The sequence below is a fragment of the Paenibacillus elgii NBRC 100335 genome (assembly GCF_004000865.1).
Lineage (GTDB): Bacteria > Bacillota > Bacilli > Paenibacillales > NBRC-103111 > Paenibacillus_G > Paenibacillus_G elgii.
In genome coordinates this window covers 1-55,653 of sequence record NZ_BIMB01000048.1, presented here as the reverse complement: position 1 = coordinate 55,653, position 55,653 = coordinate 1, and the positions used below count along the sequence as shown (strand labels likewise).

The 55,653-nt window shown below is 50.5% G+C and carries 59 protein-coding genes and 2 riboswitches; of the genes, 24 read left to right on the top strand and 35 right to left on the bottom strand.

What is annotated here, in order from left to right:
* From PEL01S_RS26860 to PEL01S_RS26800, 11 genes are all read right to left on the bottom strand, one after another.
* Window positions 1-79, bottom strand: a 79-nt coding sequence (locus tag PEL01S_RS26860; protein ID WP_157244170.1) for a helix-turn-helix domain-containing protein, incomplete at its 3' end; no start/stop codon positions are given.
* A gap of 249 nt (window positions 80-328) precedes the next feature.
* Window positions 329-1,273 carry an ABC transporter ATP-binding protein gene (locus PEL01S_RS26845; RefSeq protein WP_163768350.1) on the bottom strand — a complete coding sequence of 315 codons (945 nt, stop codon included), beginning with the start codon at window positions 1,271-1,273 and terminating at the stop codon, window positions 329-331.
* A 240-nt stretch (window positions 1,274-1,513) separates the two neighbouring features.
* Window positions 1,514-2,398 carry an urea transporter gene (locus tag PEL01S_RS26840; RefSeq protein WP_127462437.1) on the bottom strand — a complete coding sequence of 295 codons (885 nt, stop codon included), beginning with the start codon at window positions 2,396-2,398 and terminating at the stop codon, window positions 1,514-1,516.
* Between the two features lie 75 nt (window positions 2,399-2,473).
* A complete protein-coding gene (locus PEL01S_RS26835) occupies window positions 2,474-3,493 on the bottom strand; it encodes a HoxN/HupN/NixA family nickel/cobalt transporter (RefSeq protein ID WP_127462436.1) in 1,020 nt (339 codons plus the stop codon).
* A gap of 23 nt (window positions 3,494-3,516) precedes the next feature.
* On the bottom strand, window positions 3,517-4,338 hold the full coding sequence (locus tag PEL01S_RS26830; RefSeq protein ID WP_127462435.1) for an urease accessory protein UreD: 822 nt from the start codon (window positions 4,336-4,338) through the stop codon (window positions 3,517-3,519).
* A 2-nt stretch (window positions 4,339-4,340) separates the two neighbouring features.
* The gene (gene ureG, locus PEL01S_RS26825; RefSeq protein WP_127462434.1) at window positions 4,341-4,952 is read right to left on the bottom strand and encodes an urease accessory protein UreG; all 612 of its coding nucleotides are present in this window, start codon (window positions 4,950-4,952) and stop codon (window positions 4,341-4,343) included.
* A 47-nt stretch (window positions 4,953-4,999) separates the two neighbouring features.
* Entirely contained in the window at window positions 5,000-5,686 is a 687-nt protein-coding gene (locus PEL01S_RS26820) for an urease accessory protein UreF (RefSeq protein WP_164824322.1), read from the bottom strand.
* Window positions 5,679-6,134, bottom strand: coding sequence for an urease accessory protein UreE (gene ureE / locus PEL01S_RS26815; RefSeq protein WP_127462433.1), 456 nt, complete (start codon window positions 6,132-6,134; stop codon window positions 5,679-5,681). The genes PEL01S_RS26820 and ureE overlap by 8 nt, the downstream gene beginning before the upstream one ends.
* Window positions 6,135-6,144: 10 nt before the next feature.
* Window positions 6,145-7,857, bottom strand: coding sequence for an urease subunit alpha (gene ureC / locus PEL01S_RS26810; protein WP_127462432.1), 1,713 nt, complete (start codon window positions 7,855-7,857; stop codon window positions 6,145-6,147).
* Between the two features lie 55 nt (window positions 7,858-7,912).
* Window positions 7,913-8,224 (bottom strand): urease subunit beta, encoded by a 312-nt coding sequence (locus PEL01S_RS26805; protein WP_063184851.1) that lies wholly within the window; start codon window positions 8,222-8,224, stop codon window positions 7,913-7,915.
* Window positions 8,225-8,274: 50 nt separating this feature from the next.
* On the bottom strand, window positions 8,275-8,577 hold the full coding sequence (locus PEL01S_RS26800) for an urease subunit gamma (protein ID WP_010500693.1): 303 nt from the start codon (window positions 8,575-8,577) through the stop codon (window positions 8,275-8,277).
* A gap of 313 nt (window positions 8,578-8,890) precedes the next feature.
* On the opposite strand from PEL01S_RS26800, the gene PEL01S_RS26795 reads away from it, so the two are divergent.
* The gene (locus tag PEL01S_RS26795) at window positions 8,891-9,574 is read left to right on the top strand and encodes a hypothetical protein (RefSeq protein WP_127462431.1); all 684 of its coding nucleotides are present in this window, start codon (window positions 8,891-8,893) and stop codon (window positions 9,572-9,574) included.
* A gap of 217 nt (window positions 9,575-9,791) precedes the next feature.
* Here PEL01S_RS26795 and PEL01S_RS26790 read toward each other — a convergent pair whose 3' ends face one another.
* Window positions 9,792-11,537 (bottom strand): copper amine oxidase N-terminal domain-containing protein, encoded by a 1,746-nt coding sequence (locus tag PEL01S_RS26790; protein WP_163768353.1) that lies wholly within the window; start codon window positions 11,535-11,537, stop codon window positions 9,792-9,794.
* Between the two features lie 197 nt (window positions 11,538-11,734).
* Between PEL01S_RS26790 and PEL01S_RS26785 the strand changes: the two genes are divergently transcribed.
* The 6 genes from PEL01S_RS26785 (at window position 11,735) to PEL01S_RS26760 (ending at window position 18,135) form a co-directional block, all read left to right on the top strand.
* Window positions 11,735-12,493, top strand: coding sequence for an ABC transporter ATP-binding protein (locus PEL01S_RS26785; RefSeq protein ID WP_127462429.1), 759 nt, complete (start codon window positions 11,735-11,737; stop codon window positions 12,491-12,493).
* On the top strand, window positions 12,490-14,424 hold the full coding sequence (locus PEL01S_RS26780; protein ID WP_127462428.1) for an ABC transporter permease: 1,935 nt from the start codon (window positions 12,490-12,492) through the stop codon (window positions 14,422-14,424). The genes PEL01S_RS26785 and PEL01S_RS26780 overlap by 4 nt, the downstream gene beginning before the upstream one ends.
* Before the next feature lie 19 nt (window positions 14,425-14,443).
* Window positions 14,444-14,803, top strand: coding sequence for a YxeA family protein (locus tag PEL01S_RS26775; RefSeq protein ID WP_063184856.1), 360 nt, complete (start codon window positions 14,444-14,446; stop codon window positions 14,801-14,803).
* Window positions 14,804-14,831: 28 nt separating this feature from the next.
* Entirely contained in the window at window positions 14,832-15,875 is a 1,044-nt protein-coding gene (locus PEL01S_RS26770) for a DUF418 domain-containing protein (protein WP_127462427.1), read from the top strand.
* Between the two features lie 145 nt (window positions 15,876-16,020).
* Complete coding sequence (locus PEL01S_RS26765) at window positions 16,021-16,728, top strand: response regulator transcription factor (RefSeq protein ID WP_127462426.1); 708 nt, start codon at window positions 16,021-16,023, stop codon at window positions 16,726-16,728.
* 3 nt (window positions 16,729-16,731) lie between these two features.
* On the top strand, window positions 16,732-18,135 hold the full coding sequence (locus PEL01S_RS26760) for a sensor histidine kinase (RefSeq protein ID WP_063184859.1): 1,404 nt from the start codon (window positions 16,732-16,734) through the stop codon (window positions 18,133-18,135).
* 54 nt (window positions 18,136-18,189) lie between these two features.
* Here PEL01S_RS26760 and PEL01S_RS26755 read toward each other — a convergent pair whose 3' ends face one another.
* From PEL01S_RS26755 to PEL01S_RS26745, 3 genes are all read right to left on the bottom strand, one after another.
* Window positions 18,190-20,094 (bottom strand): M6 family metalloprotease domain-containing protein, encoded by a 1,905-nt coding sequence (locus tag PEL01S_RS26755; protein ID WP_127462425.1) that lies wholly within the window; start codon window positions 20,092-20,094, stop codon window positions 18,190-18,192.
* Between the two features lie 316 nt (window positions 20,095-20,410).
* Window positions 20,411-20,767: a hypothetical protein gene (locus tag PEL01S_RS26750; RefSeq protein ID WP_371860728.1), complete on the bottom strand. Its 357-nt coding sequence runs from the start codon at window positions 20,765-20,767 to the stop codon at window positions 20,411-20,413.
* 238 nt (window positions 20,768-21,005) lie between these two features.
* A complete protein-coding gene (locus PEL01S_RS26745; protein ID WP_127462423.1) occupies window positions 21,006-21,938 on the bottom strand; it encodes a DMT family transporter in 933 nt (310 codons plus the stop codon).
* A gap of 120 nt (window positions 21,939-22,058) precedes the next feature.
* On the opposite strand from PEL01S_RS26745, the gene PEL01S_RS26740 reads away from it, so the two are divergent.
* Window positions 22,059-23,474 carry an aminotransferase-like domain-containing protein gene (locus PEL01S_RS26740; protein WP_127462422.1) on the top strand — a complete coding sequence of 472 codons (1,416 nt, stop codon included), beginning with the start codon at window positions 22,059-22,061 and terminating at the stop codon, window positions 23,472-23,474.
* 87 nt (window positions 23,475-23,561) lie between these two features.
* On the opposite strand, the gene thiM is transcribed toward PEL01S_RS26740, so the two are convergent.
* Both thiM and thiD read right to left on the bottom strand, forming a co-directional pair.
* Window positions 23,562-24,392, bottom strand: a complete 831-nt coding sequence (thiM, locus tag PEL01S_RS26735; RefSeq protein ID WP_127462421.1) for a hydroxyethylthiazole kinase — start codon at window positions 24,390-24,392, stop codon at window positions 23,562-23,564.
* Window positions 24,382-25,206: a bifunctional hydroxymethylpyrimidine kinase/phosphomethylpyrimidine kinase gene (thiD, locus tag PEL01S_RS26730; protein ID WP_127462420.1), complete on the bottom strand. Its 825-nt coding sequence runs from the start codon at window positions 25,204-25,206 to the stop codon at window positions 24,382-24,384. Before thiD ends, thiM begins: the two co-directional genes overlap by 11 nt.
* 75 nt (window positions 25,207-25,281) lie before the next feature.
* A riboswitch (TPP riboswitch) is annotated at window positions 25,282-25,381 on the bottom strand.
* Window positions 25,382-25,456: 75 nt separating this feature from the next.
* A riboswitch (TPP riboswitch) is annotated at window positions 25,457-25,557 on the bottom strand.
* A 247-nt stretch (window positions 25,558-25,804) separates the two neighbouring features.
* Between thiD and PEL01S_RS26725 the strand changes: the two genes are divergently transcribed.
* Window positions 25,805-26,677 (top strand): AraC family transcriptional regulator, encoded by an 873-nt coding sequence (locus tag PEL01S_RS26725; protein WP_127462419.1) that lies wholly within the window; start codon window positions 25,805-25,807, stop codon window positions 26,675-26,677.
* Between the two features lie 442 nt (window positions 26,678-27,119).
* Here PEL01S_RS26725 and PEL01S_RS26720 read toward each other — a convergent pair whose 3' ends face one another.
* A complete protein-coding gene (locus PEL01S_RS26720; RefSeq protein ID WP_127462418.1) occupies window positions 27,120-29,003 on the bottom strand; it encodes an ABC transporter ATP-binding protein in 1,884 nt (627 codons plus the stop codon).
* Window positions 29,000-30,796 carry an ABC transporter ATP-binding protein gene (locus PEL01S_RS26715; protein WP_127462417.1) on the bottom strand — a complete coding sequence of 599 codons (1,797 nt, stop codon included), beginning with the start codon at window positions 30,794-30,796 and terminating at the stop codon, window positions 29,000-29,002. Before PEL01S_RS26715 ends, PEL01S_RS26720 begins: the two co-directional genes overlap by 4 nt.
* A 240-nt stretch (window positions 30,797-31,036) precedes the next feature.
* On the opposite strand from PEL01S_RS26715, the gene PEL01S_RS26710 reads away from it, so the two are divergent.
* On the top strand, window positions 31,037-31,900 hold the full coding sequence (locus PEL01S_RS26710) for an SDR family oxidoreductase (RefSeq protein ID WP_127462416.1): 864 nt from the start codon (window positions 31,037-31,039) through the stop codon (window positions 31,898-31,900).
* Window positions 31,901-31,945: 45 nt separating this feature from the next.
* On the opposite strand, the gene PEL01S_RS26705 is transcribed toward PEL01S_RS26710, so the two are convergent.
* Together PEL01S_RS26705 and PEL01S_RS26700 are read right to left on the bottom strand one after the other, a co-directional pair.
* Window positions 31,946-32,626 carry a lysoplasmalogenase gene (locus PEL01S_RS26705; protein ID WP_063184870.1) on the bottom strand — a complete coding sequence of 227 codons (681 nt, stop codon included), beginning with the start codon at window positions 32,624-32,626 and terminating at the stop codon, window positions 31,946-31,948.
* Window positions 32,627-32,750: 124 nt separating this feature from the next.
* Window positions 32,751-33,173 (bottom strand): VOC family protein, encoded by a 423-nt coding sequence (locus PEL01S_RS26700; protein ID WP_127462415.1) that lies wholly within the window; start codon window positions 33,171-33,173, stop codon window positions 32,751-32,753.
* A gap of 127 nt (window positions 33,174-33,300) precedes the next feature.
* Between PEL01S_RS26700 and PEL01S_RS26695 the strand changes: the two genes are divergently transcribed.
* The 4 genes from PEL01S_RS26695 (at window position 33,301) to PEL01S_RS26680 (ending at window position 37,132) form a co-directional block, all read left to right on the top strand.
* Complete coding sequence (locus PEL01S_RS26695; RefSeq protein WP_127462414.1) at window positions 33,301-34,248, top strand: helix-turn-helix transcriptional regulator; 948 nt, start codon at window positions 33,301-33,303, stop codon at window positions 34,246-34,248.
* A gap of 297 nt (window positions 34,249-34,545) precedes the next feature.
* Window positions 34,546-35,154 (top strand): PadR family transcriptional regulator, encoded by a 609-nt coding sequence (locus PEL01S_RS26690; protein WP_239551486.1) that lies wholly within the window; start codon window positions 34,546-34,548, stop codon window positions 35,152-35,154.
* Complete coding sequence (locus PEL01S_RS26685) at window positions 35,144-36,109, top strand: amidohydrolase family protein (RefSeq protein ID WP_127462412.1); 966 nt, start codon at window positions 35,144-35,146, stop codon at window positions 36,107-36,109. Before PEL01S_RS26690 ends, PEL01S_RS26685 begins: the two co-directional genes overlap by 11 nt.
* Before the next feature lie 156 nt (window positions 36,110-36,265).
* A complete protein-coding gene (locus PEL01S_RS26680) occupies window positions 36,266-37,132 on the top strand; it encodes an aminoglycoside 6-adenylyltransferase (RefSeq protein WP_127462411.1) in 867 nt (288 codons plus the stop codon).
* Window positions 37,133-37,352: 220 nt separating this feature from the next.
* On the opposite strand, the gene PEL01S_RS26675 is transcribed toward PEL01S_RS26680, so the two are convergent.
* From PEL01S_RS26675 to PEL01S_RS26665, 3 genes are all read right to left on the bottom strand, one after another.
* Window positions 37,353-37,631: a barstar family protein gene (locus tag PEL01S_RS26675; RefSeq protein WP_127462410.1), complete on the bottom strand. Its 279-nt coding sequence runs from the start codon at window positions 37,629-37,631 to the stop codon at window positions 37,353-37,355.
* 20 nt (window positions 37,632-37,651) lie between these two features.
* Entirely contained in the window at window positions 37,652-38,080 is a 429-nt protein-coding gene (locus PEL01S_RS26670) for a ribonuclease domain-containing protein (protein ID WP_063184877.1), read from the bottom strand.
* A gap of 411 nt (window positions 38,081-38,491) precedes the next feature.
* Window positions 38,492-39,034 (bottom strand): D-alanyl-D-alanine carboxypeptidase family protein, encoded by a 543-nt coding sequence (locus PEL01S_RS26665; protein ID WP_174807013.1) that lies wholly within the window; start codon window positions 39,032-39,034, stop codon window positions 38,492-38,494.
* A 193-nt stretch (window positions 39,035-39,227) separates the two neighbouring features.
* Between PEL01S_RS26665 and PEL01S_RS26660 the strand changes: the two genes are divergently transcribed.
* Window positions 39,228-40,043: a helix-turn-helix transcriptional regulator gene (locus PEL01S_RS26660; RefSeq protein WP_163768359.1), complete on the top strand. Its 816-nt coding sequence runs from the start codon at window positions 39,228-39,230 to the stop codon at window positions 40,041-40,043.
* 93 nt (window positions 40,044-40,136) lie between these two features.
* Window positions 40,137-40,514 (top strand): VOC family protein, encoded by a 378-nt coding sequence (locus PEL01S_RS26655; RefSeq protein ID WP_127462408.1) that lies wholly within the window; start codon window positions 40,137-40,139, stop codon window positions 40,512-40,514.
* Between the two features lie 109 nt (window positions 40,515-40,623).
* Here PEL01S_RS26655 and PEL01S_RS26650 read toward each other — a convergent pair whose 3' ends face one another.
* A complete protein-coding gene (locus PEL01S_RS26650; RefSeq protein ID WP_108532351.1) occupies window positions 40,624-41,019 on the bottom strand; it encodes a VOC family protein in 396 nt (131 codons plus the stop codon).
* A gap of 800 nt (window positions 41,020-41,819) precedes the next feature.
* On the opposite strand from PEL01S_RS26650, the gene PEL01S_RS26645 reads away from it, so the two are divergent.
* The 8 genes from PEL01S_RS26645 (at window position 41,820) to PEL01S_RS26615 (ending at window position 45,764) form a co-directional block, all read left to right on the top strand.
* On the top strand, window positions 41,820-43,154 hold the full coding sequence (locus PEL01S_RS26645) for a helix-turn-helix domain-containing protein (RefSeq protein WP_127462407.1): 1,335 nt from the start codon (window positions 41,820-41,822) through the stop codon (window positions 43,152-43,154).
* Window positions 43,151-43,279 (top strand): hypothetical protein, encoded by a 129-nt coding sequence (locus PEL01S_RS35380; protein ID WP_255320169.1) that lies wholly within the window; start codon window positions 43,151-43,153, stop codon window positions 43,277-43,279. Before PEL01S_RS26645 ends, PEL01S_RS35380 begins: the two co-directional genes overlap by 4 nt.
* 164 nt (window positions 43,280-43,443) lie before the next feature.
* Entirely contained in the window at window positions 43,444-43,902 is a 459-nt protein-coding gene (locus PEL01S_RS26640) for a GNAT family N-acetyltransferase (RefSeq protein WP_127462406.1), read from the top strand.
* Between the two features lie 8 nt (window positions 43,903-43,910).
* A complete protein-coding gene (locus tag PEL01S_RS26635) occupies window positions 43,911-44,093 on the top strand; it encodes a hypothetical protein (protein WP_127462405.1) in 183 nt (60 codons plus the stop codon).
* A gap of 323 nt (window positions 44,094-44,416) precedes the next feature.
* Window positions 44,417-44,584 carry an aspartyl-phosphate phosphatase Spo0E family protein gene (locus PEL01S_RS26630; RefSeq protein WP_127462404.1) on the top strand — a complete coding sequence of 56 codons (168 nt, stop codon included), beginning with the start codon at window positions 44,417-44,419 and terminating at the stop codon, window positions 44,582-44,584.
* Window positions 44,585-44,588: 4 nt separating this feature from the next.
* Window positions 44,589-44,831 (top strand): hypothetical protein, encoded by a 243-nt coding sequence (locus tag PEL01S_RS26625; protein ID WP_127462403.1) that lies wholly within the window; start codon window positions 44,589-44,591, stop codon window positions 44,829-44,831.
* 63 nt (window positions 44,832-44,894) lie between these two features.
* Window positions 44,895-45,416, top strand: coding sequence for a HEAT repeat domain-containing protein (locus PEL01S_RS26620; RefSeq protein ID WP_127462402.1), 522 nt, complete (start codon window positions 44,895-44,897; stop codon window positions 45,414-45,416).
* Window positions 45,417-45,608: 192 nt separating this feature from the next.
* Window positions 45,609-45,764 (top strand): helix-turn-helix domain-containing protein, encoded by a 156-nt coding sequence (locus PEL01S_RS26615; protein ID WP_307722013.1) that lies wholly within the window; start codon window positions 45,609-45,611, stop codon window positions 45,762-45,764.
* 840 nt (window positions 45,765-46,604) lie between these two features.
* On the opposite strand, the gene PEL01S_RS26605 is transcribed toward PEL01S_RS26615, so the two are convergent.
* From PEL01S_RS26605 to PEL01S_RS26560, 10 genes are all read right to left on the bottom strand, one after another.
* Complete coding sequence (locus tag PEL01S_RS26605; RefSeq protein ID WP_063185244.1) at window positions 46,605-46,970, bottom strand: SH3 domain-containing protein; 366 nt, start codon at window positions 46,968-46,970, stop codon at window positions 46,605-46,607.
* 272 nt (window positions 46,971-47,242) lie between these two features.
* Window positions 47,243-47,581 carry a hypothetical protein gene (locus tag PEL01S_RS26600; RefSeq protein WP_127462401.1) on the bottom strand — a complete coding sequence of 113 codons (339 nt, stop codon included), beginning with the start codon at window positions 47,579-47,581 and terminating at the stop codon, window positions 47,243-47,245.
* 154 nt (window positions 47,582-47,735) lie between these two features.
* A complete protein-coding gene (locus PEL01S_RS26595; RefSeq protein WP_127462400.1) occupies window positions 47,736-49,451 on the bottom strand; it encodes an adenine deaminase in 1,716 nt (571 codons plus the stop codon).
* A gap of 24 nt (window positions 49,452-49,475) precedes the next feature.
* A complete protein-coding gene (locus PEL01S_RS26590; RefSeq protein ID WP_063185250.1) occupies window positions 49,476-50,537 on the bottom strand; it encodes an ABC transporter ATP-binding protein in 1,062 nt (353 codons plus the stop codon).
* 15 nt (window positions 50,538-50,552) lie between these two features.
* Complete coding sequence (locus PEL01S_RS26585) at window positions 50,553-51,341, bottom strand: ABC transporter permease (RefSeq protein WP_108532370.1); 789 nt, start codon at window positions 51,339-51,341, stop codon at window positions 50,553-50,555.
* Window positions 51,342-51,346: 5 nt separating this feature from the next.
* Window positions 51,347-52,168 (bottom strand): ABC transporter permease, encoded by an 822-nt coding sequence (locus PEL01S_RS26580; RefSeq protein ID WP_127462399.1) that lies wholly within the window; start codon window positions 52,166-52,168, stop codon window positions 51,347-51,349.
* A 30-nt stretch (window positions 52,169-52,198) separates the two neighbouring features.
* Window positions 52,199-53,131 (bottom strand): nucleoside hydrolase, encoded by a 933-nt coding sequence (locus PEL01S_RS26575; RefSeq protein ID WP_127462398.1) that lies wholly within the window; start codon window positions 53,129-53,131, stop codon window positions 52,199-52,201.
* A gap of 117 nt (window positions 53,132-53,248) precedes the next feature.
* Window positions 53,249-54,331, bottom strand: a complete 1,083-nt coding sequence (locus PEL01S_RS26570; RefSeq protein ID WP_063185256.1) for an ABC transporter substrate-binding protein — start codon at window positions 54,329-54,331, stop codon at window positions 53,249-53,251.
* Between the two features lie 244 nt (window positions 54,332-54,575).
* Window positions 54,576-54,923 carry a hypothetical protein gene (locus tag PEL01S_RS26565; protein WP_010500265.1) on the bottom strand — a complete coding sequence of 116 codons (348 nt, stop codon included), beginning with the start codon at window positions 54,921-54,923 and terminating at the stop codon, window positions 54,576-54,578.
* A 234-nt stretch (window positions 54,924-55,157) separates the two neighbouring features.
* Complete coding sequence (locus PEL01S_RS26560) at window positions 55,158-55,460, bottom strand: hypothetical protein (RefSeq protein ID WP_127462397.1); 303 nt, start codon at window positions 55,458-55,460, stop codon at window positions 55,158-55,160.
* Window positions 55,461-55,653 lie beyond the last annotated feature (193 nt).

Below are 55,653 nucleotides of genomic sequence, written 5' to 3'. Positions count from 1 at the left end.
TTCCAAACATCTGGTGGATCAGCGTCGTTTGCTCTTCCGTAGGGTAGATGCGAAAGCGAAAAGCTTTATGATGCAACATGTGAGCATCTACCTCCTTTGGTGATTTCACGACAATTATAGAACATATGTTCCCATATATACACAAGAGATGCTGATTCATCTCCCCCTTGTCGAAGAGGGAGTCTTCTCAGCCTTAACGATAAAGCAATAAACATAAAGGGAAAGACAAGCACAAAGAAAAACGTCGTCTTATCGCGTACCAATTCCCGATAATTCATAAGAAACAGTTGGATAAACGCATTCCAGTTCGTCTTGATACTCGCTTTGTTCATGCTCCCTCTCCTGTCAGAGATTTGCCCGTCAGCTCCAAAAAGACGTCCTCCAGATTTCCCCGTTTGATCAGCAAATGCGTCCAGCTCCCGATATTAAACTGGCCGCTGCACAAGCGCGCTACGGTAGCGTCCGAATTCGTCGAGACCAAGGCTACCCTTGTCCTGCCGGAAGCGCGGTCCTGAGCGGCTGAGCTAATTTCGGGAAACGATTCGATCCATTTCATATCGCACTCTTCTTCGGTGTAGAACTGAACGATTTTTTCAGAACAGTAGGTATGGATTAATTCGTCCGGCGTGCCTAAGGCGATCATCCTCCCTTGATTCATAATCGCCACCCGATTGCACAGCGCTTCGGCTTCTTCCATCGAGTGGGTCGTCAAAACGACCGTCCGCTTTCTCTTTCGAAACGCCAAAATCGCCTCCCATAGATCGCGTCTTGCTCTGGGATCGAGCGAGCTGGTGGGCTCGTCCAAAAACAAAATTTTCGGGTCGGAAGCTAAAGCAACGGCGATCAGCACTCTTTGCTTCTGACCGCCCGATAAATTTTTGACCAAGGTGTCCGCCTTATCTTCCAGACCGGTTAGCGGAATCAGTTCGCGATAATCCAGGCCATGTCCGTAAAAGCTTGAAAAAAGCTTTAAGGTCTCCTTCACCGTTAAATGAAGCAAAAGACTGGCCTCCTGGGGCTGTACGCCTATTATTTTTTTGATCGCCTTGCGGTCCGCCTGTGCATCCCATTCAAAAATGCGAATGGTTCCGCTGGTCGGGTTTCTCATACCGACGATGCTTTCGAGCGTCGTCGTCTTTCCCGCCCCGTTCGGACCGAGAATGCCGAAAATTTCTCCCTCCTCAATCCGCAAAGTAAGATTTTCAACGGAAGTCACTGACCCGTACCGTTTGGTAACTTCTTTGAGGTTTACCGCCGCTCTTGTTTGTTCCAACCTTAATACGCCCCCTATCCCATCGAGACTGTGAATCGCCCGAACCAATAAATGTAATTAAATCCAAATAAACAATTTTTATCCTAATTAAAAATAGCATAGGAGATTGAAAATAAGAACAGGCTCATTTTCCTAATATAATTTGGTTTTGTTTACAATTATTTACTTTATTCGCACTTGAAAAAGCCCGGCAGCAGCACCCTTTACATCAAGTGTCTGTTGCCGGGCTTTTCCGCCCCGTTATAATTTCGGCAGCACCTGCCGGGCACCGAGAAAAATCCAAGTCACAATAACAAAAGGCAGCGTCAGGGTCGGCATCCCATACGCCTGAAACCACGTATTCAATCCGGCCGTCACGGGTACGGTACTGATGGCAGCCAGCAGGCCAACCAGCAGCGCCGGACGCTCCCTGGTGTGGAATACAGAGGATACCGCCATCATCGTCAAAACCGCGTTATACCCGAATATTCCGAGATTCAGATTCGTAATTTCCGCTCCCATCAAGTAGGCCGTCGGCCAGGCGATGGCAGTCCCCATGACCGCCAATAGCCCCAAGCGCCAACTCGCCCAGAATATGCCGAGAAGAATGAGGATTCCGGACAAGAAGCCGGTCTGGAAATAGACCTGATCAATCCCGTTGAGCAAGCCCGAAGCCAGATCGATCTCCCCGGCGGTGTTCATATGCCAGTGGGCAAGATCCTGGGGAATCAGCCCCGGGTCAAGCCGGAGCGCATTCAAATGATACGATGCCAGCAGGAAGAGCCAAGTCACCACCGTATACGGGAAGGTAAGGACCGGTATGTTGGTGCGCTTGAACAAATGCATGAACGCAGCCGTACATAGCGTGCCGAGCGCGGCTGCCCCCAGAATCGTGGCGAGATTGGCCGTCAGGAAGACGGATAAACCAAGCCCGGTCAGAACTGCGTTAAATCCGAACAATCCCTGATGAACGGCCGACTTGTCGGCCCCGCCCAAATAGCCGACCAAGGTGCCGATCATGGCGGACAGAAGGGCGATCACGCCCAGCTTGACATGTACCGTCGCCAAGGCGATGACAATGATGAAGCCCGTCCAGGCATTCTCGATCAGGATCACTTGGGAGACACCTTTTAAGGATGCGAGGATAAAAGGAACCGGGTTCCATTTCAGATTTAGCGCGTAAGCCTGAAGCTGTCTGTTCAGAATACAAATTCCTCCTTTCTAGCCCCACTTCTCCTCAATTCTGAATACTCGCCATATGCCATACGAGACCGACCATGTCAGAATGAAGAGGACGACCAGGATATAACCGACTGAGCCCAGATCCAGATTTTGCATATAGCTCCAGAAAGCGCCCTCCAGACTGAATTGTTCTGCCGAGGTTTGCATAATTTCAACGAATGCAACGAACAGGGCGGCAATAACGGACATGGCTGTCACCGTCAGGTTATAATACATTTTGCGTATCGGCTTGTTAAAAGCCCATTGGTAGCTGGACGTCATAAACACGCCATCCGCCGTATCCATCAAGCTCATGCCGGAGGCAAATAAAATCGGCAGCGACAGGACGCCGATCCACGAAATAGAACTGCTGGCCGCATTCTGGGACATGGCGAGCAGTCCGATCTCCGATGCCGTATCGAAGCCCAGACCAAACAGGAAGCCAATAAAATAAATATGCCAGCTGCGGCCAACCAGTTTGAACAGAGGACCGGTCAAGCGAGCTATGAAGCCTCTTGAATCCAGAAGCTGCTCCATTTTCTCTTCTTGGCCGGGCATCTGTTTCAGCTGCCTGAACACCCGGTACATCTGCACCAGAATGAACAAGTTGATGAGCCCGATCAGCAGCAGAAATAGGCCGGAGACGGTTGAGCCGATCACACCACCCCATTGCTCCATTATCGGCAGATTGCTTTTTACCCAGTTCATGGAGACGACAACCCCGACAGTTAACAACAGGACAACGGTAGAGTGGCCAAGCGAAAAATAAAAGCCTACCCCTTCCGGGTCCCTCTTTTGCTCGATAAGCTTGCGAACCGTGTTATCGATCGCCACGATATGATCCGCATCAAAGGCATGACGAAGCCCAAGGGTATAAGCTAGTACGCCAAGTCCCAGCATGGCCGGATGATGCGGAAGGGTGACGAGCAGGAATGCAATTCCGAGGATATGAAGGCCCAGAACGCTCCCAAAATATTTCATCCAGGGTTTGCCCGCTAGTGTACGTCGTAGCAGCATCATTTCACGGCTCCTCAGGCGTCAATTTAATATTTTCTGAGAAACACAGGCTTAAGCCCCAGCCATTGCTCGCGAACCAGCCTTTGGCAGGCCGCAAATAGCCGCTCAATATCCTGTGTGGACGAAGCGAGTACACGCACCGAAAATCCAGAGACGGGTAGCATGGACAACCCCACTCTGCACGGCGCTGTCCCGGCGTCCATGGCCTCATAGAGCTGATCCAGAAAATCCGAAGTCATCTGTTCCCCGACGACGATCAGTGACCCGAAATGAGTGTACCCCTCCAGCAAACCAATGCCTGTCAGGTCTTGCTCCGAAGGAGCAAGTCTTACCTGATCGTACACGGCCAGATCACCGTCTACATAAATTTCCGTCTTCAATCTCAGCCTGTCGTAGCTGAATAATTCGCCATCCGGCGACCATCCCGGTGTTACGATATCACTGAAGATGAGCGTTGAACCCCGCTCCATCCGAATCGTTGTCTTTTGCTTGTACTGGGCATGCCGGTAAGCAATCAGCGGGTCGGGCATATATTCAAGGAAGCTGCCCTTCTTCATCCTGATCTCCATATCCTGAACCGGCGCCGTATTTCGGGTCTTGTATACTTTGGTCGACGATTGGGTCGTGAGCAATAGTCTGGCGTCTTCGGCGAGCTCGATATCCAGCTTGTACCGGTCACCGTCCACATATCCGCCACCCGGATTCAAAATATAGTAATGCGGCTGTCCGGATTCGTCGGGATACAGTGGGCGGGTCAGCTTGAATGCATTCTCATAGTACAAATCCGTCGCTATGGTCTTTCCTTGCTTAGGAGCAACCGCCAGCCGCAGATATCCCGTCCATTCCATGGTTATTCCAGGCCTGCCAGCATGGCATTGTCCTTGATCCATTGGATGACTTCGTCAAGACCCTGATTGTCCTTCAGATTGGTAAATACAAACGGCTTGTTTCCCCGGAACGTATGGGTATCCTTAGCCATCACTTCCAAGCTTGCGCCGACATAAGGCGCCAAATCGATCTTATTGATAATGAACAGATCGGATTTGATCATGCCCTGTCCGCCTTTACGCGGAATTTTCTCGCCCTGCGCCACGTCGATAATATAGACGGAGAAGTCTACCAGCTCGGGGCTGAACGTCGCCGCCAGGTTATCGCCGCCGCTTTCCACGAATATAAGCTGAACATCCGGATGCCGCTTCACCAGCTCATCAATGGCCGCGAAGTTCATCGACGCATCCTCCCGGATTGCGGTATGCGGGCAGCCTCCTGTCTCGACGCCAATGATCCGATCATTCGGCAGCACACCGTTTTCCATCAGGAATTTCGCATCTTCCTTGGTGTAGATATCGTTGGTGACGACAGCCATGCTAATTTCTTCGCTCATATACCGGGTTAATTTCTCGACAAGCATGGTTTTTCCGGCGCCGACAGGACCACCGATTCCGATTCTGATTGCTTTCATATCCGTTCCCAGCTTTCTGTAATGGTATGATGTTAATGCCGATGTCTCTAGGACATAAACAATCGCACGTGCAGACGCTCATGGATCATTTGGGAGCATTCAAGGCCCGGAGATGCGATACCAAGATCATCCGGCTCTAATTGTACGATTCGGTCCACCGCCTGAATCAGTTCTTCCTGAAGCTCATGAATGAGCTGCTGCCCGTCGGTCTGCCCAAGCGGAATGCCTCGGACGCCATTTTGAATTAAACTTGTCGTGCATGAGAATAAGTAAGACAGCAGCGCCTGGGATGGCGAAATTTCAAAATGCCTTGCCAGCAGAGCGAACACAATAGCCGGATGACCGAAGGAAAGCCCGGCCCGGACCCGCTGCTGGTAGTCAGCCAGAGAAGGCGACTGGTACAGATCGTTGCCCAGCTTCAGCATCCGCTCCCCCATTCGCTGGCTCGCCTCTCGAACCTCCCTCGGAAGAAGCTGGGCGAACAGGATGCGGTCAATCTCCCAGACTCTCTCCGGCTCGCCCGCCTGAAGCGCTTCGGATACAAGGCGGAAAGCCAGCCCATCTGAGTAGATGAGCTGCTCCCGAATGTAGACCTTAAGCCACTTTTTGAAGCTGTGTTTGTCCATAACCTTGCCTTCCTGCATATACGTTTCCAGTCCGAAGGAATGACTGAACGCTCCGGTCGGCAAATTCGAATCACACCATTGAAGCAAAGTAAGCCATTGCTTATCCATGGCTGTGGCCGATATGGCGGAATGCCCGCTTGACCTGCTTCTTCTCACGGGAAAATGGAATGCCCTGCTCCTGCAGAAGCTCTTCCACCAAATAATCATATTGGATCAGCATCGCTTCTCCTTCGAATTGAGCCGGCAGATGGCGGTTGCCAAGCTTATGGGCAATATCGCCCATTTCCTGCAGTGTCCGCGGACGGATGATAAGAAGATCATCCGGAACTACATCGATCATGATGAGGTTATGATCATCCATGTACAGAATGTCTCCGGCTACGAGGTCTTTCGCTTCCTTCAAGCGAATGCCCAGCTCCTTGCCATGGTCGGTTGTCACGCGTTGGATTCTTTTTACCAGATCGCTGCTTTCCAGATATACTTTTTCAATATGACGCTTCTTCAGCTCTTCGCCGCTTAGCTGATCAATATGGGTTACCACTTGTTCAATAATCATCGGTTTCACCTCAGAATAGGAAATAGCGCTGGGCCATCGGCACAACATCAACGGGCTCGCAGGTCAACAGCTCGCCGTCTACCCGCACTTCATACGTTTGCGGATCAACCGTGATCTCCGGCGTTTCAGCGTTATGCTTCATATCTTTTTTGCTTACATGGCGAATGCCGTGAACCGGCAGCACCATTTTTTGCAAGCCCAGCTTTTCATGAACGCCAAGATCATAGGCTGCCTGGGACACAAAGGTGATGGAACTGCTTTGCAACGCTTTGCCGTAGGACGCAAACATAGGGCGGTATAAGATCGGCTGCGGCGTCGGAATGGAGGCGTTAGCGTCTCCCATCAGGCTGTGGACGATCATGCCGTTCTTCATGATCATCTCCGGCTTCACCCCGAAAAAGGCCGGTTCCCAGAATACGAGGTCTGCCATTTTACCTGCTTCAATGGAACCTACATAGCTGCCGATACCCTGAGCGATCGCAGGGTTGATGGTATATTTGGCTACATACCGCTTAACCCGATCGTTGTCGCCAACACCGGTATCTCCCGGCAGCTTGCCTCTTTGCTTCTTCATTTTGTCGGCGGTCTGCCAGGTCCGCATAATGACTTCCGCTACCCGGCCCATCGCCTGAGAATCGGAGCTCATAATGCTGATAATGCCAAGATCATGCAATATATCTTCGGCAGCGATCGTCTCTTTGCGTATCCGCGAATCGGCGAAGGCAATGTCTTCAGGCACCTTGGGGCTTAGATGATGGCAGACCATCAGCATATCCAGATGCTCGTCGATCGTATTGACCGTGAACGGACGGGTCGGATTGGTTGAGGCAGGGAGGACGTTGGCATAGCCCGCCATCTTGATAATATCCGGGGCATGTCCGCCTCCGGCGCCTTCCGTATGGAAGGTATGGATGACACGACCGTTAATCGCAGCAATCGTATCCTCGACAAAGCCGAACTCGTTCAGCGTATCGGTATGGATCGCCACCTGAACATCATATTCGTCTGCGACACGCAGCGCATGATCGATGGTCGAGGCCGTAGCGCCCCAGTCTTCATGGATTTTCAGGCCAATAGCTCCGGCACGTACCTGCTCGGCCAGCGGCTCTTCGGCTGATCCGTTCCCTTTGCCCAAGAAGCCGACATTGATCGGGAGACCTTCCGCAGCTTCGAGCATACGATAGATGTTCCACTCTCCGGGTGTACACGTCGTCGCCTTCGTGCCTTCGGCAGGGCCTGTCCCTCCGCCGATCATCGTAGTCAGACCGGAGGTTAGGGCAGCTTCGACTTGCGCCGGGTTAATAAAGTGGATATGGGTATCGATGCCGCCTGCCGTTACGATTTTGCCCTCGCCGGCAATGATTTCGGTCCCTGCGCCGATGATAAGGTCCACGCCATCCATCACCAAGGGGTTGCCGCTTTTGCCGATTCCGGCAATTTTCCCGTCGCGGATGCCAATATCCGCTTTATAGATCCCGGTATAGTCCACGATAATCGCATTGGTGATGACGACATCCATAACACCTTCTGCGCGTACCGCCAGCGGATGCTGTCCCATACCGTCGCGTACCGACTTCCCGCCGCCGAATTTGGCTTCTTCCCCGTACTGTGTATAGTCTTTTTCGATCTCAATGAACAGCTCCGTATCCGCCAAACGGACGGCATCTCCAGTTGTCGGTCCGTACATATCTGCATATTGTCTTCTTGACATACTGAAACTCATCATGATTCCTCCCTTATCCTTCTGCTGTAAACTGTGCGATGCTGACCGCGTACGTCTATCTGTTCACTGAGCTTTCAGTTTTGTTATTGAACCCATACACACGGCGTTCTCCGGCAAAGGGGATCAGCTCGATCTTTTTTGAATCGCCGGGCTCGAAGCGCACGGCTGCGCCGGCCGGGATGTTGAGCCGCATGCCAAAGGCAGCTTCCCGATCGAACGCGAGAGCTGTGTTTACTTCGTAGAAATGGTAATGAGAGCCTACCTGAATAGGACGATCCCCTGTGTTAAGCACCTCGAGGGTGATACTCTTTTTTCCCGCGTTGCAAACGATGTCGTCATTCCGCAAAATATATTCCCCTGGGATCATATCCATTTCTCCTTCTCTTCTGAATGATGGATGGTTAGATTCAGATAAAACTATTTGATCGGTTCATGAACCGTTACAAGCTTCGTCCCGTCCGGGAAAGTAGCTTCCACTTGTACGTCATGGATCATTTCGGGAACACCCTCCATCACATCCTCACGCGATAGCACCTTCGTACCCTCTCTCATAAGCTCCGCCACGGTTTTCCCGTCCCGCGCCCCTTCCAGAATTTCGTAAGTGATCAACGCAATCGCTTCGGGATAGTTCAGCTTGAGCCCTCTCTCCTTCCGGCGCCTTGCCAAGTCGGCGGCTACCACAATCATTAATTTCTCTTGCTCTCGAAGCGAGAGTTTCATAATCCAATCCTCCTTGTAGGAATTGAGATGTCGAGCTTGGTTGGTGTGTTTTTCCTGCGGAACAAGATTATTCTAGCGCCGCGACATTAAAATTAGATTAATGGAATATTATTCTAAAGTAAAATATTTATACTTAAATTAATATTTTCGTTTTTTCGACACAAAAAAGGTATCCCTCACCCATTTTCATGGCTTTGGGGGCACCTGTTCAGAGATCATAAAGTTGTAGACTGGCAGCTTCGTTAAGCTGGGCATTCAGAACTGCATTTTGTACAATAACTGTTAGAATGTTTGTAATAAGGGGGGAATTTCATTGATTGACGTAGATAATGCGGTGTTAAATAATATTGCTTGGTGTGGGATTGTTTGTGAGTCACATGGATTAATTCCAATTTCGAGTGAACGTGTATGGGGATTGCTTTCGAAAGCACCCGAACTATATCCCGATATCATTACTTCAAGCAGGCATACAACAAGTGATGAAGTTCATAGTTTTATTGGTGATCGACAAATATTCAGTATAAAAGATAGTTTTGCTAATCTTAATATGGTGCCATATGGTTTTACAGTATTACTTGATGCAGAATGGATTTGTCATGACCCGGTTGCTGATGTTGATCACGTTCAATCGGAATGGACCGTTGTATCAAGTGAAGAAGATTTAGCAAAGTGGACCTGCGCAAGCGGATTGCAGAAAGTGTTAAAACCAAAGCTATTAGAGCGAAAAGATGTGAAAATCTTTTTGCACGAAAATAATGGTGAACTATCGGGATTCATTGCTAACTTGAGTGCCAATACAGTAGGGATATCGAATGTATTTTCAAACACCAATAAAAAGATTTGGTCAGATATTGCTCCAATTGTTTCAAGCTATTTCCCTGGGATACAGATGGTTGGATATGAAAACGGTGATGATCTTACAGCAGCTCTCTTATCTGGGTGGGCATCCATAGGTCCACTTCGTGTTTGGATTAAATCACACGACTGTTCCAATTGAGTTCATATGGGGGAACTGCCGCGGGATCAATGGGGTGGCCTCGTTAAAAGACCGGAACTCCTTATACCATAAGGGATTCCGGTCTAATACTTTATTTTCGCTGAACAACATCCTCTTTTGCGTTAACGGCATCCGCTCCTGGCGACCTTCTTCTTACTCATATTGAAAAGTTTACTTGAAATTATCTATTAGGCTTGCCGACGTATCCTTGCGTCGTTTACTGCTTGAGCTCGTGCCCTTTCAACGGATTGTAATTCGGATCCAACAAACGCGCCATGGATTCCAGAGAATACATGCTGGCGTAGTGAACTCCGAGCCCCAATGTTTCCCACACATAGAACCGGCCGTCCTTCTTGCTCAGCCCATACAGCACGAACCGATGCTGGCTCCGAAAATACGAAGTGTCCGATGGTTTTGTCTTGTACAGCACATGCCCCACCACATAATACAGTCGGACAGTGTCCGTACTGGCTAAAATGTTGATTGGCGCTATGTTTGTTCCGATAAAAGTCAAGTCCTCAGGGAACAGTTGGTATTCCAGCTCAGTTTCTTTAAACTGTTCGGCCATCGGGATCCTGTTGGAGTTCAGGGAGGCAGGGTCGTTGGTTGCTTCATAGGCTTTCATATCCTCGGCATTCATGGCGGATAACCTTGCCTCAAGCAGTTTGCGAACCTCACTCTTGTCCTTGTCGGTAAAAGGTTCAAGCTCATAGCCGTCTTTGGAAATTGCACCGTCCCAGTAGGGGTCAAGCCGGGAGAAGTCATTCCCTTCCATCTTCCAGTCGCCTTCGGTCGTCCGGACCAGCACATAATACAACTCGTGCTTTCGCAGTTTTGAACCGATCCGGTACTGCTCTGAAACGGTAACGATCGCCATTCGATCGGTCATGTGAAGAAAGGCCATCTTCTCCGGTGTGACGTCTATTGGATGCGCCTGGAGGTAGTCGGCGTTCGCCTTAGCAGCCTTCTGGTCGCTTGTATCGCTGATCGTATTCAGGTAGAGGCCTGCATCTCCCTCACGGATCGCCTTCAGGTGGGCTGCGACCGTCGAAGCAATCTTGGACTCCTCACTCAGATCCATGCCTGCGGGAGGAGAGAGACTGAGCCATCTTCCTTCTTCAAAATACTTTAGCTCGATTTGGCCGGCGCCGTTCGCTTCGACGACAAAACCAGGATCGGGCTCGTTCATCTCATTGGGATAAGGGAGCGAAAATTGCTGAAGCAGGTGGTTCTCATACACGACCCGAATGTGTACTTCCTTCGCCCATTTTGATACTTTTCGATACAAAGACATCGCTGTTTCGGGCAAGCGTTTTTCGGCGAGGGATATGTACTGAGCAAACGGATGGCTCGCCCCTGCGGAGGAGCCGGACTTCAAGCGGCCGTCATTTAGCTCGATCGTAAACGTGATCGAACGTCTTTGTTTGTCAAAGTCCATCGTTAGATTACGGTAGGGAAGCACACCTTGCTCTTCGTACGAATCGGGCTTGAGCGTGTCGGCCAGCGCCTCTCCGAGTGTTTCGTCTGTAATATTTTGAATAAATACCGTTTTCGATGCGGCGTCCCACTTTACATGCTTGCCCGAAACTTCACCGACAAACCGCAAAGGCACATAGGTATCGCCATCGATCAAGCGCGGCGGTAAAGACAAGGGAATCATTTGTTTATTGTCCAAAGACGCATAGGGCCAATCTATTCCCATATCCAGTGTTTTGCCTTGTTTTTTTGCGGAAATGACCTGCTTTTCCGGAAGCCATTCCACACGGTACCCAAGGTTCTCGAACAAAGTGCGCATAGGGACGAACACCGAACCGTCGATGAGTACCGGGTCCGTAGGAAATGTCATTCGTTCTCCGTCCAGGATGACCGCTATCCGCTGTTCTTCCGCATGAGCCGTTCGCAGCGAACCCTCAAGCATAACCGACATCATGAAAATGATAAGTATAAAAACATATCGCCGCATTTTTCTTGACCCGCCTATTCTTTTTTTGTCGAAGTTTGACATGACCAACTATTTTCGACAAATTACCAAAAATTCCTTCAAAACTTATCCCCCCCTCCCCCCTACTTTTTTTAAGGTTCCTGTAAGGTTCCTATTAAAACGCTGTAAGGTACGGCGAATTATAATCGTTCTTGTAGAGATACAAGGAGGATTGCTTTATGAAAACCATCTTACAGGCAAGCAACGTTCAAAAAATATACGGCACGAAGGAAAATCAATACAAAGCGCTGGAAGATATCGATCTGGAAGTGAAGGAAAGCGAGTTTATCGGCATCATGGGGCCTTCGGGGGCAGGGAAATCCACTTTGCTCAATATTTTGTCCACCATCGATACCCCGTCGTCCGGGGAAATCGTCATCGCCGGTCAACATATCGTCAAGATGAACGAGGAACAATTGTCGGACTTCCGCCGCAATCAGCTCGGCTTTATTTTTCAGGACTATAACCTTCTCGATACGCTGACGGTCAAGGAAAACATCCTGCTGCCGCTCGCCTTATCGAGAGTTCCGGCCAAAGAAATCGAAGCGCGCGTCCATGAAATTGCCGATACGTTCGGCATCCGGGACATTCTCGACAAATACCCTTATCACATCTCCGGGGGCCAGAAACAGCGGACAGCCGCGTCGCGCGCCATTGTCGCCAATCCGAGCTTGATCCTGGCGGACGAGCCAACGGGCGCACTGGATTCGAAATCGGCCACCAGCCTGCTCGAAAGTCTGACCCTGCTCAACGAGCGGCATCGATCGACGATCATGATGGTGACGCATGACGCGTTCGCCGCAAGCTTCTGCAAGCGAATCTTGTTTATTAAAGACGGCAAAATGTACGCCGAAATTCATAAGCTCCAGCAATCACGGCAAGAGTTTTTCCAAAAAATATTGGATGTCCTCGCCTCGCTTGGAGGTGGCGGTAAATGACGCTAGCTCAGCTTGCCGGAAAAAACATCCGGAAAAACTTTACCAACTACTTTCTGTACTTTGCTTCGATGATTTTCAGCATCGTCATCTACTTTACGTTCGTGTCGCTAAAATACGATTCGACGATCCTGGCTACATCGGACACGTCACCTAAAATCAGCTCCGCCTTTACCGGGGCTTCGGCGGTCTTGATGATTTTCGTCGCCATATTCATCTGGTATTCCAATGCCTTCTTCACCCGCAAGCGTAAAAAAGAAGTCGGCCTATACTCGCTGCTCGGCGTGCGGAAGAAGCAAATCGGCCGGATGCTGTTCTACGAAAACCTGATGATGGGCCTCTTCGCCCTCGTGATCGGTATCCTGCTCGGATCGTTATTGTCCCGAGGGTTTGTGACGATTCTGATGAAGGTCATGGGCTATGACGCGATGGCGAATTTTCATATTTCGCCGCAAGCCGTGATCAATACGATCGTCGTATTCACCGTAATTACCGTCATTACGTCGCTCCACGGGTACCGATTGATTTACCGGTTTAAATTAATCGAGCTGTTCCAAGCGGACAAAGAAGGGGAGCAAGAGCCGAAAGCCTCCTTGGTGATGGCGCTGTTAGCCGTACTGTGCATTGGCATCGGCTACTGGCTGGCGCTTCAAAACATATTGGAATCCGCCGTTTGGCGAAAATTGGGCTTCATGGTAACGCCGCTCGTGATCGTGGTCGCCGTAATCATCGGTACGTATTTATTGTACAGCACCTTCATCGTGTACCTGTTGAAGATGGCCCGGAAAAACAAAAAAAGATTTTGGAACGGCGTGCAGATTATCAGCACCTCCCAGCTCCTGTACCGCATGAAAGGAAACGCCCGCACGTTAACAATTATCGCCGTCCTGAGCGCAACGACACTGACGGCCGTCGGAACGGCGTACAGCTTCTATTACAACAACCGAAGCAGCGTCGCGCTTGCCGATCCGAACAGCATGATGTTTATAGCGAATGACCAACGCATAGTAAATGAAGTTCAAGACCGGATTTCGCGCGATCCGAAGCATGAGGTTGTTTATCATGAGCGTATTCCGGCCCTGCAAATGAAGGTAGATATTACGAGCCTTAACAGTAAAATTTCCAGCGATATTGTGAGCTATACCGTCATTTCCAATACAGCTTTTAACAAATTGGCAGAGCTCCAGCAGCGAAAAGATTCGCTGGCGCTGCAAGGACAAGAAGCGGCCGTACTGGATGCGGGATATTACGAAGGGCTGTCGCCCGAATATGTAGGCTCGACGGTGTCCTTGAAGGCAAAAGAGCTTGCGGAGAACGTTACTTTCACAAGCTTAAAGCGGTACAACGTCCTCAATCTTCGGACAGCGAATACAACGGTCATCGTCAGCGATGAGGTATTTGCCAGATTACAAAAAGAAGCTCCTCTCGCGAATATGGAAGCTTACAAGATGACGCACGAGGACGATGCGAAGTCCTTAACAAGCGAAATTCAAGCCATACTGCCGCGGGAAGCGCGCTTTTCCAGCTTCTACACGGATTATGCCGCCGGTATGGAATCGAGCGGGCTCATCATTTTTATGGGCGGGTTCTTGGGCTTGGTTTTTCTCGCCGCCACGGGAAGCATCATTTACTTTAAACAGCTCACGGAAGCGAACGCGGACAAGGACCGTTACATCATTCTGCACAAAATCGGCGTGAACAAAAAAGAAATTCGCAAATCGATCGCCAAACAAATCTTATTCGTCTTCGCCCTGCCGTTAATCGCGGGAATCGCGCATTGCGCCGTTGCTTTAACTGCTTTATCCAGGCTCATCCAAACGAATCTTGTGATTCCCGTCTTGATCTGCATAGGCGCTTACGCCTGCATGTACATCGTTTATTACTTCTTAACCGTCAACACCTACTACAAAATTGTAACCAAATCGAATGCATAACAGGAACAGGAGAGGACCTATGAAAAAACTCATCATTTCTTGCATCGTCATCGCGGCTCTTTTACTCGGAGGCTTGTTCTTCCTACAGAACGTCAACCTAAACCGCTTAGGAGCGGATGTCTATTATACGCAGGTTCAAGGACAAGGAAAGAAGCTTGAAGATAAAATCGACAACGGAGAAATTATGGTCAGATACGAATACGAGCTGCTGGCTTTTGACAAGAACGGGCAGCAAAAGACATTTAAGTTCTCCGCCCCGAAGCAGCTTCGGGAGAAAGCGTACCTCAGTCTGTTTGTGAAAGACGGAAAAGGCGTGACCTCCTACGAGGAAGTAAAGAAAGAAGAGCTTCCGGGGAAAGCAAGTCAGCAGTTGCAGTAAATCGAACAATCGTAAGGAGCCAACCACTATGAACCCATCCATCCCACAGCAAGAAAGGATCGCAGCCCTGGATATCATTCGGGGGCTTGCGTTATTCGGCATCTTGTTTATCAATGTCAAAGGATATATCGTCCTCACCGAAGGGATGATCATACCGGAGTACACCGGAATTAATCAAGTCATCGATACCCTGATTCTCATGTTCGTGGAAAAGAAATTTTTCTCCATCTTCTCGTTCCTGTTCGGCGTTGGCTTTTACATCTTCGCCTCGCGCGCCGAGCGTCGGGGGGACAAGCCGCTCTGGCGGTTTACCCGCCGCTTGCTGGTGCTCCTCCTGATCGGCATTATCCATGCCTTTGTCTTCTGGGGCACCATCCTGCCTATTTACGCCTTGATCGGTCTGCTGCTGCTTCCATTTTACCGGGCCAAGGTGACGACAATCCGCAATTGGCTTGGCGGCATCTCCGGAGTGTACTTGCTTGCGCTCATCTCGAAGCTCGCAATGGGGGCTGCGGTTCCGCTATCCAGCGTGGTCGATTTTGTGATCTCGGATACGACTTTAATCTTCATCATGTTCTTGGCCGGGTTTCTTGCAGCCAAAGCTGATTGGATCAGACGGATCGGAGAATTGAAAAAGCGGTTTCGACTTATGCAGCTTGGGTCCTTGCCGATTTTTGCCGGGTTGTCGGTCTGGATCTGGCTGGCTGCCCAGCATGGAACGGATGACTTGAAGCTCATTATTTCCTTGAGCGCCATTCCCGGGGTCTTGTTGTATGTCACATCGCTGTTTCTGCTGCTTGAGCACCGGACAGCCCGGACGATCTTTCAGCCCTTCGCACGCGTGGGTCAGATGGCGCTGACGAATTATGTCGCCCAAAGCTTAATCGGATCATTGTTCATCTCGCTTATGGGCCTGGAGACGGTGTCCCCCGTCCATGTGGTCCTCATCGCCTGCCTGATTATGATCGTGCAGATCGTCTACAGCAGCCTGTGGTTCCGCTATTTTAAGATGGGCCCACTGGAAAAAGCATGGCGGTTCATGACCTACGGCAAAAACCAAACCGCCAAATAAACCGGACAATGCGCAATGAAGCCGATGCAGCATGGCTTTCTTGCGCATTTGTTTCATCCCCGCTTGATAAATGAAAAAAAGTGCCGCATACTCACACATAAACAGTGGTACATTAAACCTTTCCCTTCTCAGGAGGCACGATGACATGTCGATTAACAAAAAGGTTTTGATTATAGACGATGAGGAAGCCATTTTGAAGCTTGTAGCCACGGTTCTGCGCAAAGAAGGCATCGAGCATGTCATCACGGCTACGACGGCGGAAGACGGATTCGCTCAATTCCAGCTTAAGCAGCCCGATCTTGTGCTGCTGGACATTATGCTGCCGGATGGGGAAGGCTACGACGTGTGCAGGCAAATTCGAGCGATCTCGAAGGTTCCGATTTTATTTTTATCGGCCAAGACGGAGGAAATCGACAAAATTTTAGGCTTTGCCATCGGCGGCGACGATTATATCACCAAGCCGTTCAGCCCCAAAGAGCTGGCTTACCGCGTCAAGGCTCAATTGCGCCGGGCCGATTATATGCAGCCGGAAGCCGGGAAGGATACCGTCTTAACAGCGGGACCCTTTGCATTGAACGAACAAAAAGCGGAATTGTTAAAGAATGGGGTGACCATTGAATTAAAGCCGAAAGAGCTCGGGTTAATGAAGTACTTCCTCCAGCACGTGAATAAAGTGATCAGCAAAGAAAGGCTTTATGACGCCGTCTGGGGGGAGGATTTTATCGGCATCGACAATACGGTCATGGTCCACATCCGGAGGCTGCGGGAAAAAATTGAAGAGCAACCTTCCCAGCCCCACTATTTAATTACCGTCAAAGGCTTGGGCTACAAGCTGGCCATCGAGGATGAATAGGTTATGAAATGGAAGTTAACAGTAAGATATCTGATCTCGGTTGTCTTCGTCGTCATCTTCATTATTTTCGTAAACCTGTTCCTTACGCTTGCTTTGTTAACAGCCAGGTCTGTGCTAAACATCCCCTTCTTTCAAGAAGAGGAACACTCTCCCGAGCAATTTACACGACAGTTTCAGGATCAGATCGTGATTTCCGGCGATGCACCGACGATTGCCGACGCAGGCAAGGAGGAGCTAAGCAGTTGGAACGCGTGGATTCAAATTTTGGATGAAGCCGGGAAGGAGCTGTTCAGCTACAGGGCGCCGGAAGGGCTGAAGAAAAGCTACACTCCCTCGGAAATCGTGCAAATGTACAAATACAAGGAAGTGAATGGCGAGACGACGGTTTTTGTCGGAGACAAGAAAGTGGGCGGCCGCGCCTACAGCTATTTGATCGGGATGGAAAACCGCAATATCAACCGGTATTTTATTTTGTACGATAATCAATCGTTGTTTGGCATGGTAAAGGTTGGCGGCATCGTTCTCGTTATCGATATTTTGATTACGTTACTGATCGGGTATTTCTTGAGCAAACAGCTGACCAAGCCGCTGTATACGCTCATCGACGGGATCAAGCGGCTGGCAAGCAATGAATATTTTCATGCCCGGCCGGCGGGCGTCTTTAAACAAGTATTTTCGAATATCAATCATTTGTCCAATCAGTTGAAGGCGAATGAGTCGGAACGCAAAAAATTGGATCGGATGAAAGAGGAATGGGTCACGAATATTTCCCACGACATTAAAACGCCTCTGGCCTCGATTCAAGGCTTTGCCGAAATGATGAAGGACCCGGATTACCACTTTACCGAAGACGAAATCAGGGAATATGCCGACATTATCGAGAAAAAGTCGCTTTATATCAAAGAGGTCATTGAGGATTTAAGCTTAACGACAAGATTGAAAAATAAAGAGCTGACGTTGAATAAAAAAGCGACCAATCTCGTCGTGTTATTGCGAGATATCGTGATCGATATCGTCAATGATCCTAAATACGCCAAGCGCCACATTGAATTTCAGGCCAATCAAGAACACATCCCGGCGGAGTTGGATGAAATTCTCGTGCGCAGAGCGATCCACAATTTAATTTACAACGCGCTGATCCATAATGACGCCAACGTGAACATCGCCGTCCGGATTGAAAGGACCGATCGGATTCACATCGGCATCCAAGATAACGGCAAAGGCATCCGAAAAGAGGAGCTCGACAAAATCTTCGACCGCTATTACCGCGGCACCAACACCGGAGATGCGCATAAAGGCTCCGGACTCGGTATGGCGATAGCCAAAGATATTATCCAGGAGCACGGTGGAGAGATAGCCATTCATAGTGAAGTTGGCCGCGGGACGACGATTGACATTCTATTGTAGATTCGGTTCGGTGACGAGGGGAAGGGAGCGCGGCAAGGCCGGCTCCCTTATGTTTTACTTGACGAGGACTTTAAGCGGGGAAGACTTCGTAGTACCGAATGAGTTCACCAGCTCGCACGTATAGGTATACGTTCCGGGCTTTTGGTTCGTGAAGGTTTTAACCGCCTTTTGCGCTTGCGAGCTATTGTCCGTCAGCTCTTCCTCATAGATCAGCGTATCGTTTTCATACAATCTCCACGTGTCGCCGTTATTGCCCCACCACATGTTCATCGTGATCGCATAGTCCTTTTCGTTGTTCCAGTTGTTGTGGCTTAAGCTGGGAGAACCGGGAACGCCGGTCGCCTTCACCGATCCGCTCGCATTGCCGATTTTGACGCCGACCTTCATGGCGCTGCTGGCGGGGACATTCGCGTTCACGGAAATTTTCGTATCGGTTCCTTCGTAAGTCGCGCTCGAAGGCTTCGTCTTCGGGCCAAACGATGTATTGAAACCGCTTGCGTAATAGTGGTCGTATGTGCCGCTCTTCTTCGTATCGAGCTGGCTGTAGCCGAGCGTGCCTTCGTTGGCTTCTTCGAGATCGACCAGCTTCCGCTGTTCATTCGTATTGCCGCTCTGCGTCTCGTCCACGTGCCAGATCGCGATGCCCGGCTTGCCGCCCTTGAGCGACTTTTCCAGCGCCCGGTCATATCCCACAAAGCCGCGGTTTTCCAGCAGGAAAAACTGTCCCGGCGTGCTTGTGTTGATTTTGACGACGTTGTAAGCGTTCGGGTTCGACGGCTGAATCGTGTTGAGCGTATACGTATACGAGCCGTTCGCGCTCACCTCTGTCGGCTTCACCCACCCGAGGCGGTATTTGGACCAAGCGTCCATATGAACCGGCGTGGAACCCGCGTAGTTGTTCCCGTAAGAGCCCCATGACCCGCCGGCCATCAGGCTGTGCGGACCGACACCCATGGAGGAATTATCCGTGTCGTACAGATCTGGCAGACCGAACAAATGACCGGTCTCGTGAACAAGCACACCCATCGTCGCCATATGGTCGCCGTGGTTTTCGCCTTGCTGGATATACTCCAGGTTCACCGTTTTGCCGTCTCCCTGCCATGTTCCCGCCGACCAGCGGTGTGCCCACAGACTCGGCGTTCCGCCAGCACTGTAAGCGGCTTCATAACCGGCCGTGACGGTTACCAGAAACAGCTCGTCCCGCGTAACTTTGCCATCGTTGTTCGTGTCGAAGCTGGCAAAATTGACGTACGGATCGGCAGCCGCTATGGCGTCCCTGACGATTTTTTGGTTGGCTGCTCCGGTGTTGCCTCCCGTATTCGGGTGAGGATAGCCGAGCTTGACACGAACGATGCCGTCGCCTGCCGCGCCGTACGATTCCGCCGCAGGGCCGATCGTCATTTTTCCTGCGCTGACCTCTTTGTAGTAGTGCTTCACCGTGCCTTCCTTATCGCCGAAAAATTTGTCGCTCCACTCGCTATCGGAATATTTCATGCCGATATCGGTGAAATCTACGAGCATCACAAGCAGCTTGCGGGAGCTGCCGGTGTTGATCGGCGCAAGGGACGGGCCGGGGTCCGGTTCTCCGAGAAACGGCGCGACATTGGATTTAATCTTCTCCGAGATCTGCTGTTCCTGCGCCCACTGCTTCACCTGCTCTTGCTTGAGCGTCTGATCCGGTTTCGGGTCAATGTTCACCCTGTTCCCGCTTGGTTTGAGCGAAAATCCTTCAATTACGGCATAATTCCAAAATCCGTTCTTGTCCTGCACTAATACGTCGTCATCCACCCCCTTGGTCCAGTTCAGCCATTCGTCACCCTGCAGAGCCGCTTGGAACGTCTCCCCTGTCGGCTGCTTGAAGACTTCCGTTCCGCCATAAGCCGGAACCCCCAAACTCACCGATGCGCTGCCGAAGTAGGCCAAACCTGAAATAATTAGACCGCATGTTAATTTCTTCAATCTACCATTCCTCCCTTATTTTTACTTCAACCTCAGTATAAGGGATACTCTAGCGGCTGAGATGAGTTGATAGAACTACGAGAGAGTATTTATTTTATATGCCGAACGGGCTAGTTCATCTTCACTTCATGGTAAATTTATCCTAATCTATCGACATAAAGGGTGCTCTGCGCAGTCTGGATGTCGAAACGGCCTGTCGATGATGTCGACAGGTGACGGACATGGACAACAAAGAAACCGGCCGTCCCCAATGGTAAATATAACCATGGGGACGACCGGCGGTGAAGGTCAAGCTGCGTGCCAGAGACGGGTATCGTTACGAAATCGCGAACTTGGCGGAGAAGTTCATTTTTTTCACAAAGGAGCTGTTCGCCCCGGCCTTAAACTGAACGTACAGTGGACCGTTCTTTGGCGCTGTAAAAATACGCCCGTAAGGGGTATTCGTATTATACGTGCCGAGCGCTTGACCGTCTGCATCATACACGGTATAAGTAATGGGGAATCCTGAGTTATAGACGAAAACGGTAAGCTCTTCACCTTTATTCAGAACAAAAGCTTCTTTTTCGGTTTCCTCGTAAGAAGTCAGCGAGTAATATTTTACAACCTCTCTTGCTTCCAAATTCGCATAGCTGCTAGGCGTAGCAGTACCGATGTCCGTTGGACTGCTTGCCATAACCGAGGCGGAGACGGACAGCACCAGAGCCGTCGATAATGCGGCAGACACGATTTTCTTGTTCATAATTTCCCTCCGATGGATGATTTTTGTAAAACCATCCCTATTCTACCATTAACCATGCTAGATTTCAATTTTTTGGTAGAAAAAAATGATCGAAGGAGGGAAACTGCATCCTGTCTGTCCGAGACTCCGGTCCCTAGTGCAGCCTGAACGTCATTCACCCGTCCGCGCTCCGTTACCCCGCCTGCTTCGCTTGCACCGCTCCTTGCGTCCTCTTGGCCGATCTCGCCCCGCGGATCGTGTTGAGGTTCACCAGCAGAATGCCGACGATGATCGTGATACCTCCCGCGATCGCCTCCCAAGTGACCGCTTCCCCGTACAGCAGAGCACCTAACGCAAAGGCGATTAACGGCGAAATATAGAGCCACGTGGTCGGGAAGAACGGATTCGTCTTCGCCACGAGCCAGTAAAACAAGCTGTGCCCCATCATCGACCCGACCACGGTCAAATACAGCAGCGCTCCGATTCCCTGCCCCGTTGTCAAGGCATTCATCGGTTCGCGCTCCGTGAACAGGGACAGAACGAGCAGCAGAATTCCCCCGTGCATCATTTGTATGGCGTTCAATGCCAGCGGCGACGTCTCCGGGTACCGCACGAGCGCCCGCTTGGCATAGAGCGCTCCCGACGCATAGAACAGTTCCCCGATCAGAATCGCGCCGCAGCCCACCACCCAGAACAGATTCGTCTCCACGGACAGGTTAGGCGCTACCAGCAGCCCCACTCCCGCAAAACCGAGCACGCATCCGATGACGGAGCTGCGGCTTGCCTTGTTCCGCAGTACGATGCTTTGAATCAGCAATAGGAAAATCGGCCCCGTCGCAGATAAAATCGCCGCCAGTCCGGAGCTTACATACTGCTCGGCCCAATACAGCGTCGCAAACGTGCCGAACGTCAACCCGATCCCTGTCGGCAGCAGGTCCTTGCGCCACAATAGCGAGAAGCGCACTTTTCCCGTGGCCAACGCCCAGACAAAGATAATCGCGCCCGCCAACAGGAACCGCATGCCGGCCGAGAAGAACGGAGAAAGTCCCGCGTCGATCCCTACCTTAATCATCAAAAACGTCGTGCCGAAAATCAAACACATCACCGTATAGCCTAACCACACCATGTCTCTCTCCTCCTTCTATTTCTCCATCATAGAAGAAGGGGCACAGAACAGATCAATTATCGCAGAACAGATGACGAAAAAAAGTGCTACAATGGAGATAAAGAAAGGAGCGTGCGACGCGTGAGCAAAATTTACCCATCCGCCGCCCAGCCTGCCCGGCTGTACGAGAGCGTCTGCGACGACATCCTGAAACGGATCGACCGGGGGGAATGGGACGAGCTCGGCAAGCTTCCTTCGATCCGCGAGCTCGCCCAGGAGCTGGGCGTTCACCGGCTGACCGTGTTCAAAGCCTACCAGCTGCTGAAGCAGAGCGGCAAAACGTACGTGAAAGACAAATCCGGCTATTATCTCAACACCGGCAGCTTGCCGTCCGACCTGACGGCGATGCCTGCCGTACATTCTCATATTCAGCAAAATCCACTATCGGACATCCAGCGGGTTCCGGTGGTTTACCAGTTCTCCCAGGCGCTGCTTGATCCGAATTTGCTGCCGAATCAGTACCTCTCGGCCTACGTCAAACAAGCCTTCGATCTGTATCCCAAAGTGCTCGGAACCTACGCGCCCGTCCAAGGCGACGCTGAGCTGCGTGAAGCGATGACCGAGTACTTGGCGACCCAGCACCGCCTCTCTCTTACGCCCGGCGAGCTGCTGATCACTTCCGGGGCGCAGCAAGCGCTGGACCTGCTGGCCAAGACGCTGCTCAAGCCGCGGGATGTCGTGCTTGTGGAGCGTCCGACCTACGGCGCGGCGATGGATATTTTCCGCAGCTACGGCGCGCAGCTTGCCTCTGTGGACATCCATCCGCACGGTTATGATTTGGAGCAGGTGGCCCGATTGATGAAGGAGCGCAAGCCCCGCTTCTTTTATCTCAACCCGACATTCCACAACCCGACGGGCTATACCGTGTCCGCAGAACAGCGGAAGCGCCTGGTCGAGCTGGCGGCGGAGCACCGCTGTCTTCTGGTGGAGGACGATGCGTTTCACGATATTTACTTCAAGCAGCCACCACCGCCGCCCCTGTTCGCCTATGATACGGAAGGGTATGTCGCCTACATTCGCAGCTTCAGCAAATATATCGCTCCCGGCTTGCGCATCGCCGCCGTGGCGGCCCGTCAGCCGGTCATCGGCAATCTGCTGACCGCCAAGTCGCTCGCGGATAACGGCACGCCGCTGTTGAATCAAAAAATTTTTCTGCTCCTCTTCTTCTCCGACCGGATGCAGCGTCATCTGGAGAAGCTCCGCATCGCGCTGCACGTGCGGATGAGCATTATGGAGGAAACGCTGTCCGGCACCGGCTTGTCGTGGACCAAGCCCGCGGGCGGCTTAAACTTATGGATCAAGCTGCCCGACGGGATCAAAGCGGGACCGTTGCTGGCGAAGGGCATCGAACAGTCGCTCACGTTCGTGCCCGGCACGATCTGCGATCCGCTGGCGGAATTCGACGACCGGATTCGCTTGAGCTACTCCTACGCTAATGAAAACCAGCTGCGCGAGGGCGTCCGGCTGTTGGCCGGGCTGCTACGTTCCTTAGCCTAATGCGCGGCGTACAGACAAAAGCCCGCCGTTTCCCCTTCGGGAACGGCGGGCCATTTGGTTTTGACAAAACACTAGAGATATTCCATCTCAGGCTTCATATACTTTTGCCATCTCACGCATCGTCTGGGAGTTCATTTTGCTTATCTCATCGATGAGAGCTACACGGTAGCTGCCGTTTCCTTGTTGACCGGCTGTTTCATAAGCAATCTCCCCTGTAATTCCCATGCATAAAAGACCGGCGACGGCCGCCATGCGGTAATCCGTCGTAACGCCGCAGAACGAGCCGATAAGGGACGTACTCATGCATCCTGTGCCGGTTATAGAGCCGAGCATGGGATGCCCATTCTCAATGCAAATTACGCTTTTGCCATCGGATACGATATCGGTCGCACCGGTGATTGCCACCGCACAGTTATATTGCTTCGCCAATCCGCTCGCAATATCGATGCCGCTTTGCAGACCGTTTTCCAAGTCTGCTTCGGAAGCGTCCACCCCCTTCGTTGTTGCGCCGAGCCCGGCGATATAACGAATTTCGGACATATTGCCGCGGATGACGCTGAATTGTAACTGTTCAAGCAGCATCCCGACCGTCTGATTGCGGAGCTTCGACGCGCCTGCGCCCACGGGGTCCAAAACGACGGGGATGCCCATCTCGTTTGCTTTCTTCCCGGCGGCAAGCATAGATTCTACGGTTCGGCTATTCAATGTCCCTATATTCAACACAAGCGCAGAGGATATGGCGGTAATGTCAGCGGCTTCCTCGATATCGTCAGCCATAATGGGCGAAGCGCCGATGGCCAGCGTAACGTTGGCGCAGTCGTTGACGGTCACATAATTGGTAAGATGGTGAACCAAAGGCTTAGTTTGCCGGACGCTGTTCACTAAATTGCCGATACTTGAGGTTAAGTTATTGTCCATTGTTGATCTCGGCTCCATTCTTTAATCCGTTTTGGTAAAGCTCATAAAAATGATGCGTCGGGCCATGGCCCTTTCCGATCGCCAAGGAATGCCGAATGGCCGTTGTGATATATTCCTTTGCCCGATGTACCGCTTCCTGCAAGCTGCACCCCAAGGCGAGGTTGGATGCAATCGCGGCTGAGTAGGTGCAGCCTGTGCCATGCGTATTTTTGGTATCAATACGCGGTGCGTCGAACGTATAAAACCGCTCACCGTCAAACAAAATATCCAGCGCGCTTCCTGATGCATGACCGCCTTTGACAAGGACGTTTCTACACCCCATACGGTAAATCGCTTCGGCGGATTTTTTCATATCTTCGACATTGTGAATGGACATACCGGCGATTTTCTCCGCTTCCGGAATATTGGGGGTCAGGAGGTCGGCAAACGGAATCACCTTTTCGATCAGCGTGTCTATGGCGGCGGGATTCATAAGCGGACAACCGTTTTTCGCATACATCACAGGATCGAGAACAATATTGACGGGAGCGTATTGCTTGAGCTTTCCGGCGACGGCCTCCATGCAATCGGGCTGGGAGAGCATACCGATCTTCACCGCGTCCACATCAATATCCTCAAACACGGCGTCGATTTGTTTTTCGATCATATCCGGCCTGACATCCTGAATGTCAATGACGCGGCTCGTGTTTTCGGCAACTACCGAAACAATGACGCTCATGCCAAAAACGCCATGCGCCGAGAACGTTTTTAAATCGGCTTGAATGCCGGCGCCTCCGCTGCAATCCGAACCGGCAATCGTGAGTACTTTTTTCAAATCTATCCTCTCCGCTCTGTACCATTGATAAAATAAAAAGCCCTTATCCTATTTCCGACAAGGGCAAAATAACACTATGAATCGTTATTTGCTTCCCTACGCCAGTATGAACTAACAGGTTCAAAGGGTCAGGTTTTAACCTTCTCAACTGCGAACAGTCCCCCCGCAAACGATAAGACATATTCAGTTTTAGCGTATAAAAATAGAGCGCTCTCTCGTTCGTGGAAAGCGCCCTAATCATCTACATATAGACATGTAATGATTCGCTTCCCTACGCCGGTATTAACCGACAGGTTCAAAGGGTCAGGTTTTAACCTTCTCAACTACCAAGTAGTCCCCCCGCAAATTAGTTCCATTGAAACATACGCTTATCCAAAAGTCAACTGCATCGGTCACGTTTACTGATAACAAACAGACGATACTGAAGTGACGCAAATGGCACCGGCCCCGAATTGCAGGAGGATCTGGATAAGCTGGCGAAAAGGTGAAGACGATCATAAAGTTTTCTGCACTTGGGCAAGCATGATATTTCCGTGCATAGATTGCAAGGATTCATTTATCTTCGAATCCTATAATTTATTTGGAAAGGAGAGTACGTATGGACTGGCTGGATCGCATGAACAGCGCAATGGAGTATATAGAAAGACATCTGTCTGAGACGATTGATTACGACCAGGTAGCTAGGATTGCCTGTTGTTCGACTTATCATTTTCAACGAATGTTTTCGTTCATAACGGATGTGCCGCTGTCAGAGTATATTCGGCGCAGACGGCTGACTCTTGCCGCGTTCGAACTTCAAAACAGGGATGTTAAGGTCATTGATATCGCTTTAAAGTACGGTTACGAATCACCTGAAGCATTCTCCAGAGCGTTCAAAAAAATGCACGGTGTAATGCCTATGTCAGCGCGCGATAAGGGCATGTCACTGAAGGCCTATCCTCGGATGTCCTTTCATATTTCAATTAAAGGAGATGTGGGGATGAACTACAAAATCGAGGAAAAACAAGCTTTTGACATGTTCGGTGTATCGACTGAAATCAATGCTGACGGCGAAAATCCGTTTATTGAAATACCTGCTTTTTGGAGCCAATGTATTTCCGACGGAACCGTTGACCAAATCCGTACCGCCGCAGGTTTAGGTGAAAATGGACAGCTTCATGCAGTGCTATATAACAGACGAGGTAACGTATTTTCCTATATGATCGGGTATTATTTGCCTCAGAGCGGTCTGCCGGAAGAGTTTGAAAAACTGTTAATTCCTTCGCAAACCTATGCGATCTTCTCAACAGGTCAATATCCTGATGGACAAAGCAGCATTCATACATTATGGAAACGCATTTGGGGGGAGTGGTTTCCGACCTGCAACTACGAATCCGCAAATGGTCCCGAGTTTGAAATGACCTACGACAGAGGCAATAACCTGTATGAAATGGAAGTTTGGATGCCGGTAGTAACAAAAAACGAATCGTAGGCAAATAGGGGAAAATGGTGTTAATTCCTTTGCATCACACGGCATAATCGGAAGCCCGTCAAGGAATGCAATTTATCTTGATGGGCTTTTTCATATTTCGCCGCTCTTTACAACATCATATCCTTAGGGTCATCACATAAACTCTCTGCTAAATTGGCAATTTTGCTTATCATTTCATCGGAAGCATATGGCTCCAGGGGATTGTCCCATATGGGATGTTTCATCAAAACTTGGCGAGTAACAATATGTAAATACAGCGCTAAAGTCGAAATCATTTGGCAGAATTAAAACGATGGAGCCTCTTTTATAGTTTCTTGCATGCCATAAATATTCATGTCCTGCTATACATAATAATCGAGCACCGATTTTGATTTCGTGGAACCATACAAAAAAACAACCGCAGGACGTGCCTGCGGTTGTTTCTTCAGGTAGAGCCTTCGGCTCAGCCCGCCTCCTGTCCCCGTCCTCCGCCGGTGAACTGGCTGCGGTACAGCTCGGCGTAAAAGCCTCCTTGTTCGAGAAGCTCCTCGTGGGTACCTTGCTCGATCACGCTGCCTTTGTTCATGACAAGAATCAAGTCGGCCTCGCGAATCGTAGACAAGCGGTGCGCGATAACGAAGCTGGTTCTTCCTTTCATCAACTCGTTCATCGCCTTCTGAATATGAACCTCCGTCCGCGTATCGACGCTGCTGGTCGCTTCGTCGAGGATCAGAATCGCCGGGTCGGCGAGGATCGCGCGGGCAATGGTCAGAAGCTGCTTCTGGCCTTGCGAGATGTTCGACGCTTCCTCGTTCAAGACCGTATTGTAGCCGTCCGGCAGCGTCCGGATAAAATGGTCCGCATGCGCCGCCCGCGCGGCCTGCACGATCTCGTCCTCGCTTGCGCCTTCGCGGCCGTATGCGATGTTGTCCCGGATCGTCCCGTTGAACAGCCACGTATCCTGAAGCACCATGCCGAACAAGCTGCGCAGGTCGCCGCGTTTCATCTCCGTAATATCCGTGCCGTCGACGGTGATCCGGCCGTTGCCGACCTCGTAGAAACGCATCAGCAGGTTGATCAGCGTCGTTTTGCCTGCGCCGGTCGGGCCGACGATCGCGATCGTCTGTCCCGGCTTGACGTCGATGTTCATGTTATCGATCAGCACGTCATCCGGCTTGTAGCCGAACCGGACGCCTTCGAACCGCACTTCTCCCTTCGCCGCACCAAGGCGTTTCCCCTCGGCATGCTCCGGGTCTTCCTCCGGTTCGTCCAGCAGCTCGAACACGCGTTCCGCCGAAGCGATGGTCGACTGAATGACGTTGGCAATCGTCGCCAGCTGGGTGATCGGCATGAAGAACTGCCTGGAATATTGAATAAATGCCTGAATGTCCCCGATCTCGATCGATCGCTTCGTTACCAGCAGCCCGCCGACGACGCTCACGAGAACGTAGCCGACATTGCCGATAAAGCTCATCATCGGCATAATGATGCCGGAAATAAACTGCGCTTTCCAGCCGGATTCGTACAGCTTTCCGTTAATGCCGTTGAACGTATCGACCGATTGGCGCTCACGGCCGAACGCTTTGACGATTTTGTGGCCCGTGTACATTTCCTCCACGTGCCCGTTGAGCTCGCCGAGCGCTTTTTGCTGCTCCTTGAAGTAGCCTTGCGAGCGGGAAGCGACCGCCTTGGTCACGATCAGACTGAGCGGCAGCGTCAGGAACACGATCAGCGTCATAATCGGACTGATCGTCAGCATCATGACGATGACGCCGACCAAAGTGATCACAGACGTGATCAGCTGCGTCAAGCTTTGCTGCAGCGTGCTGCTGATATTATCGACATCGTTCACGACGCGGCTGAGAATTTCCCCGTTCGTCCTCGAATCGAAGAACTTAAGCGGTAGCCGCGCCAGCTTTTCGTTCACCTCTTTGCGCAGGTCGTACACCGTCTTCTGCGCTACGCCAGCCATCAAATACTGCTGCACGTAGGTAAACGCCGCGCTTATGATATATAAAACCACCAGGATCAGCAGAATATAATGCACATAGCCAAAATCGATATGCGCACCCGGCACGCCTTTCATTTTCTGCATCAAGCCTTCAAACAGCTTGGTGGTCGCATTTCCCATTAGCTTCGGGCTGTAGATGCTGAAGATCGTGCTGACAATAGCCGCGGCAAACACGGCGAGCAATTGAAACTTGCGGGGCAGCAAATACCGGGTCAGCCGTTTCAAGGTGCCTTTGAAATCCTTCGCCTTCTGCACCGGCATGCCCATCCCCGGGCCTCTGCCGAACGGGCCACCGCCGCCGCCGCCGGGTCCCGGGGCTCTTCGTTGATCACTCATCGGGTCTCCTCCTTTCCGCCGCGCAAAGCGACCGCAGCCTCATCCGGTTCCTGGGCCGCGCCGCTTCCGGCAAGCTCGTCTTCGGAGAGCTGCGAGGAAACAATTTCGCGGTACACCTTACAGGTGTCCAGCAGCTCCCGGTGCCGGCCGATGCCCGCAATCCGGCCTTCGTCCAAAACGACGATCCGGTCGGCGTCGATTACCGTGCTGACCCGTTGGGCCACGATAAGTACGGTAGCCTCTCCCGTCTCTTCCCGCAGGGCGGCCCGCAGCTTCGCGTCCGTCTTGAAATCGAGCGCCGAGAAGCTGTCGTCGAACACATAAATATCCGGCCGCCGCACGAGTGCGCGGGCAATGGAAAGACGCTGCTTCTGCCCACCCGATACGTTCGAGCCCCCTTGAGCAATGACGGAATCGAAGCCGTCCTTCATCTCGCTCACGAATTCCGTCGCTTGCGCGATGTCGGCTGCATGACGAATTTCTTCCTCCGTCGCATCCTCTTTGCCGTACCGGATATTATCCCGAATCGTTCCCGAGAACAGTACGGCTTTTTGCGGAACGAAGCCGATCTTGGCGCGCAGCGCTTCCTGCGTCATCTCCCTGACATCCGTGCCGTCCACCAGCACGCGCCCGCCGGCTACGTCGTAAAACCGCGGGATGAGGCTGATCAGCGTCGATTTGCCCGCGCCGGTGCCGCCGATGATCGCCGTCACTTCGCCAGGCCCCGCTTTGAACGTGATGTCCTCGATCGCCGGTTTTTCCGCGCCCGGGTAACTGAACGACACCTGTTGAAACTCAACGTGCCCTTTAAGCGTCTCGCCGTTCTTGGCTTGCTCGGGGTCGTTCAGCGTAGGTACCATGTCCAGCACCTCGCGAATACGAGCGGCGGAAACCGACGCGCGCGGAATCATGACGAACATCATGGACACCATCATCAGCGAGAACATGATCTGCATCGCGTACTGCAGAAAAGCCATCAGCGAACCGACCTGCATATCGCCGCTATCGATGCGGAAGCCGCCGAACCAAATAATCGCGATCGTCGCAAAATTCATCGTCAGCATCATGACGGGCATCATGGCCCCCATAATCCGGTTGACCTTAAGCCCCGTCCCCGTCAGGTCGAGGTTGGCGTCGTTAAATCGACGTTTCTCGTGCCCGGCGCGGTTAAACGCCCGAATGACGCGAATCCCGGTCAGCCCTTCACGCAGCACCAGATTCAGCTTGTCAAGCTTCTTCTGCATCTCTTTGAACAGCGGAATCCCCCGGCTCGCAATCAAGTAAATAGCTCCGACCAGCACAGGAATGATCACGATGAGGACAAGAGACAGTTTGGCATCCTTCGACACGGCCATGATGATGCCTCCGATACACAGCATCGGCGCACTGACCATCATCCGCAGCATCATCGTGAGCACCTGCTGCACCTGCGTGATGTCGTTCGTCGTTCTCGTAATGAGCGAGGCCGTGCCGATCCGGTCGAACTCCTGCAGCGAGAAATTTTCTACATGCTCGAATACTCTGCCGCGCAGCCGCTGACCGAAGCCTGCGGCCACCTTGGAGGAATAATAGCTTGCCGCGACGGAACAGGCCGTGCCGGCTGCCGCCACCAGCAGCATAAAACCTCCGATCTGCAAAATATAGGGCGTATCTCCCTGCACGACCCCAATATCGACGATATCGGCCATGAGCGTAGGCAGATACAAGTCGGATAAAGACTGCAGGAAGATCAAAGCCAGCACGAGAGCGATAGGCACACGGTACGGCTTCAAATAAGCAAACAACTTTAACATGCTTTATTATCATCTCCACTCGCTTGGACCCGTCTCCGGCACCAGAAAATGCCGGTTAGATAGATCATTGAATATTTTAGACATATTTAATTAAACAATTTAATTTTATGCTTGCTTTTCGTCCATGTCAAATCCAAATTCGACTAAAAAAAAGAATGCCCTTCACCCGGTTCAGGCGGAACATTCTTTGCCTACAACGATAGCCGAAGCACTATAATAATAGAAAAAGGAGGGATTCGGATGCGGGACCGCACTGTGATCGTAACGGGGGCCAACTCCGGAATGGGGCTCGCTGCGACGGTGGAGCTGGCAAGACTGGGGGTGCATGTCATTATGGCCTGCCGCAGCCGGGAACGCGGCGAACAGGCGCTGCAGGAAGCGCAGCGGCAGAGCGGCTCGGACCGGCTGCGGCTGATGCAGCTGGATCTCGGCTCGCTGGCCTCCGTCCGCGCCTTCGCCGCGGCGTTCGATGAGCAGCACGATACGCTGGACGCGCTTATCAATAATGCGGGCGTCGTTGCGATCAAGCGGCAGACGACCTCCGACGGCTTCGAAGCGATGATGGGCGTGAATCATCTGGGGCACTTTTTGCTGACCAATCTGCTACTGGAGCCGCTTCTGCGTTCGCCCCAAGGGCGGATCGTCACCATATCGTCCGGGGCCCATAAGATCGGAAACATTCATTTCGACGACCCGCATTTGACGAAAGGATACAGCGTGTGGAAAGGCTACGCGCAGTCCAAGCTGGCGAACATTCTGTTCACGAAGGAGCTGGCGGAGCGGCTGAAAGGAACGACAGTGACGGCCAACTCGCTGCATCCGGGCGCGGTCGGCACCAATCTCGGCGTCGACCGCGCCACCGGCTTCGGCCGCAGGATTCACGCCTTGCTGCGGCCGTTTTTCCTGACCCCGGAGGAGGGCGCCCGCACGACCGTTTACCTCGCTTCGAGTCCGGAGGTAAGCTCCATCAGCGGCGAATACTTTTACCGCAAACGGATTGTGCCGGTATCCGCCCGGGCTCAAGACATGGAGCTTGCAAGCAGGCTGTGGGCCTGGAGCGAGCAAGAGGTTGGGCTGTCAGGCGATACGGGGGCGCGGCGCTGACTTTCATTCGGGCCGTCTTTGGATGGACGCGAATGTCCGGCAATCCTAGCGGCTTTCCGCTACCCGAACGCTGCTTGGAATAAGGCGCGGCGCTTCCACGCTTCGGGCCATCAAGTATTGGGCCAGGTAGTAGGTGACCATGACTCCGTATCCGGCCCATGCCATCGGCGTCACGAATTTATTCCATGCGAGCAGTGAATCAGAAAGGAAGAACAGGATCGAGCCGATCGCAGCGCTCCGGCTGCCGCTCAGGACGGCCGTCCAGACCATTACGGAAATGACGGCCACATAAACTACGATAGGAATCCATAGGCTGCCGTTGCCGGGACTGGCGAACATGCCGTCATGCAATCCGGTCAGCAGCCCGACGCCGTAAGCGACAATCGGGAGCAGAGAAAGTAGGCGTGCCAGAGTCGGACGGCGACGGGTCAGCAGCGCCAAGATGTAGAACACGTGGGCGATCAAGAAAGAGCCGACGCCCAGCGCAAACCATTGATTGCCGGGGAGGAGCAGCAACGCGTCGCCGACGACGGAGAAGCCAAGCCCGGCGAGCATCAAGCGCCGATACACGCGGGAAAAGGGGACGGCTGTCAGCGCAAGCGCGATAATGAGCAGCATCGTCCCCGGTTTCAGAATCCATCGCAAGAGCAGGTTCTCGGCCGCCATTGCGATGAGATACGCGGCCCCGGAGCAGAGAATCGCCGCGGGCAACAGTTTTCGGTACATTTTTATAAACCTCCCTGCGTGAATGTAGCTAACAGGTTCAGTTTAGCAAATGCAGTTTAAAACACGTTTAAAACCACGCCGCGAAATTCGACCCCGCTGCCCCTTGCGAGCCGTCACCATCCGATTACGGTCTTTTGGTAAAGATTTGGAAGGTGACGCCGAACTTGTCCGTAACTATGCCGTAGGCCGGGCTAAAATAAATCTCCTCCAGCGGCATCCTTACCTGACCGTCCTGCTGAAGCGCTTCGAACAACCGCTTCGACGTTTCGACATCACCGCTCGTCATGCAGATGCTCAGTTGGTCGCCCCGCTGTCCGAATTCACCCGGGAAACCATCGGCTACGAACAACTCCGCTTCGCCGATCTTGAGCACGCTGTGCGCGACACGCGATTTTACTTCTTCCGGCATCGGTTGCCCGGGGGGTTCCGGCGCTTGGCCGAAGGATTGCTTGAACACCACCTTGGCTCCCAAAGCTTGCTCATAAAAACGGATCGCTTCCTCCGCCTGACCATCCAGCATAATAAAAGGGGTAATTTGCATCGTCATTCTTCAACAGCTCCTTTGAGTTTATCGTTTCGGCCGGCCTCGTTTAAATCAGCTGGTCTTGGTTCTTATTGTAGCTTATAATAGTGACAACTATTGTCACAAATACAAAAATAATTGGAGCCAGGCCATGTCCAAATCAAAGCGACTGATGGATTTGATGATGACCGTCAATCGAAAGAAGAAATTTACCGTCAAAGAGCTGGCGACCGAGTTTAACGTATCGACGAGGACGATTCTGCGCGATTTGCAGGAATTGAGCGAGCTTGGGGTGCCGTTGTATTCGGAGGTGGGACCTCATGGCGGGTATCAGGTATTGAACGAACGGATTTTGCCCCCGATCGCCTTTACTGAAGAGGAGGCGGTCGCGATCTTTTTCGCGTGTCATGCGCTGCGCCACTATGCCTACCTGCCCTTCGAGACCGAATCGTCCTCCGCCTTGAGCAAATTTTATTTTTACATGTCGGGGGATGTGCGCGACCGGATCGATGAGATGAAGAACCGGATCGATTTTGTGATCCCGTCGAGACAGGCGAAATTCCCCTATTTGTCGATCCTGCTGGACGGAGCCATCCGGCAAAAGGTGATCCGCATCGAATACGAATCGCGCGAAGGCGTGTCCGCCAGACTCATCCAGCCGGTCGGCATTTATGCCAGCAGCGGCTTATGGTACTGCCCCGCCTACTGCTTCCTTCGCGAAGATATCCGCTTGTTCCGGTGCGACCGGATTCGTTCCGCGGCGGAAGACAGTTCCGGAACGCAGCCGCTCGATCTCCGACATCTCTACCTCGGTAACCGGGAGGCGCTGCTCCCGTCGGAGCAGGAATTAACCAGTCTGTACGTGGAGCTGACCGAGGAGGGGGTCCATCGATGCGAGGCCGAGCATTGGTCGGCGACCAAGCTGCACCGCCGCGAGGACGGCACCGGGTGGCTGGAAGGCAGCATGCCGAAGGGAGACATTCCGTTTCTGGCGCAGTTTTTCATCGGCTTGGGCGCCGAGGCGACCGTACAACACCCGCCGGAGCTGATCGATAACATCAAGCGAAGGCTTGCCGAGATGATGGAGAGGTACGGTTAGAAATGGTTTTCAAATTGAAAATGGGATGGAGCCAACCGCTCTATCCCGTTTTTGTTTGCTGGCAGATACAAAAGAAATCCATCCAGTGATAGAAAAAATCTGCTCATATCCATGACCATGCACCAAAATTTGGTTGACCAATACGATATATCGTATTATATTTTATTCATAACGATATATCGTATTGAAAGGAGTTGCTTATACATGAGACATGATAATCACAATATCACACGCGATTCCCATTACGGACGCATAAGAATCGGGGGACGTATCCCTTGGTGGCAAGGGGATCACCACATGCGCAGCAAATACGGAGAATCCCGCAGAGGTATGGGAGGACGAGGGGAAGGCAGCGGAAAACGGCGTTTTTTCGAGCGTGGGGAGTTCAAGTATGCTTTGCTTGAGCTTCTCGACTCGAAACCCATGCACGGCTATCAACTCATCAAGGCCATGGAGGATAAAACCGGAGGGCTGTACGTACCAAGTGCCGGTTCGATTTACCCCAATTTACAATTGCTTGAGGATATGGGGTTGATCAGCATGAAGGAAGAGAATGACGGTAAAAAAATGCACTATATTACAGATAAGGGGAGGACTTTTCTTCAGGAGAGGCAAAGCAAGAATCAAGAACACTGGGAACGTGAGGACTGGCGCCCCAGGAATGATTACCGAGAACAGGACGACTTGCGGGATATGATGAAGGAATGGTCCGAGATCATCCGCCTTATTGCAAGAGCCGCGAAAGAAAGCAGCTATACGCCGGAACAATCCTCTGCATTTCGTGAAATCATGCAGAACCTGCAACTGGAGTTGACCGGATTGTTGGATAAAAAAGCTCACTCTCGTTCTGAACAGAACCGAGAAGAGATTCAGGCTGATGCAGGAGGATGGCAACATGATAAATGATGAAAATAAAAATTTCAATGTAGACATTCATGCGCATGTTTGGAGCACCGAATACTTAGATATGCTGGAGGAGTTTGGCGCAACACATACTAGCGTGCATCGAGGGGTTGGGGCCGAGCCGACTGAACAAGATTTACAAACTCGATTTCACTTCATGAATAAAGCAGGGATTGACCTGCAGGTTCTCTCTGCTGTTCCACAAGTCCCCTATTTTGAGAACATACAGCATGCCACACAAGCTGCCATTTATATTAACAACGAGTATTACGAGCTAGTAAAAAAGCACCCCGATAAATTTGCAGCTTTTGCTTCTTTGCCCCTTCCGCATATTGATGCTTCCCTTAAAGAACTTGCCAGAGCGATGGATGAATTAGGAATGCGTGGGGTTGCCATTACCACATCGATTTTAGGAAAGAGTCCGGTCGATGCTGAATTTACTCCTATTTTTGAAGAATTGAACCGGCGAAAAGGTATACTTTTCATTCATCCCGCTGGTTTTGGCGCACATTCTTCCCACATCCAAGACTATCATTTAACATGGAGGATTGGATCGCCTATTGAAGATACGATCATTATCGGCCAATTCATTACGGAGGGGATTCCAAGCAAATATCCGGACTTGAAAATAATCATTCCACATTTAGGCGGAGCGATCCCCATGCTTCTTCCAAGGATGGATAATCTTCATTGGGAAGCACCGTTAACTCCTGAAAAAGCAAGTGTGGCAGCAAAACGCATGTGGTATGATACAGTCGGGCATGGAAATATCCAGGCGTTGCGTGCTGCGGCAGAAACGTATGGTTCCGATCAACTTTTATTTGGCTCAGACTTCCCTTACCAACATGGGGAGCTTTTACTGCGAAGTGTAGACTATGTTAAAGAGAGTTTATCCTATAAAGATGCCGATCCTATTTTATATAAGAATGCTGCGAAGCTATTGGGTATTCAAAAATAATTTATGGTTGCGTCATGGGGGTGATCATCATGAAAAAGCTGTTGGATAAGTTATAACGTTCCAATCTAAAAGCGTCCGATGCCGTTCGTATTCGCGGACCGCCCGACTCCTTTGAATACCGGACCCTGACTATATTCGATGGAGGTTGGAACGAGGATGAGAACCGAACAGGAAATGATGAATTTAATTTTGGACGTTGCTGTGAACGATGAGCGAATCCGGGCGGTCGGGATGAACGGGTCGCGAACGAATCCGAATGTGCCCAAAGATGTATTTCAGGATTACGATATCGTGTATATCGTTCATGATCTGCTTTCTTTTATTGAAGATAAGCAGTGGATCGACCGCTTCGGCAGCCGGATTATTATGCAGAAGCCGGAAGAGATGAAGCTTATTCCTCCCGAGCTGGATGGAAAGTTCCCCTACCTGATGCTGTTCGCGGATGGCAACCGGATTGACCTGACCCTGTGTCCGTTCGAGCAGAAGGACAACTGGAACAGCGGCGATAAACTGGCTGTCGTTTTGTTGGACAAAGACAATTGCCTTCCCCGGCTTCCGGCCCCGACAGACGAGGATTATTGGGTGAAGCGCCCGTCGGCCAAGCTTTTTGCCGATTGCTGCAACGAATTCTGGTGGGTATCCACGTATGTCGCCAAAGGCTTGTGGAGGCAAGAAATGCTTTATGCCCAAGATCATTTGAACGTCGCCGTGAGACCGATGCTGATTCAGATGCTCGAGTGGCAGGTTGGCATCCGCACCGATTTTTCGATTAGCACAGGCAAAAGCGGCAAATATCTAGAGAAGCATCTTTCGAGGGAGAGCTGGCACGAATTGATGTCCACCTTCCCGGACGCGACTTATGAAGGGGTCTGGCGAGCCTTGTTCGCTATGGGTGACTTGTTCCGCCGAACCGCGCAGGATGTGGCGAATCGTTTGAACTACGAATACCCTCTGGAAGACGATCAGCGCGTCACCGCCTATTTAAAGCATGTTCGACATTTAGCTCCGGACGATAACCAGTGAATGGTATCGGCGTAACCCAGAGTTGAGTCGGACGGTTGCTCAAGAAATAACGCAATACAACTGTGAGTTATTCAATCGCCATTGAATTGTTATTTTTTCAAGGAAGGTGCTGATTCATCTCGAGAAGACTTGGTCAGCCCTTCTTTTTTTGGTATTTTTAAATGCGAAAATTTAAAACATCTTACTCTCATGTCGCTGTGCGGCATCATCACACCTACGTTCAATTAGGGTCAAGCCGCAGATGAAATCCTTCGATTTCTTGTTCAACATCTCGAAAAAGTAGCAGTACATGGTTACTATATTCCCCTAGCTTCTTCTCGCTCTCTTGAAAATGTAACCACCGAATCGTCAGCGGCATTTCAACCCATCCTGTCAAACAATCCCACAAAGCGTCTAAATTATTGCCATAATACTCAGGCAGCTCCAGGGCTTCTTTCAAGACGGCATGCAGTTGACCGACATTATCAATTTTTCTGCCATCTAATAGTACATCCCGCAATCCCTCATCCCTCCATGGACTCACTTTATTTGTTCAAACGTCTCATAATGGTTTTCCGTTTTGTATATTAAACCATCGTTGGAAAATAAGATTCGGTCCTTTCCCCGATGGTCAGATTTGTAATTAATATCGGCTTCGTACCATACCCTTCCCTTTTTTGCCGGTAATTTTCCTTCACGATTTTGATAGACATCGCCGCCAATGCTTTTGCCTGGAGCGACTTTATGCAAGTTTCCTTTCTGGGGGTCCCAGCCCAGTTTTCTTGCTTCGTCTTTCGTGATGAAATTATCAGGTAGTTTATTATGGGCCTTTATGTACTTTGCGACATCTTCAAAACTAGTCAGACCTTGTGTTGATTGCGGTTTTTCTTGAAGCAATCCGCAACCAGCCAGAAGCAATAGACTCAACAATGCAAACAATACGAACTTCATGACTTTCAAGAGGCTCATCCTCACTTTTTTATCAATTCGGTACCCGAATATTTACGGTAGTGATCCATTAGAAGTTTCAAAAATATCCACAAAACATGAGCCCCGTATTCCAACTAGCCATTCCATGGTCGTATTTTTTCATTTTATTCCGATGGCTCGTTTCAGTTTTTCAGTTGAGTTGGTTTTTTGCAAACGAAAAAGCACCCCATGCGCATTAGGGTGCTAGTCAATCACCGCTACTTATTGACGCGTGCGGCCGGCGCCTTCGATCCTATCCTTAATCGCCGAAGTCACGAATTTGGAGAAGCAGTTCCCTAATTTCCTTTACCCCGGTATATTAGGTATCTTGACGAACTGCATTTGGGGAGGAATAGGAGTAGCCAGTTATTGGGCAAGGTTCATGTCAGAAGCCTTATAAGCATTTGAACCCTATAAGAGAATGTGATGTACACCATCCTTAGTGGTCATCGGAAAATAAAGACCTGCTTGCTTAGCTACTTCAATTAGTTCCTTCTTAACAAAATCTCTACCATTTAAAGCATTGCCATTTTTATCAAAGACAGTGGCGTCAAAAGCTTTTCCGGCTGTGTGAGGAGCATCTTTTGAAGGCTTTGCCACTTCAGTGCCTAAACCATGTTTTTGCTTCTCTTCCTTACAAATCGTGGGGTTTTGGACAATTTCGTATAAGTGCCTCTGGTATTCGTAAGGACGGTAAGCTGAGCTAAATTGAATCCTCCAGCCCTTATCTTTTATCAGCTTGCTGTATTTATCTTTTGCGGAAATCACCTTTGGATCCACATTGCTCCAAATTAACGTATCTCCTGCTTCCATTCTTAAAGCTAACGGGTCAGTCATTTTACTCAATACATCCGCGCATTTCTTCGCAGATGCTTGAGCCGGGGATGTTACTATCCCCATACCGGAAAATAGTAGAGCTACCGCAAGCATAAATGTTACGACCGTTCTTTTCATCGCGCCGATTACCTCCCAATAAACTTATTATTTTGAAAATATGGAATACAATTCTATAATAATTCCAAATGTTGTAATTGTCTATAGTAAAAATGATAGAATCAGGAGATGAGAAAACACTGTGGCGTTGCTGACAAATTCGTTTTGTGGAGGTATGCTTAAGAATCATCGGGTGGCAAAGGGAGGTTGAATGATGCATTCCTATCGTCCTGTACAATCGCCGAAATTGCAGCCGGAGCTGCATCATCCGGGGTACATCTACCGGGAATATGTGCCGGGCCGTCAGTTAGCATCGCATATTGCTTGTTATTGGACAATGGATTTTCAGGCCGGCACCGGGAATCTATGGCATCGGGTCCTTCCGGACGGCTGTGTCGATATTATCGTGGATCTTCACTCCCCCTCTTACGGGAAGGCCGCGTTTGTCGAAGGGCTATCGACCCGTTACACAGTTTTACATTTCACCAAAGCGCGTTCGGTGTTCGGCATCCGGTTATATTCGGAGTCGGCCCGGACTTTTTTAAAATATCCCCTCTCGGCGATTGTTGGACACCATGTTTTCCTGGAAGAGCTCTGGGGCGCCGAAGGGCGGCTTATGGCCGAAGAAATAATGGCCGCAAAAGCCGCTTCGGACATCGTTGCAACCGTTGAACGCAAACTAAGCCAAATGCTGGCTTGCAGCGATACGTCTAGCCCTTCCTTGGTGTACCAAAGCACGCAGTATATGTACGAATTCAAAGGGAACTTGTCCGTAACGGATTTGGCCGAAAAAGTTAATTTCAGCGAACGGCATCTAAGAAGGGCATTTGATCGGGAGCTCGGCTTGAGCCCGAAGGAGATGCTGGGAATCGTCCGGTTTCAAAGCCTATTGCAGGAGTTTTCTAGCGGGGGCTATTCCAGCTTGACAGACTTGGCACTGAAATACGGTTACTATGATCAGTCACATTTTGCCAAAGACTTTGCACGTTATTACGGGCTGCCGCCAAAACGAATGATGAAAAAGGGCTGAAGAAGTCCGTTTTTTACTATTTTGACTGTCAGTACAAGATATATGATTGGAGGGTGAAAAGAAATCAAATCGCAACGATGGGAGTGGTGAAGCATGGCGGTTCAATTGAAGAGAATGGGGATTTTCGTGAAGGATATGAAAAAGGCTTTGGCTTTCTACCGCATGTTGGGCTTGGCAATACCGGAAAGCGCCGACGAAGAAAATCACGTTGAGGTAGAACACAACGGACTTCGCTTGGCCGTGGCCACACGGGAATCGGCGCAAGTAGTGTATGGTAGCTGGGAAGAGCCTTCCGGATATCGAATCGAGCTCGCCTTTCAATGCGATAGTCGCGAAGCGGTGGATGAGCTGTACCGTCAATTGACGGAGCAGGGACACATCGGACATCGCGGACCGTTCGATGGGTTCTGGGGAGAGCGCTACGCCATCGTGCAGGACCCTGACGGCAATCTGATTAGTCTTGCCGCTTAGCGTAAATATATGACAATAGTAAACCACTCCGTCTGGTTGGAGTGGTTTTTTTAAGAAAAGACGGCCAATTGAACGTACCAGTTAGCAGTTCAACGCTTAAACTCTGTCCCTATGCCAATTGTTCCGCAAGCTCCCAGGCATGTCCTGCCGGATCGATGAATGAAGCGGTTCGCACTCCCCATGGCCGGTTGATCGGACCGTTAAGTAGAGCAACCCCACGTTTTTTCAATTCAGCACAGACCGCATCCACATCATCGACCCGAATCGTGAGCAGGAAACGGAATCCGGATTCACGTGTCGCGACGGTTCCCGGTTTCATCAATTCGTGTGACTCGGAAATATCCAAGAGGTTCACGCTCATATTCCCGAAATTAAACACCGATGAGACCTCGTCTTCATAGACGGCTTGAAATCCGAATACTTCCTGATAGAACGCCTTCGCCTTCTGAAAATCCTCAACAAACAGCGTAATGACATCCACATTCATAGATCCTAAACTCTTCATATACACACTCCTCCTTTGAAATGGATATTCATGTCATTCAATCATAGCAAATATGAAAATTGATATTTCTTATGAATTGCTTCCTTCTTTGTCGAAAAAAATTATTCCAAAAACCAAAAATCCTGTATATGGAAAACGATCAATATAATAGGGTTCGGGGATGGTTGAAATTTCCTGGAGCCTCTACACAGCTAAGAGATGATTCCTGTACTCGTCAGGGGTCATCTTTTTTTGATTCCGTTGGAAAGCCTGAAATCATGTTACACATGTAACCATGGAAAACCTCAAAAAAAGGGGAGATGTAATGAAGGAGCAACACCCAGGCGAATACCGGCCCCAGGCCGACCCTTGGAGACCGCGTCATCCCCATTCCTATTGGGGTGAGTTCTCGGAAGAGCCTTTAGCGTGGTATTGGAAACTGTTGGGATATGGAGGACAAGCCCTGATCTGTGCGCTGGGAGTCTGTTATGTCGCTCTTGCCATCGCCGCTATGTTCTATTATGTCATTGCGTTCGCTCGCTTCGTACTTCGTTAGCCCACTCCCACCTGCAATGTCGTTTACATATCTCCATAGATTCACCCAAGGTTAATTTTTGTTTATTCCTCCCTAATTAGACTCAATCTATATAAAAAAGAGAAAAACTTCCTTTAAAAACAAGATTTCGCGAAAAGCAGATGAAATATTTTGATGGAATTTGTAAAAATAATCCTTATTTTCAACCAAAATATGAAAATTTTCGTTTCATAGTAATGGTATATTGTGGTAAAATAAACTTATCAATTTGAGGAGGGCGCCTTTTATGCGGGTTGTTAACCGGTCTTTGCGCGTGGAAATTGAAGACCAAATGAAACTGCATGGCTATAACCTTAATCAAGTGGCTGAATTGACGGGGATTAATGTCGGAAATCTCAGCATGGCGTTGAATGGTGTTTCCCGCGCAATGACAATCCGTCAATTAGACGCTTTGGCAAGAGTGTTCGGAAAGGTTCCCGGATGGCTGTACGAGCTATATACGGAGGAATGCATTTCCGAAGAGAAATTGTCCCGACCGCGGTTAATTCCGTATTTGGTGCGATGTGCCGAGGTTGGCAGAAACGATTGTATTGAGCCGGTCATCTCTAAGATTTTGGATAATGCGAAAAACGTGTCGATCATCTTTTCTGTAGCGGAGAAGCTGTACCAGAAGGGAAGAAGCAAAGAATCGGAACGCTTCTATCAGCTTGTGGTTGATAACGTCAAAGATAATTTCTCCGAGATGCTGTCCATGAGTCATTATCGTCTATTCAGTATCATTCAAGGCACGGATGCGGAGAAAAATTGGAAAGCGGTGATTCGGTTTGATCCGTTTCGAAATCGCTTATCAGAACATGCGCGACTGGATGCTCTTTTAAGATTGACCAGAGTTTGTTTTACATTACAAAAGTGGAACGAAGTTGAAGGATATGCTGACGAACTGATAGAACTCAGTATTATGCTATGTAGCGAGAACATAGCAACTGAAAGGCACCTAGTATACTATTACGGCATGGGCCTTTTGTTTAAAGGTGTTGTGCTTGAAAAGCGGGGACTATACGAGCAGGCGAAACAATGTGTGCATAGTTATGCAAATCTGGAGTGGTGGGAACCCCTCGATGAATCGGGCCAAAAAGAGGTGGCAATGTTTAAGGTCGGGGCAAGAGCGAATTTGTACACGCTTGAAGCGCTGACTGGGAATGAAGACATAGTTGATGAGTATGCCGATTATTTGGCGAGCCTTAACCGTTTGGACGACATTCTGGCCGGACTGATCGCTATTATAAAATCAGCGAATACATATAGTTTCTCAATTGATCATGTAATGTCGCGATTTTCCGGCTCCATTGAACGTTTCGATTCATTTAACCATGATCTGATTCTTTCAGATCGGCATCTTCGATTTAGATATCATAAAGCTATTTATGAGTTCAGAAACAGGCGAATTCAAAGAGGAATCAACGAAGCGTTACACTGTCTATCTTTGGCTAACGAGATGAAAAGGTACGAGTATTCCTTTCTTTGCGTTTCTTTATTTGAAAAGTATCGGGAAAATGCGTCTGCGCAACAAGTAGAAGATTACCGATCAACTGTGGTGCGAGAGGAGGTGTATTTGGAATGAAAAGTTATTTTCTGGCCTTGGTCATCTTCTTGGGGTTGTTTGGTACAACCGGACATTGGGGAAATTGGTATGTTCAAGGTGAAGCCTACATAATCAAGATGCTCGAACATGGAACGAATTGGTGATCGAAGGTAGAACAAATATAGTGCTCAGGCCGTATTAAAGATAACCACCCACCAAAAGCATTCTGAACAAGACGTTCAGGAATGCTTTTTTTGTCGAAAGCTTTATTATTCCATAATATTGATAACCAATGTTCAAGATACATCATATCGAGGGGAACGAACGCATGGCGATTGTACGATTAGCTACGTTAGACGATGTAGATGAACTTGTTCGGATGCGTTGGGATTTCTCGGAAGAGGGATATACTAGTGCGGTTAGTTTCGAGGAGTTTTACCCTATTTGTCGTGAATTTTTGATCAAAGCTATGGGAAGTAGAGACTGGTACATTTGGGTGGCGGAGGTTGAAAAAAGTATAGTTTCGCACATGTATCTACAGCTAATACATAAAGTGCCAAGGCCAGGAAAATCTCCAGACTCTTATTACGGCTATGTTACTAATGTCTATACTCGCCCTGCTTTTCGAAGTCAAGGTATCGGAACAGAGATTCAGGCCGCTATGGAAAAATGGTCTAAAGAGAATGGGGTTGAATTTCTTATCGTTTGGCCCAGTAGCGACAGTGTCCCGTTTTATACAAGAAATGGCTTTGCTCGATGTGAAGAAGCGATGGAAAAACATTGGTGATTGGATGTGTGGCTGTGCTTAAACAAAAAGCGATTATTAACGCTGCCGCAGGGGGATTATCATTTTCAATTTTTTGGATGGTCACACATTACTTTATAGATAAAGATATTTCAATGCTAGCGGGATTCGTAGGCGGTGCCTTTTGGTTTATAGGATCGCTAATTATTTCGTCCTTTAAGAAGGCAAAATAAACAATAAAACTGAACATGTACTTGATATAACCGCCTTTTCAATGGGCGGTTTTCTTATGTGCACATTTCAACATTCGGTTCACGGTGAATAAAACTGGGCTGCTGTTGGGATTATTAACGGTCCTTTGGTTAATTACATGTAACAGGTATAATGATCCTTCCATATACATTTTCTTTATCTGCGCAGCAGATAGCATAGGTGAAGCATTTTCGAAACGCATTTTTTGTCGAAAAAAATATTTCTCAAATTCTAAGACCCTTAATATGGAAAAACGGCATTATTATAGAGATAAGGAGTCGTGGATAAGGATGGTGGATAATGTATGAGTATGAAACTAGAACAAAAAATCAGACAGTTACGGCAGCAGTTAGTGCGACTGGTTGAGGAGAAAGGTTCATTATCGCACGAGGAGGTGGTACAGCTAAGTCAACGTCTGGACCGGTACATTCTCATGGTTCAAAAGTCTTCTAAACTGAAAGTGTGTGGATGATACGGTGACACATGATTATTTACTGGACGGGGAGAGCGAGGAACGGATTCTCTATCTTGCCCGGATTGGCGCAATCTTTGAGAGACTCTACGGCATCAAGGATTTACATGATGCTGAAAGCAGGGCGAGGGTGAATGCCGGGGTTACGGCCAAAATGTTGGCTGAGCTTGGCTATAGCAGCGAGCAGATTGAAACCGTTTTGCGCGAGCGGCTCTTAGTTCATAAGAAAAATAAAACGGACCACTAATATAACGATTCAAACAAGCCTTGGGGTTGATTTTTGGATCTTTAGGAGGATTCGATTAAATAAATGAATTCCGCACAAGCCATTATGTTTTTGAAAAACAATCAGCCCTTTTCAAGAGATACTGAGGCGAAATTCGAAGTCATCAAAAAGTATAACGACGTGAGGGTGCACTTTTTGAATCATCCTGATCCTCAGTGCATTCCATTATTTCTAAATTCGTTTGGCGAAGGCAGCGGCTTCGGGGTATACCAGCTGATTGAAGACGTATTAATGAAGTTTTCGGTAGAGCAAGTACTTCCGCATTTAATTACTGCGTTAAAAAGTGAACATACCGGAGTCAGGTATTGGTGCTCGCACATCGCTGCATCTTTCCCGAGTCCAAGCTTACTTGCACCTCTCACCAATCTGCTAAGAGACCCCGACCCCGATATTAGGTGCGCAGCTGTAACCGCCCTATCCCAAATCGAGGATGACAGGATTATTGGCGTATTAACGGGATTTCTGGAAAAAGAAGAAGATCCGGACGTTATTGACCTCATTCAAGAAGCTCTGAACGAATCCAAAATCGAAGCAGCCATACCCTAGTAACCTTGACTGGCATTTGCCCATCAAGGTTACTTTTTTATAAATATATTTCACCATTCGACGCTAGGAAATTTTTATCCATCTGTTATTTTATGTTAATTCCCTGTTGTGGTAGTATGGTTTTATAGATTTAGGGGAGGGTGTTCCGTGCGGGTGGATAATCGCTCTTTGCGGTTGGAGATCGAAGACCAGATGAAGCTGCATGGCTATAGCCTAAATAAAGTAGCCGAACTGACGGGGATTAACGCCGGAAATTTGAGCATGGTGTTAAATGGCCGGGCTCGTGCCATGACAATCGGTCATTTGGACGCTCTGGCAGAAGTTTTTGGGAACCTCTTGCCAGCCTGACTCGTCAAGAGGTTCAAACCAACTAAGGTCGGCATAAGTTTGTACAACTTTTTTAGCTTCTTTGTAAAGTCCTCTTTTTTCCAAAACGGTCCCCTTAATTAACAGACCCATACCAAAATAGTATACCAGGTGATGCTCTATCGATACTTCTTCCACCATTTTTAGCTTATAGAGAATGGAACTTAGTTCCGCGAGTTCTTCAGCAAACTTCTCGACCTCGTTTATTTTCTCCAAGGAATAACAAACCTTAGCTAACTTCAAAAGGGCCGCGAGCTGGAGATATTCCGGCAGTCGTCTTCGGAAAGGTTCAAATTGAATAACTGATTTCCAGTTCTTCTCTTCATCTGTACCTTGAGCGATCAGAAATAGCCGATATTGGCTTATCGCCATGAACTCGGAAAAATTGTCTTTGATATTGTCGACCACGAGTTGATAAAAATGCGCCGACTCCTCCAGCCTTCCATTCTCGAAAAGCTTCTCTGCCGCAGAGAAGATAATAGACACATTCTTGGAGTTATCGAGAATCTTGGAAACCACCGGTTCAATACAATCCACTCGGCCAGTCTCTACACATCGCACCAGATACGGGATCAAGCGCGGCCGGGATACCTTGTTGTCCGAGATGCATTCTTCCGTATACAGCTCGTACAGCCATCCTGTTTTTTCTATCATATTAATCACGTTAATCATTACTTATTTTAATGGATCATTCGGTCTTTGGGCTGCGGCGATTGCGATTCCTACATTTTTCCGGAACTTCAAAAAGATCGCCCTTCCCCCGACTAGCTGGGTGAATGGGCGATCCATTATTTTCGTTTTAACGGTAGCATGAATAAACGATCAACCGACTTCCTCCAGATACTGAGAGGCAACCCATCCCCATTTGTTGTACTTGTAGCTGTATACGCTTACCCATGTAATACCGTCGGCATTTTTCGTTTCGTTGCCGCCATTAACCAGATCCCCTTTATTCAGGGTACCCAGAACCGTGCCGGAAGAAGAAGCGCTAGCTCTAAATCTAACCCCATCGCCAGTAATGGAATAAGTAGAAGTCATTAGAGCGATTGTGCCGGATTCGATGGCATGACTTGCCGTTTCCGCTGTGGAAGACTGTTGAACAGAAACTGTATTTTCAGCTGCAAAAGCGCCGGTTGCCGGAAGTACTGCTGTTGCAATGAGAGAAGCCGCAATCAATTTTTTCATCATAATGAAGGTCTCCTTTTTAGAAAAATAGTTTCGATTCTAACGGGATCTGCCTGCAAAGAAATAGATTGCACCATTCCATCGAATTAATAGATAATAAGCACCACGCTACCTTTCATTTTGCTTTAATTACAATATTTATGTTACATTACATATTATAGCATTTTATATCAAAGATGGGAATACCCTATTTGGAAACAATATCCATATAACTTATTGTTTTAGTCATCCAACTTACCATCGCTGCAAAACCCCATAAAATAAAATCGTGTGGTTTAATTGATAACCACGGCGCATCCTAAAAAAGAAAGGTCGGAATAGAAGAGGATACCGGCGGCAAGATCGGCTTGATCTTGACTTTGGTATTGATTGGAGCCCCAATCAGAATCGGAAATGAAGGAGGCGGTGGCCTTGCGTCTTAAATATCCTTTGAGCCTCGGGATTTTTTTTGGTGTCATGTCTTTCGTGTGGGGTTTGACGATTTCCGCTGTTTGGAAAACCGTTTTGCTTGCTTGTTTAGTTATGGTGATCGAATATCCACTCGATAAAATGGGTATCACCAAACGAGTAATCCCGGTCCCTGTGGGGATAGCGGTTTTCACCATGATCCCCATTTTGTTTACTCTCATTACGCGATGAGCGTTTGTGGCGGGCTTGAAGCTCCGCCCCGAAAAAGGATTGAATTCCATCTTTCTAATATAATGCGAAACGGCCCTTGCCCGCATCAATCTTGGCGGTAAGAGCCGTTTGTTTAGACTGTTCCGTTAACTACGCCTCAACCAGTAGCGGTACAACCTTGCCCGCGTTAACGTCGATCAGCCCCAGGTCGGTAATTTTGAGCGCCGGGCTGACCGGAAGCGAGTGCGTGCTGATCGACATGATCGGGTTGTAGTGCTTGTACCCGAGCGACTCCATCGCTCTGCGCAGCTTCTCGACTTCCTTCGCCGTCTCGTCCAGCGGCGCTTCGGTCAGGATGCCGCCGACAGGCAGCGGCAGGTGCGCCAGCACTTGGCCTGCTTCCACGACGCAGAAGCCGCCTTGGCTGCGGATCACTTCGTTAGCCGCAAGCGCCATATCGGCCGGGTTGTGCCCGACCACAAGCAGGTTGTGGTTGTCGTGCGAATACGTCGTCGCCACCGCGCCGCGTTGAATCGTATCGCCGCCGATCAAGCCGTATGCCCGGTTCCCGTTCTTGCCGTACCGCTCGAACGTCGCGATAAGTGCGTACGGGCTTTCCTGCCAGCACAGCTCACCGTTCCGGATCTCGACCTCGCCCCGCACATCCTCCGTGAAGGTGGAGCCATCTTTAACCTGCATCACGCGGCACGCATGGCGGCCGTCCACCGCACCTTCCGGCCGCGCAACAAAGTCCGCTTCCGTCAGTAGCGACAACTGCACGCTTTGGTAGTAATGCGCCGGGAACGCGTGGCCGTGCTCCTTCGGAACATATGATTCGCGTACGTCGTACACCTTGCGGCCCTGTTTGTACACTTGATCGATCGTCAGCTCCCGCAGATCCGACAGCAGCACGAAGTCGCCTGTTTTACCGGGAGCGATGGCGCCCCGGTCGTGCATCCGCATCCGGCGTGCCGGGGTAAATGTCGCGGCGTAGATCGCCTTCTCCGGCGACATGCCCATGCGGATCGCTTTGCGGACGATATGGTCCAGATGGCCGCGCCGCTGGAACGAATCGGCCATGACGTCGTCGGTGACGAAGCAGAAGTGCTCGGAGACGTCATTTTGGATCAAATAGTTTATGACATCGTCGGTCATCGATTTTTCTTGAATCTCGATGAACATGCCCGCGCCGATGCGTGCTTCCATCCCCTCGATCGTCTGATGCGTATGGTCCGAGTCGACCCCGGCATAGATGACCCGGTGCAGATCCAGATCGAGCAGCTTCGGAACATGCCCCTCAATGACGAGCTTCGGATAATGCTTGCGGATATGCGCCAGAATCCGGTTCGTTTTGCAATCTGGGTCCGCGATGACGTCGACGTAGTTCATAATTTCGCCGAGACAAATAATGTCTTCCGTCCGCAGCAGCTCGTCCATATCCTCGATCTCGATCGTGCCGCCGGTCGATTCCATCGACGTGGCCGGGACCGAGCTCGGAATCGCATAGAACATGTCCGCCACGCAGTCGCGGCTCGCCTCGATCATCTGCTTCACGCCGCTCAGGCCGAAGACGTTCGCCATCTCATGCGGCTCGGGGACGATGGTCGTCACGCCGCTGCGGATTAGCCCGTACGAGAACGTCTCCGGAGTGACCATCGTGCTCTCGATATGCAGGTGAATGTCGACCAGACCGGGAATCATGTAGCGGCCTTGGCCATCCACGATCTCGCCGGCTTCGAACGTCTCCGTCCCCCGCCCGCCGATATAGAGGAACGATCCGTTCAAGACGGCAACATTGCCTTCAACGAACCTTTTAAAATAGCTGTTGTATACGTGTACCTTCTCGATCAGTAAATCCACTCGCATGATGCCGGTACCTCCAAGTCGTCGTTAGTCTACCAGGACCAATTTGTCCGCCGGGAACAGCAAATGAACCTGCTGCCCACTGCTGTAAGGGACTTCCATTTCTTTGTTGACCGTAAAATCCCCCAGGTCCGTCTCGACGACATACTGGTAGCTTCTTCCCAGAAACGTACTTACCTTGATACCGCCCCGCACCCGGTTCGGTCCGTGACCGATCTCCTCTGCGGTGCCGAGTTGCACATCGTCCGGGCGAATCGCGCCCTTCTTGCTTGTAGCTCCTTCTGCGCCGGGCTGTCGGGCGGCATGGAACGTGTAGCCCTTCACCTTCAGCTCGATCCCGTCGCCCGCTTCGCGGCGTTCCTCGAACGTGATGAAGTTGTTGAAGCCGATAAACCGGGCGACGAATTCGGTTTTCGGGTATTTGTAGATCGTCGAAGGCCGGTCCAACTGCTCGATAATGCCCTTATTCATGATCGCGACACGGTCGGAGATGGAGAAGCATTCCTCCTGGTCGTGCGAGACGTAAACGGTCGTAATGCCGAGCTCCTGCTGGATGCGGCGGATTTCGACGCGCATATTCACGCGCAGGTTCGCATCGAGGTTGCTGAGCGGCTCGTCGAACAGCAGCAGGTCCGGCTCGATGACGAGCGCGCGGGCGATCGCCACCCGCTGCTTCTGCCCGCCGGACAGCGCCTTAGGGAACCGCTGCTCGAAGCCCGCAAGGCTCACGACCTCCAGAATGCGCAGCACGCGCTGCTTGACCTCAGCTTCCGGCACTTTCCGCAGACGGAGTCCGAAAGCGACGTTATCGTAGACGGACAGATGCGGGAACAGCGCATAGCTCTGGAACACGAACCCGAAGTTCCGCTTGTTGACCGGCACGCGCGTGTAATCTTTGCCGTTTAGCATGAATTTGCCGTCTTTGGCTTCGAGGAAGCCGGCGATGAGCCGCAGCGTCGTCGTTTTGCCGCAGCCGCTTGGGCCGAGCAGGGAGATGAGCTGCCCCTTCTCGACCGTCAGGTTGAAGTTTTGCAGAATATATTGGTGATCATAGGCGACCGACACATTTTCCAAGGATAGCAATGCCATGGGTACGAGCCTCCGTTATCGTTTGGTAAAGTAAGAAAGGCCCATCAGCCTTTCGATCAGGAACATGAACACCGCCGTGAACAGCATCAGCAGCACAGAAATGGCGGCGATGGTCGGATCGAAATAATTTTCCACATAGGTCAGCATCTGAATCGGCAGCGTGCTGATGCCCGGGCCCGTCATGAAGACGGAAATGTCCACATTGTTGAACGACTCCAGAAAAGCGATCAGAATCGCCGCGATAATCCCCGACTTGATGTTCGGGAGGACGACCTTGAAGAACGTTCCGAGCCGTCCGGCGCCGAGACTAAGCGCAGCCTCTTCGATGGCAAAATCGAAGTTCGACAAGCTGGACGCGATGACGCGAATAATGAACGGAAGCATGATGACCGTATGACCGACGAGCAGCGCCGTGTAGAGCGGCAGATGGTACGTGACGATCAGGTATTTCAGCATCGTAAACCCGAGCACGATGCCCGGGATGAGCACGGGGGATATAAAGAAGCCGTTCAGGGCGTCCTTTCCCTTGAAGTCGAAGCGGCTGAGCGCATAGGCCGCAGGCACGCCGAGCAAGAGCGCGAACAGGTTGCCGAGGATCGAGACGACGATCGACGTTTTGAACGTGCTCATGAACATTTCCACTTCAAAGATCTTCTGGTACCACTTGAGCGAAAAGCCCTGTGGCGGAAATTTCAGCACGGTTCCCGGCTCGAACGAAGCGAAGGCGATAATGACCAGCGGACCGAGCAAAAAGATATAAACAAGCAGCGTAAACAGGCCGAGGCCCCGGTTGTTCTCCTTCATCCCTTCTACCCCTTCGGATTTAAAGTGTTGGCCAGTTTATTCATCAGGCTGATAACCACGAACGTAATCGCCATCATGATCGTCGCGATGACGGAGGCCGAATACCAGTCGTTCAGCGTGATCGCGTTCTGGTACAGGAACGTCGAGATGACGCGCTGTTTCCCGCCGAGCAGCGCCGGAGTCGTGTACGCGGTTAAGCTGCCGACGAAGACGAGAATGCTCCCGATAATGAGACCCGGCACGCTAAGCGGGATCACAACTTTACGAAACGCGGTGAACCGGGACGCCCCGAGGCTCTCCGCCGCTTTGATCAGATCGGCATCGATGTTCTCCATAACGCCAACAAGCGTGATGATAATCAGCGGCAGAAACAGATGGATCAGACCGATCATCATCGCGGTCGGCGTATACAAAATATCCAGCGGGTCCTGAACGATCCCCATCGCCAGCAGCGCCGTGTTGAGCAGCCCCTTCTTGCCGAGCACGATCATCCAGCTAAACGAACGGACAACCGAGCTGGTGAGCAGTGGGAAGATCGCGAGCGCGAGGAGCACGCTCTTTTTCTTCAGACTCTGCCGGGAAATATAATAGGCAACCGGAAAGCCGAGCAGAATGCAGATCGCCGTCGTCACCACACTGACCTGCAGCGTCGTCAGCAAAATTTTGATAAAATACGGGTCCTTGAAGAAGTGCAGGTACCCGTCGAACGTCACAGTCCCTTTCTGGAAAAAGGTGGACCCGATCGTAATGAGGATCGGAGCCGCCATAAATACCGTCAGGAACAACAGTCCCGGCAGCAATAGCAAATACAGATACGATTTCTTCATCGAACGGTTCTCCTGTTCCTGGATTGGGGGCTAACGGCTCAGCGTCTGAACGAACAGCCGGAGAAAAGCGTCCGCGTCCACATCGGTGCAGACCTGAACGTTCGGCTTCTGTCCGAGCCGGTTCTGAAAATCGCAGACCGTCTGGCCGTCGCACAGCTCGCTGCGGGTTTCCACATCGACGTAATAGGGCTTCGTCGTGACCACCTCACGGGTCAAGGCCACCCCGACGGCCAACGGATCGTGCAGCGCGCAGGCGCGGACGCCGTTGCGCTCAGAGTAGCGCTGCATGTAATCGGCCGTGCTCTCCTTCACATAGCGGCCGATCGGCGTATCGCCGAGCGCGGCGATATGCTCGTCCTTGAGCAGCGCGCGCCGGGTCACATCGAGCCCGACAAGCGTCAGGGACGGGAACCCGGCGCGCAGCACAAGCTTGGCCGCTTCCGGGTCGACATACATGTTGTACTCCGCCGTCGGAGTCACGTTCCCAAAGCCCGCGACGACGCCGCCCATGACAACGACCTCTTTCACGTCATTCACAAGGCCGGGGTATTTCATCAACGCGAGCGCCAGATTGGTCAGCGGAGCCGTCATAATCAGCGTCACTTCACCCGGGTTTTCGCGTACGCGGTCCACGATGTAGTCCGGCCCGAACCCCTCGGCCGCGCCTTGGCGGACTTCCATGTCCCGCAGCGCCCCGCCGAGGCCGTCCGCCCCGTGTATCCGATGCTCGAAATAGTGCGGACGCAGCAAGGGCCGATCGGCCCCCCGGATGACCGGGATGCTCGCTTCCGCTCCCAACAGCTGCAGAATTTTGCAGGTGTTCGCCGTCGCTTGATCCAGCGATACGTTGCCGTTGACCGTCGTGATGCCGAGGACATCGAACTGTCCGCTCTTGACCGCGAGCAGAATGCCTAACGCGTCGTCCACACCCGTATCGACATCGAGGATTACTTTTTGTTTCATAGGCTCCGTTAGCTCCTTTCCATACTCCCGATATGAAAACAAGGGTACATGTCGGATCATATACCCTTGTCCAGCGTTTCGATTATGGTCATGCTGTTGTGTTGCTTATGGCGTAGCTTATTGTGTTACTTCGCGGTTCCAGCGGTCGATCCAGCCCTTGAGGTTCTGGTTGACGAACTTCATATCCAGCTTGCGCAGCTTGTTCACCACGTCCGCGCCGTACGTAATGCCTTGCGCTTCCTCCGGCTTGAGCTGCAGCGTCGTGTTTACCGGCGAATCGATTTTGGACTTGGCCGATTTCTCCTGCACTTCTTTGCTCAGGTGCCAGTTGATGAAGTCTTCCGCCAGCTGCTTGTTTTTGCTGCCCTTCACGACGTTCACCGTGTTCATGACCGCGTACGCGCCTTCCTGCGGCGTCACGAACTTCGTATCCGGCACGGCGGCCTTCAAGTCCTTCACGTACATTTCCATGATCGGTCCGGCGGCGATTTCGCCTTGGGCGAACATGTTTACGAACTCTGACGTTTGGCCGTAGTATTTCACAACGCTTTTATTCAGCGCCTTCAGCTTCGTGAACGCTTGGTCCTCGTTGAACGTCGAGCTGCCTGCTGCGGTCGAAGCCGCATCCAGAATCATCGGGCCGCTGGTCGACGTAATGTTCGGCAGCGTCAGCTTCTTCGCCAGCTCGGGGCTCCACAGATCGTTCCACGATTTGATTTCCTTGCCCGTCGCTTTCGGATTATAGGCGATGCCGAATTGGCCGATCGTGTAGGCCGGACCGTAGTCCTCGCCGAGCGGCGCTTTGGCGATGTCATAAATGTCTTTCAGGTTCGGGATGCGGCTGCGGTCGATTTTCTCGAACAACCCCGCTTCGATACCCTGCTGCGCGTAATAGTCCGAGAGGTAGATCAGATCGACGTTCGAGCTGCCCTGCTTCACTTTATTCAGACGCTCGGCGTTGTTGCCGATTTCCAGCACGATCTTCACGTTATGCTCTTTCTCGAAAGGCGCGTATACTTCTTTCTTGAAGAAGTCCTCGGAGAAGCCCCAGGTGGAAATGACCAGCTTGGTCGGCTCTCCGCCGCCCGTTCCCGGCGCTGCGCCCTGCTCCTTATTACCTCCCGCTTGGCCACATCCGGACAAAGCCAATCCTATCAGCGAAACGGAAAGCAAGCTGCGAATCATTCGTTTTTTCATCATCGTTCTTCATCCTCCAGTAGGAAACATCCCTGTATCCATGATTTAAGATTTGTAGAAACGTTTAGCAGTATACTCTCATCGGCATCGGTTCTTCTTGCATTTTATTAAAAAAGAAAAAACGCCCTTAAATAGAAATAAATCTTCTACGTAAGAGCGCTTTTTCTTTGTAAACAAAGATAAGGCGGCATCTATGGCAATGCATGCGGTCCGCTCGATGATAGATCAACGCCGCGGCTCCGGCCTGTTATTTCGGTTCGTGCAGAATCACGTTCGTAATCGCCCACTGCGTCGCCGGGTCGTAATCCCTCAGCAGCGCTTCGATCTCCAGCCCGAACTCCTGCTCCAGCTTCTCCCGAAGCTTCTTCTTATAGATCGAAGACATGTAAAAGTCGACCTCGTGCTTCAGCGTAGGCGCCTCACCTTCGAGCGCATCCGAGCGCGGCGAACGACGATGCTTGGCATAATACGTGATGATCCGGTCGTCGATCGTAACCCGCAGCAATGTCGTTCCGAAGCCGAACAAGCTCTTCGAGATTTCGTTGTACAGGTGGCACAGCTTCTTTTTATTTTCATTCGTGTCGATCAGGGGCATTCGTTCACCTTCAAGAGCAACCGTCTTTTTGTGATGCGACGTAGTTTAATAATACATAAGAATTTACGATTCTGCAAGCGATTGTTCGGATTTTTTGCTACTAAAAACGATTTGAAATGCCTTTAATTAGCAAAAAATAGTCATTTCCCGAATAAGAGGTTGGTCAGAATCAATAATAAGCCGTCATATCAGCAAATAATGATGTTTTTGTCTCACGAGTGCAATACATAATTTTTAATTTTTTTTATTAAGGTAAATAACAAGAAAATTAACTACCGACATTATCACTACTGCAATAAACATAATAAAGGAAACAGGATCGCCACCGATTGCAAGTTCATCAGAAAGAATACCTATTTGATACGTCAAATAGGTAGATACTGCTAAACAAATCAATGAGATACTTGATATTGCCACTTCATTCATTGGTTTAAACTGTTTTTTTTGGGATATAGCCATGATCAATGAAATGGCTTGAATAATGATAAAGAAAATATATATTGGTCTAAAATTTGTAAAGATCATAACCTCGTCCAATGCTATTCTTTCCCCCTCCCCCGTTAAAAGAGAAGTCCCATCATATCATATATTATGGCACAGGGAGGGTACAACCGGCGAGTACAGACCATAATTAAAATCTTATCGGCACAAATTTCTCTCTTTCTCCGGGAAAAACAAGCGCCGCGAGCCTATATTCGTGACGCTTGCTGCGGCGGGAGCGGCTCCCCGC

Bases quoted from the DNA above. Each gene is read 5' to 3' on its own strand.
- PEL01S_RS26835 (WP_127462436.1), bottom strand. From the start codon at position 3,493: ATGATGCTGCTACGACGTACACTAGCGGGCAAACCCTGGATGAAATAT.
- PEL01S_RS26830 (WP_127462435.1), bottom strand. From the start codon at position 4,338: ATGGAATGGACGGGATATCTGCGGCTGGCGGTTGCTCCTAAGCAAGGA.
- ureG (WP_127462434.1), bottom strand. From the start codon at position 4,952: ATGAAAGCAATCAGAATCGGAATCGGTGGTCCTGTCGGCGCCGGAAAA.
- PEL01S_RS26820 (WP_164824322.1), bottom strand. From the start codon at position 5,686: ATGGATAAGCAATGGCTTACTTTGCTTCAATGGTGTGATTCGAATTTG.
- ureE (WP_127462433.1), bottom strand. From the start codon at position 6,134: ATGATTATTGAACAAGTGGTAACCCATATTGATCAGCTAAGCGGCGAA.
- ureC (WP_127462432.1), bottom strand. From the start codon at position 7,857: ATGAGTTTCAGTATGTCAAGAAGACAATATGCAGATATGTACGGACCG.
- PEL01S_RS26805 (WP_063184851.1), bottom strand. From the start codon at position 8,224: ATGATCCCAGGGGAATATATTTTGCGGAATGACGACATCGTTTGCAAC.
- PEL01S_RS26800 (WP_010500693.1), bottom strand. From the start codon at position 8,577: ATGAAACTCTCGCTTCGAGAGCAAGAGAAATTAATGATTGTGGTAGCC.
- PEL01S_RS26790 (WP_163768353.1), bottom strand. From the start codon at position 11,537: ATGCGGCGATATGTTTTTATACTTATCATTTTCATGATGTCGGTTATG.
- PEL01S_RS26785 (WP_127462429.1), top strand. From the start codon at position 11,735: ATGAAAACCATCTTACAGGCAAGCAACGTTCAAAAAATATACGGCACG.
- PEL01S_RS26780 (WP_127462428.1), top strand. From the start codon at position 12,490: ATGACGCTAGCTCAGCTTGCCGGAAAAAACATCCGGAAAAACTTTACC.
- PEL01S_RS26775 (WP_063184856.1), top strand. From the start codon at position 14,444: ATGAAAAAACTCATCATTTCTTGCATCGTCATCGCGGCTCTTTTACTC.
- PEL01S_RS26770 (WP_127462427.1), top strand. From the start codon at position 14,832: ATGAACCCATCCATCCCACAGCAAGAAAGGATCGCAGCCCTGGATATC.
- PEL01S_RS26765 (WP_127462426.1), top strand. From the start codon at position 16,021: ATGTCGATTAACAAAAAGGTTTTGATTATAGACGATGAGGAAGCCATT.
- PEL01S_RS26760 (WP_063184859.1), top strand. From the start codon at position 16,732: ATGAAATGGAAGTTAACAGTAAGATATCTGATCTCGGTTGTCTTCGTC.
- PEL01S_RS26750 (WP_371860728.1), bottom strand. From the start codon at position 20,767: ATGGCAAGCAGTCCAACGGACATCGGTACTGCTACGCCTAGCAGCTAT.
- PEL01S_RS26745 (WP_127462423.1), bottom strand. From the start codon at position 21,938: ATGGTGTGGTTAGGCTATACGGTGATGTGTTTGATTTTCGGCACGACG.
- thiM (WP_127462421.1), bottom strand. From the start codon at position 24,392: ATGGACAATAACTTAACCTCAAGTATCGGCAATTTAGTGAACAGCGTC.
- PEL01S_RS26725 (WP_127462419.1), top strand. From the start codon at position 25,805: ATGGACTGGCTGGATCGCATGAACAGCGCAATGGAGTATATAGAAAGA.
- PEL01S_RS26720 (WP_127462418.1), bottom strand. From the start codon at position 29,003: ATGAGTGATCAACGAAGAGCCCCGGGACCCGGCGGCGGCGGCGGTGGC.
- PEL01S_RS26715 (WP_127462417.1), bottom strand. From the start codon at position 30,796: ATGTTAAAGTTGTTTGCTTATTTGAAGCCGTACCGTGTGCCTATCGCT.
- PEL01S_RS26710 (WP_127462416.1), top strand. From the start codon at position 31,037: ATGCGGGACCGCACTGTGATCGTAACGGGGGCCAACTCCGGAATGGGG.
- PEL01S_RS26705 (WP_063184870.1), bottom strand. From the start codon at position 32,626: ATGTACCGAAAACTGTTGCCCGCGGCGATTCTCTGCTCCGGGGCCGCG.
- PEL01S_RS26700 (WP_127462415.1), bottom strand. From the start codon at position 33,173: ATGACGATGCAAATTACCCCTTTTATTATGCTGGATGGTCAGGCGGAG.
- PEL01S_RS26695 (WP_127462414.1), top strand. From the start codon at position 33,301: ATGTCCAAATCAAAGCGACTGATGGATTTGATGATGACCGTCAATCGA.
- PEL01S_RS26690 (WP_239551486.1), top strand. From the start codon at position 34,546: ATGCGCAGCAAATACGGAGAATCCCGCAGAGGTATGGGAGGACGAGGG.
- PEL01S_RS26685 (WP_127462412.1), top strand. From the start codon at position 35,144: ATGATAAATGATGAAAATAAAAATTTCAATGTAGACATTCATGCGCAT.
- PEL01S_RS26680 (WP_127462411.1), top strand. From the start codon at position 36,266: ATGAGAACCGAACAGGAAATGATGAATTTAATTTTGGACGTTGCTGTG.
- PEL01S_RS26670 (WP_063184877.1), bottom strand. From the start codon at position 38,080: ATGAGCCTCTTGAAAGTCATGAAGTTCGTATTGTTTGCATTGTTGAGT.
- PEL01S_RS26665 (WP_174807013.1), bottom strand. From the start codon at position 39,034: ATGAAAAGAACGGTCGTAACATTTATGCTTGCGGTAGCTCTACTATTT.
- PEL01S_RS26660 (WP_163768359.1), top strand. From the start codon at position 39,228: ATGCATTCCTATCGTCCTGTACAATCGCCGAAATTGCAGCCGGAGCTG.
- PEL01S_RS26655 (WP_127462408.1), top strand. From the start codon at position 40,137: ATGGCGGTTCAATTGAAGAGAATGGGGATTTTCGTGAAGGATATGAAA.
- PEL01S_RS26650 (WP_108532351.1), bottom strand. From the start codon at position 41,019: ATGAAGAGTTTAGGATCTATGAATGTGGATGTCATTACGCTGTTTGTT.
- PEL01S_RS26645 (WP_127462407.1), top strand. From the start codon at position 41,820: ATGCGGGTTGTTAACCGGTCTTTGCGCGTGGAAATTGAAGACCAAATG.
- PEL01S_RS35380 (WP_255320169.1), top strand. From the start codon at position 43,151: ATGAAAAGTTATTTTCTGGCCTTGGTCATCTTCTTGGGGTTGTTTGGT.
- PEL01S_RS26640 (WP_127462406.1), top strand. From the start codon at position 43,444: ATGGCGATTGTACGATTAGCTACGTTAGACGATGTAGATGAACTTGTT.
- PEL01S_RS26630 (WP_127462404.1), top strand. From the start codon at position 44,417: ATGAGTATGAAACTAGAACAAAAAATCAGACAGTTACGGCAGCAGTTA.
- PEL01S_RS26620 (WP_127462402.1), top strand. From the start codon at position 44,895: ATGAATTCCGCACAAGCCATTATGTTTTTGAAAAACAATCAGCCCTTT.
- PEL01S_RS26615 (WP_307722013.1), top strand. From the start codon at position 45,609: ATGAAGCTGCATGGCTATAGCCTAAATAAAGTAGCCGAACTGACGGGG.
- PEL01S_RS26605 (WP_063185244.1), bottom strand. From the start codon at position 46,970: ATGATGAAAAAATTGATTGCGGCTTCTCTCATTGCAACAGCAGTACTT.
- PEL01S_RS26600 (WP_127462401.1), bottom strand. From the start codon at position 47,581: ATGGGGATCATGGTGAAAACCGCTATCCCCACAGGGACCGGGATTACT.
- PEL01S_RS26595 (WP_127462400.1), bottom strand. From the start codon at position 49,451: ATGCGAGTGGATTTACTGATCGAGAAGGTACACGTATACAACAGCTAT.
- PEL01S_RS26590 (WP_063185250.1), bottom strand. From the start codon at position 50,537: ATGGCATTGCTATCCTTGGAAAATGTGTCGGTCGCCTATGATCACCAA.
- PEL01S_RS26585 (WP_108532370.1), bottom strand. From the start codon at position 51,341: ATGAAGGAGAACAACCGGGGCCTCGGCCTGTTTACGCTGCTTGTTTAT.
- PEL01S_RS26580 (WP_127462399.1), bottom strand. From the start codon at position 52,168: ATGAAGAAATCGTATCTGTATTTGCTATTGCTGCCGGGACTGTTGTTC.
- PEL01S_RS26575 (WP_127462398.1), bottom strand. From the start codon at position 53,131: ATGAAACAAAAAGTAATCCTCGATGTCGATACGGGTGTGGACGACGCG.
- PEL01S_RS26570 (WP_063185256.1), bottom strand. From the start codon at position 54,331: ATGATGAAAAAACGAATGATTCGCAGCTTGCTTTCCGTTTCGCTGATA.
- PEL01S_RS26565 (WP_010500265.1), bottom strand. From the start codon at position 54,923: ATGCCCCTGATCGACACGAATGAAAATAAAAAGAAGCTGTGCCACCTG.